This window comes from Cohnella faecalis (genome assembly GCF_003570905.1).
Classification (GTDB): domain Bacteria; phylum Bacillota; class Bacilli; order Paenibacillales; family Paenibacillaceae; genus Cohnella; species Cohnella faecalis.
Map to the genome: position 1 here is coordinate 1 of NZ_QXJM01000063.1, position 57,671 is coordinate 57,671.

54 protein-coding genes, 1 other RNA gene and 2 pseudogenes (1 of these 57 running past the window's edge) are annotated in these 57,671 nt (G+C 49.3%); 35 read left to right on the forward strand and 22 right to left on the reverse strand.

Annotated elements, in window-relative coordinates; all coding sequences use genetic code 11:
• Positions 1-207: hypothetical protein (locus D3H35_RS33285; RefSeq protein WP_233568242.1), on the reverse strand; the 207-nt coding region annotated here is incomplete at its 3' end.
• 185 nt (positions 208-392) lie between these two features.
• Here D3H35_RS33285 and D3H35_RS29515 point away from each other — a divergent pair.
• The 6 genes from D3H35_RS29515 to D3H35_RS29535 all read left to right on the forward strand — a co-directional run bounded on the left by D3H35_RS29515 (position 393) and on the right by D3H35_RS29535 (position 3,212).
• Positions 393-596, forward strand: coding sequence for a TetR/AcrR family transcriptional regulator (locus D3H35_RS29515; protein WP_158594217.1), 204 nt, complete (start codon positions 393-395; stop codon positions 594-596).
• 148 nt (positions 597-744) lie between these two features.
• Positions 745-990, forward strand: coding sequence for a hypothetical protein (locus tag D3H35_RS29520; RefSeq protein ID WP_119152630.1), 246 nt, complete (start codon positions 745-747; stop codon positions 988-990).
• A gap of 124 nt (positions 991-1,114) precedes the next feature.
• Positions 1,115-1,261, forward strand: a complete 147-nt coding sequence (locus D3H35_RS33290; RefSeq protein ID WP_233568243.1) for a hypothetical protein — start codon at positions 1,115-1,117, stop codon at positions 1,259-1,261.
• Positions 1,258-1,884, forward strand: coding sequence for a sugar phosphate isomerase/epimerase family protein (locus D3H35_RS29525; protein WP_233568244.1), 627 nt, complete (start codon positions 1,258-1,260; stop codon positions 1,882-1,884). Before D3H35_RS33290 ends, D3H35_RS29525 begins: the two co-directional genes overlap by 4 nt.
• Positions 1,885-2,031: 147 nt before the next feature.
• Complete coding sequence (locus D3H35_RS29530) at positions 2,032-2,943, forward strand: GNAT family N-acetyltransferase (protein ID WP_119152631.1); 912 nt, start codon at positions 2,032-2,034, stop codon at positions 2,941-2,943.
• Entirely contained in the window at positions 2,928-3,212 is a 285-nt protein-coding gene (locus D3H35_RS29535; RefSeq protein WP_119151266.1) for a sterol carrier protein domain-containing protein, read from the forward strand. Before D3H35_RS29530 ends, D3H35_RS29535 begins: the two co-directional genes overlap by 16 nt.
• On the opposite strand, the gene D3H35_RS29540 is transcribed toward D3H35_RS29535, so the two are convergent.
• Positions 3,213-4,694, reverse strand: a complete 1,482-nt coding sequence (locus D3H35_RS29540) for a methyl-accepting chemotaxis protein (RefSeq protein ID WP_158594362.1) — start codon at positions 4,692-4,694, stop codon at positions 3,213-3,215.
• Positions 4,695-4,936: 242 nt separating this feature from the next.
• On the opposite strand from D3H35_RS29540, the gene secG reads away from it, so the two are divergent.
• From secG to ssrA, 5 genes are all read left to right on the forward strand, one after another.
• The gene (gene secG / locus D3H35_RS29545; protein ID WP_119147331.1) at positions 4,937-5,176 is read left to right on the forward strand and encodes a preprotein translocase subunit SecG; all 240 of its coding nucleotides are present in this window, start codon (positions 4,937-4,939) and stop codon (positions 5,174-5,176) included.
• A 202-nt stretch (positions 5,177-5,378) separates the two neighbouring features.
• Positions 5,379-8,456 (forward strand): ribonuclease R, encoded by a 3,078-nt coding sequence (gene rnr / locus D3H35_RS29550; protein ID WP_199728650.1) that lies wholly within the window; start codon positions 5,379-5,381, stop codon positions 8,454-8,456.
• 140 nt (positions 8,457-8,596) lie between these two features.
• Positions 8,597-9,523 (forward strand): aspartate carbamoyltransferase, encoded by a 927-nt coding sequence (gene pyrB, locus D3H35_RS29555; protein ID WP_119152635.1) that lies wholly within the window; start codon positions 8,597-8,599, stop codon positions 9,521-9,523.
• 92 nt (positions 9,524-9,615) lie between these two features.
• Positions 9,616-10,104: an SsrA-binding protein SmpB gene (smpB, locus tag D3H35_RS29560; RefSeq protein ID WP_119152636.1), complete on the forward strand. Its 489-nt coding sequence runs from the start codon at positions 9,616-9,618 to the stop codon at positions 10,102-10,104.
• Positions 10,105-10,308: 204 nt separating this feature from the next.
• Positions 10,309-10,672, forward strand: a transfer-messenger RNA (tmRNA) gene (ssrA, locus tag D3H35_RS29565).
• Between the two features lie 330 nt (positions 10,673-11,002).
• Here ssrA and D3H35_RS29570 read toward each other — a convergent pair.
• On the reverse strand, positions 11,003-11,191 hold the full coding sequence (locus tag D3H35_RS29570; protein WP_119152637.1) for a pepsin/retropepsin-like aspartic protease family protein: 189 nt from the start codon (positions 11,189-11,191) through the stop codon (positions 11,003-11,005).
• Between the two features lie 122 nt (positions 11,192-11,313).
• Positions 11,314-11,454: a hypothetical protein gene (locus D3H35_RS33295; RefSeq protein WP_233568245.1), complete on the reverse strand. Its 141-nt coding sequence runs from the start codon at positions 11,452-11,454 to the stop codon at positions 11,314-11,316.
• A gap of 581 nt (positions 11,455-12,035) precedes the next feature.
• Here D3H35_RS33295 and D3H35_RS29580 point away from each other — a divergent pair.
• Positions 12,036-14,981: an Ig-like domain repeat protein gene (locus D3H35_RS29580; RefSeq protein WP_158594363.1), complete on the forward strand. Its 2,946-nt coding sequence runs from the start codon at positions 12,036-12,038 to the stop codon at positions 14,979-14,981.
• A 69-nt stretch (positions 14,982-15,050) separates the two neighbouring features.
• Complete coding sequence (locus D3H35_RS29585) at positions 15,051-15,431, forward strand: S-layer homology domain-containing protein (protein WP_119152639.1); 381 nt, start codon at positions 15,051-15,053, stop codon at positions 15,429-15,431.
• Between the two features lie 223 nt (positions 15,432-15,654).
• Here D3H35_RS29585 and D3H35_RS29590 read toward each other — a convergent pair.
• Positions 15,655-16,048 (reverse strand): annotated as a pseudogene (locus D3H35_RS29590) (VOC family protein).
• Between the two features lie 338 nt (positions 16,049-16,386).
• Between D3H35_RS29590 and D3H35_RS29595 the strand changes: the two are divergent.
• The 9 genes from D3H35_RS29595 (at position 16,387) to D3H35_RS29635 (ending at position 26,746) form a co-directional block, all read left to right on the forward strand.
• Entirely contained in the window at positions 16,387-17,421 is a 1,035-nt protein-coding gene (locus tag D3H35_RS29595) for a LacI family DNA-binding transcriptional regulator (RefSeq protein WP_119152640.1), read from the forward strand.
• 273 nt (positions 17,422-17,694) lie between these two features.
• A complete protein-coding gene (locus tag D3H35_RS29600; protein WP_158594364.1) occupies positions 17,695-19,011 on the forward strand; it encodes an ABC transporter substrate-binding protein in 1,317 nt (438 codons plus the stop codon).
• A gap of 121 nt (positions 19,012-19,132) precedes the next feature.
• Positions 19,133-20,029, forward strand: a complete 897-nt coding sequence (locus tag D3H35_RS29605; RefSeq protein ID WP_158594365.1) for a carbohydrate ABC transporter permease — start codon at positions 19,133-19,135, stop codon at positions 20,027-20,029.
• Between the two features lie 31 nt (positions 20,030-20,060).
• Positions 20,061-20,903 (forward strand): carbohydrate ABC transporter permease, encoded by an 843-nt coding sequence (locus tag D3H35_RS29610; protein WP_119152643.1) that lies wholly within the window; start codon positions 20,061-20,063, stop codon positions 20,901-20,903.
• 63 nt (positions 20,904-20,966) lie between these two features.
• The gene (locus tag D3H35_RS29615; protein WP_119152644.1) at positions 20,967-22,271 is read left to right on the forward strand and encodes an FAD-dependent oxidoreductase; all 1,305 of its coding nucleotides are present in this window, start codon (positions 20,967-20,969) and stop codon (positions 22,269-22,271) included.
• A gap of 16 nt (positions 22,272-22,287) precedes the next feature.
• Positions 22,288-23,688, forward strand: a complete 1,401-nt coding sequence (locus D3H35_RS29620; protein ID WP_199728649.1) for an FAD-dependent oxidoreductase — start codon at positions 22,288-22,290, stop codon at positions 23,686-23,688.
• 38 nt (positions 23,689-23,726) lie between these two features.
• Entirely contained in the window at positions 23,727-24,800 is a 1,074-nt protein-coding gene (locus D3H35_RS29625) for an NAD(P)-dependent alcohol dehydrogenase (protein WP_119152645.1), read from the forward strand.
• Positions 24,801-24,840: 40 nt separating this feature from the next.
• Positions 24,841-25,878 carry a zinc-dependent alcohol dehydrogenase family protein gene (locus D3H35_RS29630; RefSeq protein ID WP_119152646.1) on the forward strand — a complete coding sequence of 346 codons (1,038 nt, stop codon included), beginning with the start codon at positions 24,841-24,843 and terminating at the stop codon, positions 25,876-25,878.
• On the forward strand, positions 25,859-26,746 hold the full coding sequence (locus D3H35_RS29635) for an ROK family protein (RefSeq protein ID WP_119152647.1): 888 nt from the start codon (positions 25,859-25,861) through the stop codon (positions 26,744-26,746). Before D3H35_RS29630 ends, D3H35_RS29635 begins: the two co-directional genes overlap by 20 nt.
• A gap of 129 nt (positions 26,747-26,875) precedes the next feature.
• Here the strand turns inward: D3H35_RS29635 and D3H35_RS29640 are convergent, their stop codons facing one another.
• Complete coding sequence (locus D3H35_RS29640; protein WP_119152648.1) at positions 26,876-28,018, reverse strand: Fic family protein; 1,143 nt, start codon at positions 28,016-28,018, stop codon at positions 26,876-26,878.
• Positions 28,019-28,217: 199 nt separating this feature from the next.
• On the opposite strand from D3H35_RS29640, the gene D3H35_RS29645 reads away from it, so the two are divergent.
• A complete protein-coding gene (locus tag D3H35_RS29645) occupies positions 28,218-29,093 on the forward strand; it encodes a phosphorothioated DNA-binding restriction endonuclease (protein WP_119152649.1) in 876 nt (291 codons plus the stop codon).
• A 73-nt stretch (positions 29,094-29,166) separates the two neighbouring features.
• Here D3H35_RS29645 and D3H35_RS29650 read toward each other — a convergent pair whose 3' ends face one another.
• The gene (locus tag D3H35_RS29650; RefSeq protein ID WP_119152650.1) at positions 29,167-29,712 is read right to left on the reverse strand and encodes a hypothetical protein; all 546 of its coding nucleotides are present in this window, start codon (positions 29,710-29,712) and stop codon (positions 29,167-29,169) included.
• Between the two features lie 143 nt (positions 29,713-29,855).
• Positions 29,856-30,371 (reverse strand): hypothetical protein, encoded by a 516-nt coding sequence (locus D3H35_RS29655; protein WP_119152651.1) that lies wholly within the window; start codon positions 30,369-30,371, stop codon positions 29,856-29,858.
• Between the two features lie 303 nt (positions 30,372-30,674).
• Between D3H35_RS29655 and D3H35_RS29660 the strand changes: the two genes are divergently transcribed.
• The gene (locus D3H35_RS29660) at positions 30,675-31,652 is read left to right on the forward strand and encodes a YecA/YgfB family protein (RefSeq protein ID WP_158594367.1); all 978 of its coding nucleotides are present in this window, start codon (positions 30,675-30,677) and stop codon (positions 31,650-31,652) included.
• A gap of 28 nt (positions 31,653-31,680) precedes the next feature.
• Positions 31,681-32,361 (forward strand): uracil-DNA glycosylase, encoded by a 681-nt coding sequence (locus tag D3H35_RS29665; RefSeq protein WP_119152653.1) that lies wholly within the window; start codon positions 31,681-31,683, stop codon positions 32,359-32,361.
• Positions 32,362-32,452: 91 nt separating this feature from the next.
• Here D3H35_RS29665 and D3H35_RS29670 read toward each other — a convergent pair whose 3' ends face one another.
• Positions 32,453-32,839: a VOC family protein gene (locus D3H35_RS29670; protein ID WP_119152654.1), complete on the reverse strand. Its 387-nt coding sequence runs from the start codon at positions 32,837-32,839 to the stop codon at positions 32,453-32,455.
• Between the two features lie 673 nt (positions 32,840-33,512).
• Here D3H35_RS29670 and D3H35_RS29675 point away from each other — a divergent pair.
• The gene (locus D3H35_RS29675) at positions 33,513-36,665 is read left to right on the forward strand and encodes a DUF3427 domain-containing protein (protein ID WP_119152655.1); all 3,153 of its coding nucleotides are present in this window, start codon (positions 33,513-33,515) and stop codon (positions 36,663-36,665) included.
• Between the two features lie 12 nt (positions 36,666-36,677).
• A complete protein-coding gene (mutT, locus tag D3H35_RS29680) occupies positions 36,678-37,091 on the forward strand; it encodes an 8-oxo-dGTP diphosphatase MutT (protein WP_119152656.1) in 414 nt (137 codons plus the stop codon).
• A gap of 121 nt (positions 37,092-37,212) precedes the next feature.
• Here mutT and D3H35_RS29685 read toward each other — a convergent pair whose 3' ends face one another.
• Complete coding sequence (locus tag D3H35_RS29685) at positions 37,213-37,875, reverse strand: stalk domain-containing protein (RefSeq protein ID WP_119152657.1); 663 nt, start codon at positions 37,873-37,875, stop codon at positions 37,213-37,215.
• A gap of 210 nt (positions 37,876-38,085) precedes the next feature.
• Between D3H35_RS29685 and D3H35_RS29690 the strand changes: the two genes are divergently transcribed.
• From D3H35_RS29690 to D3H35_RS29705, 3 genes are all read left to right on the forward strand, one after another.
• Complete coding sequence (locus D3H35_RS29690) at positions 38,086-38,559, forward strand: hypothetical protein (protein WP_147355990.1); 474 nt, start codon at positions 38,086-38,088, stop codon at positions 38,557-38,559.
• 162 nt (positions 38,560-38,721) lie between these two features.
• Positions 38,722-40,206 (forward strand): glutathionylspermidine synthase family protein, encoded by a 1,485-nt coding sequence (locus tag D3H35_RS29700; protein WP_233568246.1) that lies wholly within the window; start codon positions 38,722-38,724, stop codon positions 40,204-40,206.
• A gap of 58 nt (positions 40,207-40,264) precedes the next feature.
• The gene (locus D3H35_RS29705) at positions 40,265-40,645 is read left to right on the forward strand and encodes a DUF350 domain-containing protein (protein ID WP_119152659.1); all 381 of its coding nucleotides are present in this window, start codon (positions 40,265-40,267) and stop codon (positions 40,643-40,645) included.
• A gap of 5 nt (positions 40,646-40,650) precedes the next feature.
• Here the strand turns inward: D3H35_RS29705 and D3H35_RS29710 are convergent, their stop codons facing one another.
• The 4 genes from D3H35_RS29710 to D3H35_RS29725 all read right to left on the reverse strand — a co-directional run bounded on the left by D3H35_RS29710 (position 40,651) and on the right by D3H35_RS29725 (position 43,295).
• The gene (locus tag D3H35_RS29710; RefSeq protein ID WP_119152660.1) at positions 40,651-41,052 is read right to left on the reverse strand and encodes a type II toxin-antitoxin system death-on-curing family toxin; all 402 of its coding nucleotides are present in this window, start codon (positions 41,050-41,052) and stop codon (positions 40,651-40,653) included.
• A 1-nt stretch (position 41,053) separates the two neighbouring features.
• Positions 41,054-41,317, reverse strand: coding sequence for an AbrB/MazE/SpoVT family DNA-binding domain-containing protein (locus D3H35_RS29715; RefSeq protein ID WP_119152661.1), 264 nt, complete (start codon positions 41,315-41,317; stop codon positions 41,054-41,056).
• 91 nt (positions 41,318-41,408) lie between these two features.
• Positions 41,409-42,419: a bifunctional glycosyltransferase family 2/GtrA family protein gene (locus D3H35_RS29720; RefSeq protein ID WP_119152662.1), complete on the reverse strand. Its 1,011-nt coding sequence runs from the start codon at positions 42,417-42,419 to the stop codon at positions 41,409-41,411.
• A 39-nt stretch (positions 42,420-42,458) separates the two neighbouring features.
• Positions 42,459-43,295, reverse strand: a complete 837-nt coding sequence (locus tag D3H35_RS29725) for a phosphodiester glycosidase family protein (RefSeq protein WP_233568247.1) — start codon at positions 43,293-43,295, stop codon at positions 42,459-42,461.
• Positions 43,296-43,639: 344 nt separating this feature from the next.
• Here D3H35_RS29725 and D3H35_RS29730 point away from each other — a divergent pair, with 344 nt between their 5' ends.
• Positions 43,640-44,635 (forward strand): hypothetical protein, encoded by a 996-nt coding sequence (locus D3H35_RS29730; protein WP_119152663.1) that lies wholly within the window; start codon positions 43,640-43,642, stop codon positions 44,633-44,635.
• Between the two features lie 4 nt (positions 44,636-44,639).
• Positions 44,640-45,557 carry a 2-hydroxyacid dehydrogenase gene (locus tag D3H35_RS29735; RefSeq protein ID WP_119152664.1) on the forward strand — a complete coding sequence of 306 codons (918 nt, stop codon included), beginning with the start codon at positions 44,640-44,642 and terminating at the stop codon, positions 45,555-45,557.
• A 196-nt stretch (positions 45,558-45,753) separates the two neighbouring features.
• Here the strand turns inward: D3H35_RS29735 and D3H35_RS29740 are convergent, their stop codons facing one another.
• The 8 genes and pseudogenes from D3H35_RS29740 to D3H35_RS29775 form a co-directional block, all read right to left on the reverse strand.
• Positions 45,754-46,719: a LacI family DNA-binding transcriptional regulator gene (locus D3H35_RS29740; RefSeq protein ID WP_158594368.1), complete on the reverse strand. Its 966-nt coding sequence runs from the start codon at positions 46,717-46,719 to the stop codon at positions 45,754-45,756.
• A gap of 32 nt (positions 46,720-46,751) precedes the next feature.
• The gene (locus D3H35_RS29745) at positions 46,752-47,600 is read right to left on the reverse strand and encodes a sugar ABC transporter permease (protein WP_119152666.1); all 849 of its coding nucleotides are present in this window, start codon (positions 47,598-47,600) and stop codon (positions 46,752-46,754) included.
• Positions 47,597-48,909, reverse strand: a pseudogene (locus tag D3H35_RS29750) (carbohydrate ABC transporter permease). Before D3H35_RS29750 ends, D3H35_RS29745 begins: the two are co-directional and overlap by 4 nt.
• A gap of 95 nt (positions 48,910-49,004) precedes the next feature.
• Positions 49,005-50,312: a sugar ABC transporter substrate-binding protein gene (locus D3H35_RS29755; protein WP_119152667.1), complete on the reverse strand. Its 1,308-nt coding sequence runs from the start codon at positions 50,310-50,312 to the stop codon at positions 49,005-49,007.
• A 30-nt stretch (positions 50,313-50,342) separates the two neighbouring features.
• On the reverse strand, positions 50,343-50,942 hold the full coding sequence (locus tag D3H35_RS29760) for an MFS transporter (RefSeq protein ID WP_119152668.1): 600 nt from the start codon (positions 50,940-50,942) through the stop codon (positions 50,343-50,345).
• A 675-nt stretch (positions 50,943-51,617) separates the two neighbouring features.
• Positions 51,618-52,142: a hypothetical protein gene (locus tag D3H35_RS29765; protein ID WP_147355991.1), complete on the reverse strand. Its 525-nt coding sequence runs from the start codon at positions 52,140-52,142 to the stop codon at positions 51,618-51,620.
• Positions 52,058-52,909 (reverse strand): alpha/beta hydrolase, encoded by an 852-nt coding sequence (locus D3H35_RS29770; protein ID WP_158594370.1) that lies wholly within the window; start codon positions 52,907-52,909, stop codon positions 52,058-52,060. Before D3H35_RS29770 ends, D3H35_RS29765 begins: the two co-directional genes overlap by 85 nt.
• Positions 52,896-54,239, reverse strand: coding sequence for an alpha/beta hydrolase (locus tag D3H35_RS29775; RefSeq protein ID WP_158594371.1), 1,344 nt, complete (start codon positions 54,237-54,239; stop codon positions 52,896-52,898). The genes D3H35_RS29770 and D3H35_RS29775 overlap by 14 nt, the downstream gene beginning before the upstream one ends.
• A 300-nt stretch (positions 54,240-54,539) precedes the next feature.
• On the opposite strand from D3H35_RS29775, the gene D3H35_RS29780 reads away from it, so the two are divergent.
• The 3 genes from D3H35_RS29780 to D3H35_RS29790 form a co-directional block, all read left to right on the forward strand.
• Positions 54,540-56,351, forward strand: coding sequence for a sensor histidine kinase (locus D3H35_RS29780; protein ID WP_147355992.1), 1,812 nt, complete (start codon positions 54,540-54,542; stop codon positions 56,349-56,351).
• Positions 56,348-57,496 (forward strand): response regulator, encoded by a 1,149-nt coding sequence (locus D3H35_RS29785; protein ID WP_119152673.1) that lies wholly within the window; start codon positions 56,348-56,350, stop codon positions 57,494-57,496. Before D3H35_RS29780 ends, D3H35_RS29785 begins: the two co-directional genes overlap by 4 nt.
• A gap of 116 nt (positions 57,497-57,612) precedes the next feature.
• Positions 57,613-57,671 carry the start of a DUF6338 family protein gene (locus D3H35_RS29790; RefSeq protein WP_119152674.1) on the forward strand. It continues 715 nt past the right edge of the window, so 59 of the gene's 774 nt are visible here — the first part of the coding sequence; the start codon lies at positions 57,613-57,615; the stop codon falls past the right edge of the window.

Here is a 57,671-nt window from a genome sequence, read left to right on the forward strand (position 1 = left end):
GTACATCAATTGGTTGAAGTCCAATTCGTCGTCATCCAGCTTTGAGTCAAAAGCGGCCGCAATCCTTTCATCCTCTCGAAATGGATAGGGTAGCGCCTCTGGACGTATTCCCTCTGGAACCGGTTGCGCAACGTCTCGGAAGGTTGGGCGGGGGCTCCACATGGTGGCGCGATCGCGCCAACGACGCCAGATGGCTGCCGATTTCATAGGATGTCCCTTTCAAGGTGAGGTGCCGGACGGTCATGAAGCCGCTCGTGTCCAAAGGGAGCTGGGTTTCGCTTTTGAATAGTGACATGTGATTGCCTCCTTCTGCTTTTCAATTATAATATAACTGACTGATCAGTTAATGTAAATATTCAGCTTAGATGATATAATTGGGCGGGGTGATGCGAATGTCAAGAACGGTCAATGTAGCATTGCGGGAAAAGAAGCGACAACAAATTATAGATGCAGCCTCTTCGTTGTTTTCCACGAGGGGGTTTTTCGCGACGACCGTGTCCGAGATCGCCAAGGAAGCGGGTATGAGCCATGCGGCGGTGTTTACGTATTTTTCAAGCAAGGAGGAGCTGCTGGACGCGATTATACAAGGTCCTTGAAGGAGGAGTCTTCGCGGCTGCGAAAGCTTCTTAGCCAAGAAGGAGCGCCCGGGCGCATTCTGGAGCTTATCGTCAAGGAACAGGTCGAATCTCATATTCGGAAGGGTCGTATTTAAGAATCGTTCAAATCGTTCTAAGCCAGCCAGCCGTGTTCGACAAGCAGTCGAAGGCCGTCTTCGCCTATTCGAGCGAAATCGTCACCGCACTGACTCGTCTCATCGAGCAAGGGCAGGCGGCGGGCGAGCTGTTGCCGGGAGATCCCGAGGCTACCGGTTGGTCGTACTTCTCATACGTCAGCGGACTGGGAATGATCAATCACGATGCCGACGACAATCTGGTGCGGGAGTTCGTCGATAGAGGCTGCAGAATTATCGGCCTCCTGCGGCGCGGCTAGCTCGGATAAAGTGGAAACCCCAAATGCCATAAAAAGTGGGCAAAAACCTTCCTCGTGGGGAGTGACTTTTTTGCCTATAATGAAGGGGGGATGACACTCTAACGATAGATTGGTGGATGAACAGATGAGTAAACCGCAGTTGGGCATTCAATTGTATTCCGTACGCGACCTCGCGGAAAAAGACTTCCTTGGCACCATTAGACAGATTGCTGAAATCGGATACAAGAACGTAGAGCTGGCCGGTATTACGGAGTTTCCGCCAAAGATTTGAAGCAGGCTCTCGCCGACAACGGTCTCCATGCATCGTCCGCGCACGTCGGATTGACCGTGAACGAGCCGGAGAAGCTGGAAGAGAACTTGAAGCAACAGATCGAATACGCGATCGAGCTCGGACTTCCGAAATTCGTCGTGCCGGGGTATCCGTTGCCGGAAAACCCGACAGCGGGCGATGTGGCTAAGTTCATCGATACGCTCGGGCGCGCCGCCGATGTCGTGACGGCAGCGGGGCTTGCGTTCGGCTACCACAATCACGCGTTCGAATTCAAGCCGGCTCCAAGCGGCAAGCTGATTATCGACGAATTGTTGGAAAGCATCCCGGCAAACAAGCTGTTCGCCGAATTCGATCTTGGTTGGATAAAAGTCGCAGGGCAAGACCCGGCTGCTTACGTCGCTAAATATGCGGGTCGCCTGCCGCTCGTTCACGCAAAGGATTTCAAACCCGACGGCGTCGATACGGAAATCGGCCGCGGCACGGTCGACTGGGACACCGCTCTTGCCGCAAGCGAGCAAGCGGGCGTCGAGTACGTCATTATCGAGCAGGAGCGGTACGACATCTCGTCTCTGGAGAGTGCGCAGCTCAATTTTGCGTGGTTCAAGGAACGCGGCTGGAATTAAGTCCCCGCCATACATCTTGGATTGGTAAATATGACACGAATTGAGGGTCCGGCAGCGATGCCGGGTTCTTTTTTTGGCCTTGCTCGCACGGTTCGGTTAAGATGAAAGCATAGGTATGAAATCAACGGAAAAGAGGATAAGCATCCAATGATGACGTTAAGGAATGTTCGAGAGAACGAATTCGATGATCTGATGGCGCTGTGGCAGTTCGCCTTTCAAATTCAAATGCCGCCGGAGCGAGTGGAAAAGGAGCGCGAATCGTTCCGTGCAGACAATCATTGGGGGCTGTTCGACGAGAATGGCAGGCTGCTGACGAATTTGTCTATTTTGCCGCTTGAGGTGTGGATCCACGGTGTTCGGATGAAAATGGGCGGAGTCGCGAGCGTATCCAGTTGGCCGGACGCGCGCAGGCAAGGGGGAGTGACCAAGCTGCTTCACCATGCGCTCCGAAAAATGCGCGAAGCGGGACAGACGATCAGCATGCTGCATCCGTTCTCGGTTCCCTTTTACCGCAAATACGGGTATGAGCTGACGGTGACGAGAAAGCAGTACACGATCGAGACGAAGCATTTTCCTCCTCGGGCAGATGTGCCGGGGACGGTTGCCATTGTGCCGAAACGTTCGGAACTGCTGAACGACGTGTACGAACAATACGCTGCAAAATATAGCTGTACGCTGGCGAGAACGGACGACTGGTGGGAGAGAAAGGTGCTGTCCAAGCCGGGGGTGGCCGCTCTATACCGAAATCCGGACGGAATCGCGGAAGGTTATTTGCTGTATGAGGCGGCGGACCGCAAGATGCGGATACATGAGTGGGTGCATACGACCGAAACGGCTCGGGCGGCGTTGTGGAGCTTCATTGGCAATCACGATTCGATGATCGATCAGCTCGTCATGATGGCCCGGAGGACGATGACCTGCCTTTCTTGCTGCCGGAGCCGCGGTTCAAGCAAGAGCTGTTGCCTTATTTCATGTCGCGTATCGTGGATGTGGAGCGGTTCATCGAGCCGTATTCCTTTGCGGCTTCCGAGCGGGAGGATGTATTGGCGATCCGGGTAGAGGATGAACGGGCGGATTGGAACGACGGCTGGTTCCGGTTGACGATTCCCGCGAACGGACGATCGGCCTTGGTCGAGCGGACAGAGATGGCGGCTCCGGGAATTCCCTCGGCTGCGTGCGACATTCAGACATGGACTGCAATGCTCGCCGGAGGACGACGTCCGGCAGCGTTCGCCTCTGTAGGGAGATTGAAGGCCGAAGAGGAGGCGCTGGCGATTATGGAGCGCCGGATTCCCCGCGGCCCGACTTATTTGGCGGATTTCTTCTGATCAGACGGCGATAGGCTCGTCTTCCATCCATTGAATGGCATGATCCAGCGCCGCCTTGAACAATTGCCGTCCTTGTTGGGTCAGACCTTGGCGCGCTTTTTCGTATTCGCCGTTCAGCATGTAGCCCGCATTGCGATCTTTGGTCCGATGGAAGCTTTCCCAAGCTTCGCGAAGCTCGGCGAGACAGCGGCTATCTCGCGAATCCGCACAATGAACGGCAAGCTCTTCGAACCGTTGCTCCAGCTGCTGCTCCATCGCGAGCTTGCGCTCGTTCCAAGCCCGGATGTCTTCGGGAGCGCGGCACTCAATCATGGACAGCATAATGGCTCGTACCCCGAGTGCTCCTTCCATCCAGCTCTCGATTGCGGAGGAAAGAGGGGTCATTCCGTTCTCTGCCGGAAGCTTGAACTGGGAAACGGCTGAACGGAGCGACATGCCGGTGCTGACAGCTTGCCGAACCGATTCGTTCATGGAGAGGATGTTGTGCTGCTGGACGTCGACGGAGGCGAGCGCTTCCTCGGTTCCGGCCGCCATCTGCTCGACCATCGCGGACGTACTCATGACCGCCTCGGAGAGGGAGGAGGTCGAGTCGGTCACGGCGCGGAGGTTGCCGTTCATTCGCTGCAGTTGGCCGTCGGTATCGGCGATGAATTTGGCGAATCCTTTGAAGCGTTCGGTCGTTTCTTCCATGGCGGAAGAGCTTTCGAGAACGGATGCCTTCATCCGTTCGACGGCTTCCTCAAGACGGCCGCTTCGCCGCGTCGCTGCTGTCATCTGTTCGGTGATGCGGACGGCGGATTCCCGGGTTTGCAGCGCGAGCTTGGATACCTCTTGGGCGACGACCGCAAAGCCTGTGCCATGATCTCCAGCGCGTGCCGCCTCAATGTTGGCGTTCAGGGCTAGCAGCTGGGTCTGGCTCGCTATGTCGTCGATCAGCTTTGACATGTTGGCGATCATGACGAAAGCTTCTCGAAATTCCCGCATTTCGGCCGTCATTTCCTCGGAATCGCCGACCATCGTCTCCAGCGTTCCCGTCAGACGCCCCATCGCTTCAAGTCCTTGCTCGACGGTGCTTCTATAAGTCGAGGAGGAGGCGGAAATGTCGTCGGAATGGAGCTGAAGCTCCTGCAGGTTGCCGTGGATGACGGCGATCTCTTCGGACATTCGTTGGACGTTCTCTGCGGCTTCTTGTACGCCGAGAGTTACTTCCTGGATCGTATTCGTCACCGTCGCGGCCTGGCCCGAGATGATCTCGGATCGCTGCGTGACGGAGTCCAGGCGATCTCCAAGCTCGCGGGAAGAGCGGAAGACGAGGCGAAGCAACGTGCGTAAGCTGTTGGACGATCGGCGGAGCGTGAACAGGAGCGAATCGTTTTTCCTCTTGGCGGCAACGGGGGAGGCGACTGCCGTGAAATCTCCGTCGGCGAAACGCTGGAGCTGAGCGGCAATCTCGGTATGAGAGCGTGATGTTATTTTGAACATGTGCGTCACCTTCATGTGATGAAATTTAACATAAACCTACTGTACACCGATGTCTAATCATAGGCAATATGCTCCAGCGACAATTTGCAAATTTTGTCGAATATCTCTTTTCGGGACTTGCTTCGAACGAGCGGGATTAGGTTGTCAAGCCCTAAGGCGTGTGGTACAATGAAAATACTGTTTTTGTGTATATTCATTAATTATGCAAGTCTTCGTGTCTCGGCATTTGGGGGGTGTAAGCGGTGGTCGTTTTCTTAAAAGTGTTGCTTGTTATTTTCTCTTTGGGCATGATTACCGTCGTTCTGTTGCAGCGCGGGAAGAGCGCTGGCCTGTCCGGTGCGATTACCGGGGGCGCGGAGCACTTGTTCGGTAAGCAGAAAGCTCGCGGTCTGGATTTGTTCCTTCAACGTCTCACGATCGGATTGGCGGTTGGCTTCTTCGTCCTTTCCCTGGTCGTTGCGTACGTCGTAAAAACCAGCTAGCGGAACAATCGAGAACAAGCAGGAAGCGCGTGCTTCCTGCTTTTTTTGTTGCTATGGCGCGATGAAAACTTTTCCAATAGAGGAAAGGTGCCGATATAGAGGGTAATCCGTCCTCGCAGGAGGTCGGCGATGTCTTCCGATTTGGTTGCCGGAGCAGCAATGGGTATATACTATACATAGGACGAGGTGATAACGGATGCCATTGTGTACGGAGCAGGAGCTGCTCGACTTTATGCGCGAAACGGCGTATAAACCGATGACGTACCAGGAACTAGAGAAGCATTTTGGCATTGCGAACGCGGAGGAGTTCAAAGCTTTTTTGCGCATGCTGACCGAAATGGAGAACGAAGGAAAAATCTTATTGACGCGCACGGATCGTTACGGCGTGCCGGAGAGAATGAACTTGCTGCGGGGCAGGCTGCAGGCCCATCCGAAGGGCTTCGCTTTCCTGCTGCCGGAGGAGCCGGACCATCCGGACGTCTATATTCACGCGAACGATCTGCAAAGCGCAATGAACGGGGATACGGTTCTCGTTCGGGTAACGTCCAAGAGCGACAACGGCTCAAGGCTGGAAGGCGAGGTTGTCCGCGTAGTGAAGCGCGCGGTCACGCAGGTCGTCGGCTTGTTCACGAGCCACGATTCGTTCGGGTTCGTCGTGCCCGACGACAAGCGGATCAACAAGGACATCTTCATTCGGCAGGAGTCGTTCCTCGGAGCGGCTTCCGGACAGAAGGTCGTCGTTAAGATCGTTAAATACCCGGAAGGGCGCTCCGCCGCAGAAGGCGAAATCGTCGAAATTCTCGGAAACAAAGACGAGCCGGGCGTCGATATTCTTAGCATCATCCGTAAGCACGGGCTGCCGGAAGGGTTCCCCGAGGAGGTGCTCGCGGAAGCTGAAGCCGCTCCCGAGGTAATTACGGAGGACGAGATCGTCTCCCAAGGGCGCCGCGATTTGCGGAATAAGGTTATCGTTACGATAGATGGCGAGGACGCCAAGGATTTGGACGATGCCGTCAACGTCGAAGTGTTGGAAAACGGCAACTGGCTGCTGGGCGTCCATATCGCCGACGTCAGCTATTACGTTCGGGAGAAATCGAAGCTCGACGAGGAAGCGTACAATCGCGGGACGAGCGTCTACTTGGTCGATCGCGTCATTCCGATGCTTCCGCATCGGCTGTCCAACGGGATTTGCTCGCTTAACCCGAAGGTGGACAGGCTGACGATGTCTTGCGAGATGGAGTTCGACCCTCGGACGATGCGTCGGGTTCGGCACGACATTTTCACGAGCGTTATTCGAACGAAGGAACGGATGACCTACACAAACGTCCGCAAAATCGTGCAAGACGAGGATCCGGAAGTGTCCGAGCGTTACGCCGATCTGGTGGATACGTTCAAGCTGATGCGCGATTTGGCGATGGAGCTTCGCGGGCAGCGGATGAAGCGCGGCGCGATCGATTTCGATTTTCAGGAATCGAAGGTGCTGGTGGACGAGCAGGGCAAGCCGTACGAAATAATTAAAAGAGAACGGTCGATCGCCGAGCAGATTATCGAAGAGTTCATGCTGGCGGCTAACGAGACGGTTGCGGAGCATTTTCACTGGTTGAAGGTGCCGTTCCTGTACCGGATTCACGAGGAGCCGGAAGGCGACAAGCTCGTTCATTTCATGCAATTCGCGGGCAACTTCGGTTACGCGGTGCGCGGCAAGGGCAACTCGGTTCACCCGCGCGCTCTACAGACGCTGCTGGAGGAAATTCGCGGGAAGAAGGAAGAGACGGTCATCAGCACGATGATGCTTCGTTCGATGAAGCAGGCGAAGTACGACGCTCAGAGTCTCGGGCACTTCGGGCTTGCCGCCGAGTTCTATTCGCACTTCACGTCTCCGATTCGTCGTTATCCGGATTTGATGATCCACCGCGTCATGCGCGAGGTGATCGAGAACGGCGGGGCGCTGCCGGAAGGCCGATTCGACGTTCTGAACGCGAAAATGCCAGAAGTGGCGCAGCAGTCGTCGGAGCGCGAGCGGACGGCGGTCGATGCCGAGCGGGACACGGAGAAGCTGAAGAAGGCCGAGTTCATGCTGGACAAGATCGGCGAGGAATTCGAAGGCATGGTCAGCGGCGTGACAAGCTTCGGGATGTTCATCGAGCTGGAAAATACGGTCGAGGGCCTCATTCGTCTCAGCGATATGACGGACGATTACTATCACTTCCATGAGCTGCATATGGCGTTGATCGGCGAACGGACTTCGAAAATATACCGCATCGGCGACGAAGTGAAAATCCGTGTCGCGCGGGTGAGCATGGACGACCATACGATTGATTTCGAACTGGTCGATATGAAGCCGCGCAGCTATGGCGGCGGCCGAGTGAATTTCGTCGATTCGCGCGGAGGCGGGGCCGGATTCGGCGGCAAGCGCAAGAAGCGCGGCTCCGGCGGCTCGGGCGGCGGGTTCGGAGCGGTCGCCGGACGCGGAGGCGGTCAGGGCGATCGCAGAGGCAAAGGCAAGGCTCAGCCGGGCGGCGGCAAGGGCAAGAGTGAGCGCGGGAGCTTCGGCGGAGCCGGAAGCCCGGGTGCGAAAAAAGGCGGACGAGGCGCGCCGGGTGGAACCGGAGACTCGGGCGGCCATAATGGCGAACGGGAGAGCCTTGGTCGAGTTGGAGTCCAGGGCGACCAGGGAGGCCTTGGCGGGTTCAATGGCAATGAAGGCGGCAGCGGCGGTAAGAATGTCGCCCGTAAACGAGGCGGCGAAGCGGGTGACGGCGCTGTACGCGGCGATATTGCCCAGACGAGCAGCGCCAAGCGCGAAGGAGTCGTCGCCGTCGCCGAGACGGCGGTGGCCGGAGTCGCCTTGCAGAGCGGCGGCAAGAAGCGGAAGGGCGGCAGCGGCTCGGAGCCGGCTGCGTTCGATCCGAACGCGCCTCGCGGCGGACGCGGCGGCAAGAAAGGCCGCGATCAGCGCGGCGGCCGGCCTCCAATGGATCAGACCCCGGACGTGAACTCGGTCAGCGGTCCACGCGTCAAAAGGAAGAAGGGCACGGATATGTGGGGACTTCCAATATCCGGTACGCTTTCCCGTGCCACGGATGACGGAGAAGGCGGCATCATCGGCGAGCCGCGCAAGAAGAAGGGGCCGGGCGGCCGTCCCGAAGGCAAAGGAAATCGGGCAGGCGGAGGGCGCCGTTCCACCGACGCAGGAGCGGGAGCTACGGAATCCCCTGCTCCGGCTTCGCCTTCCGGCGAAACGGCTCCACCGAAACGCAAAAAGAAAAAGCAGCAGTAACGAGCTTGGGGCCCGCCGGCATTGCCGGCGGGCTCCTTTTTTGTCGAGGCGGCTCGAATTCCATTTTACAATCGTCCTCGTATCTTATAGGATAGAACATGGTGTGCGAAAACGGACAAGATCGGGGAGGCGGACTTCTCATGGAACGGAACTTGTATCATGTGCTCGGAGCGAAGCAGTTCGGACGGGAAGATTTGGATCGGCTGTTCGCGGAGGCGCGGGAGATGGAGAAGGTCGTGGCTGCGGGCGGCGATCGGAGATTTACGGGTAAAATCATGACAACGCTGTTCTTCGAGGCGAGCACGCGGACGAGACTGAGCTTCGAATCGGCGATGAACCGGCTCGGCGGCAGCGTCATCGGCACGGAAAATGCGGCGCAATTCTCGTCGGCGATCAAGGGCGAGACGCTTGAGGATACGATCAAAATCATTACCGGCTACAGCGATGTCATCGTTATGCGGCATACGGACATCGGCGCAGCCAAAAGAGCGGCCAAGGTATCGGGCGTACCGGTCATCAATGCAGGGGACGGCGCGGGAGAGCACCCGACGCAGGCTTTGCTGGACGCGTATACGATCGGCAAGGAGCTTGGCCAGATCGACGGCGTGAAAATCGCGATGGTCGGCGATCTCGCTTACGGACGGACGGTTCACTCGCTTAGCTACATTTTGGCGAATTACAAGGACGTTATGATTTATTACATTTCGCCGGAAAATGTGCAAATCCCGGCCAGCGTCAAACGGTATATGGACGAGAAAGGGATCCGTTTCGCGGAAACGACCGACCTCGATTCCGTTGCCGGAGATGTCGACGTGGTGTACCAGACGCGGATTCAGAAGGAGCGGTTCCCGTCGATTGAGGAATACGAGAAGGCTTCCGGCCAGTATATTGTGGACCGCGAGCTGCTGGATCGGATGCGCAAAAATTCCATCGTGCTGCATCCGCTGCCTCGTGCCGGAGAGATCGCCGAAGAGGTCGATGCCGATCCTCGGGCGGCTTACTTCCGCCAGGCTCAGAACGGGCTTTTTATCCGGATGGCTCTGATCGACAAGTGCTTGGGTAAATAAAGAGGCGGACGGTCGGGACAACGGATTGGCTCGCTTTGCTCGAACGTGGTATAATATATTTCCGGCTTATTATGGGAAGGAGATGAAGGAAAGTGGGCAAGAAGGATCAGTTCGACAAGCCTCTGGCGCAAAATAAGAAGGCGTCCCACGATTACTTCATCGAGGATACCTATGAGGCCGGCATGGTGCTGACAGGAACCGAAATCAAATCGTTGCGCAACGGCCGGGGCAACCTGAACGATACGTTCGCCACGATCCGCAACGGCGAGATGTTCCTTCACAACATGCACATTAGCCCGTTCGAGCAGGGCAATCGCCACAATCCGGACCCGACTCGCGCCCGCAAGCTGCTGCTTCACAAGGTGCAGATCCACAAGCTACTCGGCATTACGAAGCAAGAGGGCTACACGATCGTGCCTTTGAAGGTGTACATCAAGAACGGCTACGCGAAGCTGCTGATCGGCGTCGGCAAAGGGAAAAAGCAGTACGACAAGCGCCAGACCGAGGCGAAGCGGGATTCCCAGCGGGACATTCAGCGGATTCTTCGGGAGAAGCAGAAGGTTAGCATTCCGGGTAAGTGATTGACTGGCATGGCGCGTATGCAATGTGCCGGAATCGGTAATTAGGCGGCATGCGATTAGGAAATGTGCCGACAACAATTGTGCAGTTGGTAACGGCGGAATCGTTCGCCAGCGCTGGCAGCAATCAATTGAGGTAACCGCGCGGTCGACGTGGTATACTAATTGAGCAGGACGGTAAGACATGCTTTAGCTTTTTTACCTCTCGGGGGCGTTTATGGATTCGACGGGGACAGTTCGAGCATGGGTAGCGGGTAGTAGGGCTGCGACTGCTTCAACAACGCGGAAAGCCTATTAAACGGCAAACAACAACAACCTCTGGCTCTGGCCGCCTAATAACGGTCACCAGGCTTCTACTCTCCATCGCCCATGTGGCGGGATAGGGGCTCAACTTTAGTGGGATACGCTGTCTAGTCTCCGCCTGGGGCTAGCTGAAGAAGACAATCAGGCTGACCCAACGCGGAGCCGGTTCCGGGGCGCCGCTCGGGTGACATCAAAACTGGGACTACACCCGTAGAAGCACATGTGGCGTTGTCTTCGGACAGGGGTTCGACTCCCCTCGCCTCCACCATCATGAAAGCCAGCCGCAAGAGGCTGGCTTTTTTGCGTGGAGCGCGAGGGGCGAGAGTCGCCCCAGTCCGAAGGAGGACATTGGGGTTCGCCCGCGCGCAGGGAGCGAAGCGGACGAGCACGGCATCTCATTCTACCTCTAAGACCGTCATCCGCGAATTGGCTTCGTCAGCAAAGTTAATCAAGAATGGGATACCCCTGAGCCGAATAAAGAATCGCGAGACAAGAAACCGACACGAAGTAGTCGTGTTTCGTATGGGGAGCTGAGTGGCTCTTGCAACAAACTAAAACCCCGATAGCAAGAGATCGGGGTTAATTTTATACATACTATTTACTTTTTATGAATTTCTAGCATTTCAGTATCGATAATGATGCCCGCAATACGCATAAAATCAAAACCTAAGATGCCGTTGATTTCTAACCCATAATTCATTTCTCCAACTTCAATTTCAAAATGATCTAACTGAATATCTTCGATCTTCAAGGAATTTAATGTTTTGAAGCCCGTCAATAAGTTCAATGTTCATCCTCTACCTTTAATTCCAATCCATCTTCGTTCACGAATTTCTACCCTTGGTCTAGAAGTATGAAAGAAGTAAAACTCATTGGCTGGACGAGTTCTCTGCAATTCATTACATTGCTTCATTGCTTCAAAAGAGTCGTCAAACTTTTGTACAATTGCCATTCGTCTACGAGACGGAGCCCGTCATCTGAGTGTACTTGAATAGCTTCAATGACTACCCATTCGTTAGGGTAAAGATTTTGCACTTCGTTCCACTTCATGATGGTCCTCCGTTCGTTGCTTTTGATTTTAGTATATATCAGCTTAGTATCACCTTCAATGGTTCCGGGGCGCCGCTTGGGTGACATCAGAACTGGGACTACACTAGTAGAAGCGCATGTGGCGTTGTCTTCGGACGAGGTTGTGGATTTTTGCTTTTCCGGTACTTGTGGCTTTAGTTAATCGTTAATCTTGCAAATAAGGAAAATATCTGATGATCTCTTTACAAGTTTACTAGCCATACCTTGAACTGCACCCCAAATGTTAGACATAACTATGATCAAGTTCAGTACAGATTGATCCCTGCTTAGAATACACAACAGAGATATGACCTCTCTGTTTTTTTTAATTATATATTGGGCGATACATGGTAATTGTAAAATTATTTCAGTTTGTCACATGATAATATGGTGACAGGAGTAACTATTATTTAAGATGGATTATTTATATAATCATTTGATTATTCAAGATACAGATGAGAAAACAGATCTAACCCCATTAGTCGAAATTGACGGTGAACAGATTAGTCTGGACAAGCTAAAAATATCAGAGTTTGATTATGCGAAATTTGGAGGAATGGACAGTGAGGAAATCATCATTACTAACAAGAAAGGGACTATACACGAAGTGTTTCCTAATACTTGTTATTACGTATGGGTCGGTCTTTTTTTCGGGAGAGGCTTATGCTGCTAATCCTGTAAGCGTATCTCTAACAGGGAATGCGGTCACGATTGCTTATGGACAAAGCGTGACATTGAGTTCAACGGTCACAGATACTTTGGGTGGCAGCAATTCCCCTGTGGGTACGGTTACGTTTGTCGATAATGGCACAACGATTCAAACAGCTCAACCGTTAATAGAACAAACACCTGAGATTATTGTAGAAGCCTCGCCTCCAGGTATTATTCCAAGTGGATACAAACAAGCGTGCATGATTGATGGCAGAGATAATAATCCGGTTGGGTCTCCAACCTGTCCAGTTTTGAAATGGGGAGAGTATACGTTCTGGGGATACAGCGATACCAATAATATGGGGATTTTCAATATTGTGCAATACAATAAGGAAGGAGTTATCATCAATCAAGATATCTTCCAGTCAGAAACTAGATATTTGTATAAAATCGAGCTGGACAACACGAACCATACGGTTTCCTTTGTTGGGCAATCGGAAAAGAGGATAACAGTAAGCATAAACTCACTGAAAGCAGCCAACAGTATTGCTTCGATAACGACTCCTCCGCTATCGGTCGGCGTTCATGAGTTTAAGGCAGAATTTAATTCAAGCGACGGCAACCATGATAATGAGGTGTCATCAACCTTTAAGGTAAACGTTTCCCAAATCACACCTTCGGTCTCACTGACGAGCAGCGTTCCATCGTCGGCTTATGGGGAGAGGGTGTCATTTGAAGCAGAAGCTCCCTCTGTAAGCGGCCTTGTTCCTAGCGGGGATGTCATTTTTTACGATGGGAACGTAGAGTTGGGGGCCGTAACCTTAGGGAATAGCGGCGTAACCTCGGCTGTCTATGAGACGTCAAGTCTTACGCCAGGCGTTCATATGATTACTGTGAGATACTCCGGTGATAATAACTTCGAATCTCGCACATCCTTGCCTTTGACGTATACGGTTAATCGCATTGCGGCGAATCTGAGTCTGACCTCCAGTTCGAGCCAATTATCTTATGGCTCAGGTGTAATGTTCATGGTTCACGTACCTGCCATAAATTTGGTTCCTGTCACAGGTACCGTAACATTTAAAGATGGAGCCACCCTGTTATGTAACGTTCCCATAGGGACAGACGGTACCGCACAATGTTCTGCACCCCTGTTATTAGCAGGCAGCCACACCATTACTGCGAGCTACAGCGGTGATAGTCACTATACGGATTCAACGAAGAGTATGCTACAAACCGTGAATAAAATAGGGTCCCAAATTAATTTGAATGGCTTACCATCTACGGTAGCAGTGGGGGACTCAGTTTCGGTCGATGTACAAGTCGATACGCTCGGTAATGTCATGCCTTCAGGTACTGTTGATATTATCATAGATGATCAGACGGTCAGTTCGCCCGAGCTTGAGGCGAATGCCAGTATTCATTTGAATATACCGCAGCTTTCTGTTGGATCGCACAAGATTGAGGCGGCTTATCGAGGCACTGATAATATCGAGAGCAGCGTTTCGACGGCACAGGTAATAAACGTGCTGAATAATAATGCAGACTTGAGCGGAATTGCCCTGTCGAGCGGCAAACTATCTCCTGTATTTTCGACCAGTATAACCTCTTACAGTGCTAATGTTGCTAATCATGTATCTAGCATTGTCGTAACACCTAACGTCTATGACAGCAATGCCACGATGACAGTGAACGGAGCACAGGTTTCTAATGGTCAAGCAAATAAAACCATCAATTTAAGTGTAGGCAGCAACACCATCACCATCGTAGTGAAGGCACAGGACGGAACACTAAATACATATTCAATTCTAGTGACACGCGAACAGGAATCATCCAGTAGCGGCAGCGATTCATCGTCGACGGCATCAAACGATACAGTTATCTCAACAGACGGTACACTAAAGCTTCCCGTCAATAAAACTGGTTTAGTTAGCTTGGGCGATTCAGTCCAGATCTCTATTCCTGCTAATGCTACAGACAAAGAACTGATATTAACAATTGAGAAATTGACGGACTCATTAAAACTAATTACGAAAAACGACGTTCTGGCTAGCCCGATATTCGAAATTCTAAAGAACTTCTCGGAGAATTTCAGCAATGAGATTTCGATGACCTTTGCTTTCGATCCGAATAGCTTGACGGACGATCAAGAACCTTTCGTATTCTACTATGACGAATCAAAACAGGTCTGGGTGAAAGTCGGCGGAGAGGTAAACGGCAATACCATCACCGTAAGAGTTAATCACTTCACAAAGTTTGCGGTATTCGGTGTAGGACAAGCTTCAGATCCCACATCAAACACGAAGCAACCGACAAGCTTCAGTGATATCTCCGGGCACTGGGCGGAGGATAACATCAAGCAAGCGGTTAGCGCCGGTATTGTCAGCGGCTATCAGGACGGCACGTTCAAGCCAAATCGTGCTGTAACGCGAGCAGAATTTGCGGTCATGCTGATGAATGCCCTCAAACCGCAAGGGGATGAAGCGACGCTGACGTTCGCCGATAAGTCGAAGATCGGCACCTGGGCGCAGAAATCGGTTATGCAGGCGGTGTATGCAGGAATTATTACGGGCTATGAGGACAACATGTTCCGTCCGGATGCTGAAATTACTCGCCCGGAGATGGCAACGATAATTGCCAAAGCCATGGCTCAGACAGTCGAAGAGAAGATAGCAACGGGCTTCGTGGATGACAATTACATTCCAGACTGGGCGAAAGGCGCAGTGGCTTTTATGAAAAATTTGGGTATTATCCAAGGTAAAGGCACGAACCAATTTGCTCCGAACGATAAAACGACAAGAGCAGAAGCAGTGACGGTACTGCTGAGAATGGTGGAGCAAAGAGCAGCTCGTACTTAATGCTTTAATCTGGATTCCAATCGATTTTCTAGTCGTATTTGACGACAAGTGGATGAGGAATTGGCTGTCATGATTGCAAGAGCTATTGCTTACGCCAATCCTTCCTTGCAGGCATCTAGTGGAGAGTTAAGACCAACTGATTCTGATCATATCTCTTCATGGGCGGAGGATGCTGTTAATCAAGCACTTGAATTAGGTATCATCAAAGGCGATCAAACTGGAAATTTCAAGCCAAAAGCAGAAGCAACACGTGCAGAAATGGTTACATTACTTTCTTGTATGCTGCAAAATAACGCTTATATCGTACCTTCGGCGACTTCTCCGTTCTCAGAAGTCGGGTCCAACTGGTTAGCGAATGAAATCTGCGCATTTGCTGACGGGACGGTAAGACGGCAAGGGAATCATGAATACGTGAGGACAGATCATTGCAAGAACGAGCGACTCCGGTGAATTGTGGCTTTGCACAGTCGCGGTTCGCCTCCACCAACCTTATCAGAAGAGGCACCTCCCTCGTGAGGTGTCTTTTTTGTTTTTTTCTCTATTCGTGGCGGTTGCGGAAACCTTGATATGCTTGGGGTTTGGCACCATATGAGAGGGATCAGAAGTATTTTGGCCGCCCTTTAATTGGATACCTCCACTCAAAAGGTTATGGATGCAAGATGACATCATTAACTTAGCGGTCGAAACTCTTCTTATCCGGCTGATGAATACCGAAAATATTCCCTTCCGTGTCCGTGTAATACCCTTGCCAGGCCATTCCGGGCAACGCGTACTTGGGTAGGGCAAGCTTGCCTCCAAGCTCAAAGATTTTTGCTTCGGTGGAATCGTAGTCTCCTACTCCTATGGTGCATGCATAACCGTTCATTGCCTGCCCCGGTTCCGGGGAAGCGCCTTGACGCTGCATTAGAGCCCCCAAGCTCATTCGCATCACCCGTCACAGCTCCGAAATAGGACATTCCGGCATAATCGCTCCAATCTTCAAATGTCCATCCGAATACGTCTCCATAAAACTTTTTGGCGCGCTCAATGTCGTCTACATGAATCTCGAAATGAACTAATCTGCCCATACCTGCCTCCTATACTTTGACTTCCTTATACATTCTCTTAGTATTGTTTCAACTTGCTGCACAATGCGCTAAAATTTACGAATGAAGGCGAAGTGTCGATCCGGGTGCAGACGGTCGGCGAGAACGCCGGCTGCTGCCAGGAGAAAGTCCAGCCCAAAGGATCGCGGTGGAAGACTGACCGAGCACAAACCCACGAAGAATAAGATTGACAGCGCTAAAGTCGTATGATAATTTGTAATTAGAACGTTCCAATTAACGAAGAGTAAGACTCGTGTACAGTATTATTGTTATTGCTGAAAACGCATGCAATAAAAATACAATTCAGATTCGAGGATATTATGGCTGTTACAATTATTGATGTGGCGCGTAGAGCCAACGTATCGAAAAGCACGGTTTCACTCGTTATTAACAATAGTCCTGCTATTAAGCTAGAGACGAAATATAAGGTTCTTAGAGCTATTGAAGAGCTTGGGTACGTACCAAACATCAATGCTCGGGGCCTTACTTCGAGAAAAACCAATATTCTTGGCGTCTTAACCATGGTCGAAAACTTATCTCAGAAATCCTATAATTTCGATTCGGACACAGAGATATTCTCCTATGATGTAAGCATCGGCATACCCAAAGGATTGGTGAACACCGATTTCGGTTTGCTGAATGAGCGATTTTGTATTCCTGAGAATAGCAATGACTTGCCGTTGTTGATTAAAAACAATCGCATAGATGGACTTTTTATCATAGGCGGTCTATTCGGCGATGACTTTGCTAAAAAAATAAAGGATTGCGGGATACCAACGGTTGTTGTTGGGCGCAAAAATGAGTTTTTTGATTATATAACTGCAGATTTGGAGCAGGGCGTATTCTTGTCCACAACCCATCTGCTAGAAACGGGACATAAAAAGCTTTGCTACATCAATTGTCCGGTCACATTCAGTACAAGTGTTGATCGATATAACGGCTTTCAGAAAGCGATTGACAGCTCGGAGGTTAAGCCGGAGGAGAAGTGGTCGATAAATGCCGAACATAATAATGGTGCCGGAGGCTATCAGGCCATTAAAGACATTTGGGAAGCCGGAAAGCGGCCTGACGCGATTCTTGCGGCTAATGACAGCATCGCTCTAGGGATTATGCGTTACTTATATGAGCAAAAAGTAAGAATTCCTGAAGATATTTCTATGATCAGCTATGAGAACTCGATCCTTTCGGGTTATTCCGTGCCTGCTCTTTCCACGGTGGATATCAACAAGGAGCTTATTGGCGAGGAAGCTTGCAGGATCTTGTTAAATCGGATTGCCCGGCCGAAAAGCAAAAGAGTATCGATGGTCATTCCGACTACATTGGTCCACAGGGATTCGGTTATCGTTAGAAGCTAGGTCACTCTAGCTTCGATAATGTAAGCGCATTAATGTAAGCGCATTAATTCCATACCGTAGTGGAGTCAGGGTTCGGTAAGCTTCAATGGGCAACGCGTCCGCAAAAATTAGAACGTTCCAATAATAGAAGGAGGTGGCTCCAATGGGTAAAAAGGAAAATTCCACATAGTAAATAGGGCAAGTACTGCACAACCTAAAATACTTTGGCTTGTAGAGTGACTGCCGCTTTTAATGATTGCTGCAACCAATCTAATTAATAAGGGGATAACAAAATTGAAAAAAACAGGTTTGATTGCGTTCGCCTTGCTCATGGCATTTACTCTGGCGCTGACTGGTTGCGCAAGCTCGAACAACTCGTCGAAAGCTACTGATTCCGGGACTACAGCACCGTCAGGAGCAACCACGAAGCCGTCTGGCGAAACCGGGAAGAAAGAAAAGATCAAAGCCGTTTATTGGACATGGTTATCTGCACAACAGGCAGCGGTTGATAAATATAACTCGATGCAAGACGAAGTGGAAATTGAGCTTGTGCAGATGTCTCATACAGACATTCAACAAAAGCTGCTCATCGCATTGGCGTCCGGTACAGGCGCGCCTGACATGTTCCAACAACCGCAAAGAACGTTCTCGAACATTTCTAGAACCGGCAAGCTAATGGATGTTACCTCCTACTTGGAGGGTTCCCTCGATAAGTTCTCGCCAGCCGTTACAAGTCTCCTCTCTTATGATGGGAAATATTACGGTATGGCTCCGGATGTATCCCCAGGCGTTCTCTGGTACAGAAAAGATGTATTCGAAGAAAACGGCATCGGCGAAATTAAAACATGGAATGAATTCCTGGCCGCAGGTGAAAAACTAAAGAAAAAAGGCTTATACATTATGCCTATCTTTAATCCGGCGGGCACATGGGGCGCAAATGAAGTTGCTATGTTCTTGCAGTCGCGCGGAGGCAACTTCTTCACGGAAGACGGCAAAGTCATTAAAAATAATGCAGAGCTGGAATATGTCTTGAATTGGTTTAACGATGTTTATAAGAGCGGCATTAGCGAAGGCATTAAATTCTTTACTCCTGAATTCTGGGGCGAATTCAAGGCAGGAAAAATCGTGGCATGGCCAATGAATATCGCGGAAGGCAGCAACCTCAAGACCAATGCTCCTGAGCTTGCGGGCAAATGGGATGTCATGCCGTTCCCGAAATGGGATGATAAGGACGAGCAGTTGACCGGATACTGGGGCGGTACGGCAATCGGAATTCCTGACATGTCGCCTGCCAAGGAAGCGGTCGTAAAATATGCACAATGGTTAAGCACGACAACGGAAGGGCAGCAAGCGATGTATTCTTCATGGGGATCGGTTCCAAGCAATCTGGAAGCGATTAAAGATCCGGTCTTCACAAAAGGAGACGACTACTTCTCCGGATCGAGCCCTATTTCCAAAATCAACGATGTTAAGCCGTTCTACTACTTTGATTTCTCCAAGGTTGAGGCGATCGTTGGCGAGCAGATCGATCTTATGTTCACTGGGAAACAGGATGCTGCTGCCACAGCGCGAAACATTGAGAATTGGATAGCTAAAGACACAGGCAGGTAAATGAGGGGTTAAGCAGATGGGCTTGTGTTTTAGATTCTATAATTCACAAGCCTCTCGCTGCCGAAAGCCCAATGAAAAAGGGATTTAATCTGCAAGGTGGTGAACAAGGGATATGTTAATTATGCTCAAAAGATTTATGAACCATAAAAGTGTCGTGCCGTATGTGCTTCTGTTTCCGTTTATTTTCTTCTTTCTTGTATTCAGGCTCTGGCCAATTGTATGGTCGTTCTTCATTAGCTTTACGGAGTATTTCGGGAATGGCTACAAGTTTATTGGGCTGGATAATTATCGAGAGCTCATAAGTGACAGGGTTTTCTGGATTGCTACCAAGAACACGTTCTATTTTGTCGGTGTGTATAACGTGATCATGATTTCTTGTGCTTTGGTGCTTGCGGTTATTGTTAAGTCACCCAAAATCAGAGGGCGAAACATATATAGATCCGTTTATTTTATGCCAATGGCTATGATGCTTCCAGTTGTAGCTATCGTATTCGATATGATTTTCGCAAGGAACATTGGTTTCATCAGCGTCATCTATTCGATGTTCGGAGAAGAATTCACAGCGCGTTGGTTCAGTGATGTCGATCTGGCTATGTGGGGTATCATCATCATGCGTGTATGGCGGGGGATGGGATACTATTGCGCCTATTTCCTTGCAGGTCTTTCGGGGATCCCTAACGAGGTCTACGAAGCGGCTCAGATTGATGGGGCCGGGGTGGTCAGAACCTTCTTCAGAATTACTTTGCCGCTTTTGAAGCCTATGCTCATGTTTGTTATCATCATGTCGACCATTTTATCCTTCGAAATATTCGATGAGCCTTGGATATTGACTCAGGGTGGACCAGCGAACAGTACTCTTACGCTTCAAATTTACTTGTATCAAACCAGCTTCCTTGATGGGAACCTGAGCAAGGGTTCTGCGGTAGCGTATATTATGACACTCTTTATGATGGTCTTCTCCATTATATATGTAAGAGGTCTCAGCGAGAAAAATTCATCCAAGTCAAGCAAAGGTTAAACAACTGCAGACTCGTAAGGGGGTGTAACCCATGAAGGCGAAGAAAAGAAACGAATTAATTGTCAAAATAGGTATTCATGCGACATTAATATTGTTTGCCATTATCGTATTAATTCCTTTTTATTGGTTGATCGTGAACTCGTTGAAGAGTACGGGGGACTTCTACAGCCTGAGCAAATCGCTCTTTCCCACACGACCGACGTTGGATAGCTATCGGGAGCTTTTTAATGAAACGCTATACATGATGTGGTTCAAAAACAGCTTCATCGTAAGTGTTCTTGCAGTTGCGCTCGGTTTGTTAATCTGTACGGCATCTGGCTTTGCATTTGCTTCCTATAATTTCAAGTTCAAGAACATCATCTTCTGGACTGTTCTAGGGACCGTTGCCATTCCTGAGATCGTGACCATTATTCCGGTGTTCAATATCATGGTTAATGTCGGGCTTATCGACAAATATGCATCGCTAATCCTGCCGTATGCAGTGAGTATGTTTGGTATCTTCCTGATCAAACAGTTTATTGAAACCTCGTTGCCGAACGAGGTGCTGGAGTCTGCTCGTATTGACGGTCTGAATGAATACGGGATCTACTTCAGGATCGTTCTTCCGCTTATCAAACCGGGTATTGGCGTATTGGCTATCTTCCTCTGGCTGAACTCATGGAGCAGCTATTTCTGGCCGCTGATTATGATCAGGTCGACGGAAATGATGACCTTGCCTCTTGGGCTGGCGACTCTGTACGCCAATCCCTATGACTTAAAATACGGTGTGCTGATGGCAGGGAATTTGATTGCCACAGTACCGATCATCTTCATTTTCCTAGCTGCGCAGAAGCAATTTATCGAAGGTCTTACCGTAGGAGCCGTTAAGGGATAACTCAATATTAGAAAATATACAAAATCATACAATTGGATTGTTCATTAGAGAGGAATGTTTACTATGTCGGAAGTACAATATAAAAAAAGTTTAGCTGTCAAAAAACACTATGATGTCATTGTAGCAGGCAGCGGCCCGGCTGGAATATGCGCAGCTGTTGCAGCAGCACGGGAGGGTGCAACTGTTGCTTTGATTGAAAGATACGGAGTTTTGGGCGGGAATTTGACAATGGGTCACGTTGGGCCCGTTCTAGGTTCGGTTGCACCGGGCGGCCTGCGCGATGAACTTATGGGTCTCTTGGGTGTTCCGGACAATGACTATCTCGGCGTCATCGGAGTGGCGCACGATGGGGAAAAAGCAAAACGCGTGATCACAAACTTTGTAAGAAACGCAGGGGTTGATATCTATCTGCAATCTCCGATTTGCGACGTGATCATGGATGAGAATAAGCTGAGCGGCCTTGTCATATCCGGGAAGAAAGGGATGTATGCCCTTACCGCGGAAATTACGCTGGACGCGACTGGAGATGGCGATATCGCGTTTTTCTCCGGAGCCGGCTTTCAAGTGGGAAGAACTTCGGATGGACTTATGCAGCCTGTTACCTTGGAATTTACGATTAACGGTGTGGATGAAAGTCGTGCCATTGCCTGCATCGGCGAAGTCGACGATGTCATGCTAGGCGATGAGAGATTTAATGATTTTACGGCACGCTGCGTAAGAGAAGGCCTTCTGCCCGAAGTGATGACCTCGGTTCGTCTGCATCGTACGGTAGCGCCGGGAGAACGTCGAGTCAATACGACTCAATCCAATGGCATAGATGCTACGGATGTTAAAGACCTCATCAAGGCAGAGGTAGAACTAAGAAATCAAATGAACGAACTCATGATCTTCTTGAGGAAATACGTTCCAGGCTACGAGAATAGCCAAATCAGCTCCAGCGCCAATACCCTTGGCGTTCGTGAAACTCGCAGATTTATCGGTGAATATATTCTTACGGACGATGATCTGGCAGAGGGCAGAAAATTCGAGGATGCCATTGTTCATAATGCTAATTTCATTGTAGACATTCATAATCCGATCGGCGGAGGCCAGGCTGAGGGCATCCCTGAAGAAGTGCAGCCTTACGACATTCCTTATCGCTGCTTCATTCCGGTTGGAGTCGATAATCTGATATTGACGGGAAGATGCATTTCCGGGACGCATAGAGCTCACGCTTCCTATCGAGTCATGAGTATTTGCATGGCTATGGGACAGGGGACAGGAATTGCAGCTGCATTGTCGGTTAAAGACAAGACAACTCCAAGATTGCTAAACCCAAGCTTAGTTAGAAGCAGGCTTATGGATCTTGGCGTCCAGATGGAGGCTTGAGGAGACTATGAATACGATGAATAAGATGTCCGAACATATTGATTATAAGGTTAGTATTCCGGTTATCGCTCAAGTTGACGTGCTTGTCATCGGCGGCGGGCCTGCCGGTATTGGCGCTGCGATTGCAGCTGCCCGTGCCGGGGCGACCACGGCAATCGTGGAACGATACGGATTTTTGGGCGGCAACGCAACGGCAGGTTTAGTCGGCCCTTTCATGACGTCATATAGTGACGATGGGGAAACTCAGCTGGTTAAGGGAGTATTCGACGAGTTGGTCGTACGAATGGAGAAGATCGGGGGTGCGATGCATCCGGAGAATGTAGCTGCCGGCAGCTCCTTTTCAGGTTTCTTCATTAAAGGCCATGATCATGTGACTCCGTTCGACCCTGAAGCGGTTAAGCTGGTTGCGGCCGAGATGATGGTGGAGAGCGGCGTGCAGATGTTCCTGCACTCGTTCTTCATGGATACGATAGTTGAGGACGGGTGCGTCAAGGGCGGCATCATTCTGAATAAATCCGGTCCGCAGGCGATTCATGCCAAAGTGACCATAGATTGCAGCGCAGACGGAGATGTTGCGTATAAAGCAGGCAGCGCCATGGAAGTCGGGCGCAAATCCGATGGAATGACACAGCCGATGACGATGTTCTTCCGCGTGGCCGGCGTCGACGATGAGAAGATAGAACGCTATGTTGAGGAGCATCCGGAGGAGCAGCATATGCTGTTCCATACGCTGATCGAGGAGAAGCGCAAAACAGGCGAATGGCAAGTAAAGAAGAACCACCTCGGTGTATATCGGACGACGCAACCGGGGGTGTACCGCGTCAATACATCCCGAATACAGGGGCTCGACGGTACGAATGTCGCAGATTTGACCAACGCGGAGATTGAGGGACGCAAGCAGGTATTCGAGCTGATCGCGTTCTTCCGTAAGTACTTCCCGGGCTTTGAGAATGCTACGTTGATAGATACGGCGGCACAGATCGGGATCAGGGAGACGCGGCGCTTGGTCGGCGAATATGTGCTGACAGCCGATGATATCGTAACAGGACGAGATTTCGACGATGTCATCGCGCTATACGGTTATCCGATCGATATTCATAGTCCGAATGAAGTGACTACGGAGTTCGATGCAGCCTATCATACAGCGAATATTTATCAGCTGCCGTATCGTATTCTGGTGCCGGCCGAAACGGACGGCCTGCTCTTGGCAGGTCGTTGCGTATCGGCGACGCATGAAGCGCTCGGCGCAATTCGCGTGATGCCGTGTGCCTTCGCTCTCGGACAAGCGGCCGGTGCCGGCGCGGCTCTGGCTAGTCGTAACGGCGTGCAGCCGCGTCATGTCAACACGGCGCAGCTGCAGAAGCTGTTGCACGAGCAGGGTGTCGTATTGCCGCGCGATTTGAAGACTGCGAACTAGATGGAGCTTTTACGTGATTAGGAAAAGAGTGATAAATCATGAGTCAGACGATTAAGCTGCCCGAGACGATGAAAGCTGCAGTGATGACCGGAACTAGACAAATTCGCATGGAGGATCACCCGATACCGAAGCCTCGGGCGAACGAAGCGCTCATCAAGGTAATGGCTGTTGGGGTGTGCGGATCGGATATTCACTATTACGAGCATGGGCGAATCGGTCGGTATGTGGTGGAGGGCCCTTTCGTATTAGGGCACGAGTGTGCAGGAGAGGTTGTCGCGATTGGGGAGAATGTGACGAGGGTGGCAGTCGGCGATCGAGTTGCTGTTGAGCCGGGCGTGACCTGCGGCACATGCTCAGCCTGTAAAGCAGGCAGGTACAACCTGTGTCCGGACGTCCAATTTCTTGCGACGCCGCCAGTCGACGGGGCGTTCGTCCAATATATGACGCATCGTGAAGATTTCCTGTTTGAGATTCCGACAACGATGTCCTACGAAACGGCGGCTCTAGTAGAGCCGTTCTCGGTGGGCATTCATGCCGCGCGCAGAGCCGGCGTACAACCAGGCTCCGCGGTAGTCATTATGGGCATGGGCCCGGTAGGTTTAATGGCGGTAATAGCGGTCAAAGCTTTCGGAGCGGGGACGATTATCGTAGCCGATCTTGAGGAAAAGCGGTTGAATGCAGCTCGGCAGCTTGGCGCTACACACGCCATTCAGGTTAATCGAGACGATGCTGCAGCCATCATAGAAGAGCTGACAGGCGGAATCGGCGCTGACGCAGCATTCGAGACGGCCGGTAACGATCGGGCGCTGCTTTCGGCACTGAAGTCGTTGCGACGCGGAGGAGCGTTGGCGATTGTCGGTCTTCCGCCACAGGGCGATATTCCGCTTCCTATTCCATTTATCGTCGATAACGAGCTCGATATCTTCGGTGTTTTTCGTTATGCCAATACGTATCCGGACGGCATTCGCTTCTTGTCTTCGGGTATGACCGATCTAGATGCGATCATTACGGACCGCTTTCCGCTCGCAGAAACGTGGGCAGCCATGGAGCGAGCTTTGACCTCGAAGAGCGACACCTTGAAGGTAATCGTATATCCTAACGGAACGGATTAAGGATTCCGAGCGGCATTATGAAAGGAAGAAGGGGACAGCCATGAAGGCGGTAGTATTAAAGGGCGTTAAACAAATGGAAACTTTAGACGTGCCCGTTCATGAGCTGCAAGCCGACGAGGTCATGATAGAGGTGATATGCTGCGGCATATGCGGTACGGATCAGCATATCTATCACGGTAATCCTGGATCGGCGCAAGTCCAACCGCCTGTTATTCTTGGGCATGAGCTGGCCGGTGTAATTACGAAGATCGGTCAGGGTGTAGCCGGTTTTAATATAGGGGATCGCGTTTCGATAGACCCTAATCTTTACTGCAGACAGTGCAGCTATTGCCGGAGCGGACGCGAGCATCTGTGCGATCATCTGCAAGCTATCGGTGTTACGAGAGATGGAGGTATGGGGCAGTTTTGCGCCGTTCCAGCCAGAAACTGTTACCTAATCCCCGATAGCATGAGCTTCGAAGAAGCGGCGTTGGTTGAGCCGTTGGGATGCGTGCTGCATGGCTTCAGGAAGCTGCAATTTTCCCCTTTAAGCAAGGTTCTTATTATTGGCGGAGGCTTTATCGGTCAGCTATTCACCCAACTGGCCAAGCGTGAGCATGTATCGCGAATAGTGGTTAGCGAACCAGTCGAAAGCAAATATTCATTATTGTTTGGGCTCGGAGCAGATGAAGTGGTTCAACCGTTATCGGCCGGGACTGCAGACTCTATTGGGTCGGGCTATGATGTTGTAATTGAATGCGTCGGCAGGAAAGAAAGCATGGAGCTGGCCTGTGCGGCAGCTAGAAAAGGCGGACAGGTGCTGCTCTTTGGCGTTTCTTCTCCTAAGACGTCCATATCTATTAATCCTTTTGAGGTTTTTTCCAAGGAACTTGTCATTCGGGGCTCTTTTATTAATCCTTGTACACATGAGGAGGCCATCTCGCTTATTGATCAAGGGGTAGTTCAAGTCCAATCTCTTATTTCACACCGATTTGATCCAGATGAAGTGCCGGCAGCTATGGAATTGTATCCGACCCTTCAGGTTTCCAAAGGCGTTATTAAATATGGAGGTACAGAGCGTGCGGTTTGGAGCGATTGAGGCTGGGGGTACTAAAATTGTTTGCGGCATTGGGAATGCGGAAGGAAAAATAGAGGAACGTATTAGCATAGCGACTGAGGAGCCCAGACAGACGATCCAAAAGGTAGCGGAGTTTTTCAATAATAAAAACGTGGAAGCTATCGGTGTGGGATCGTTTGGTCCTATTAATCTGGATCGCGGCAGCCCTGCGTATGGATCTATTACGACAACTCCCAAGCCGGGTTGGTCGAATTACCCCATCTTAGCTGTACTTAAGCAGGAATTCAATGTTCCTTTTGGATGGGATACGGATGTTAATGCAGCCGCATATGGGGAGTCCATGTGGGGGGCTGCCAAAGGACTGGATAGCTGTATTTATATAACGATAGGTACCGGTATCGGTATGGGGATCTACATGGAAGGCAAATCGGTTCACGGCCTCGTTCACCCGGAAGGCGGCCACATCCTGATTAGACGACATTCAGAGGATGAGTTTGCTGGAGCTTGTCCCTACCACCAAGATTGTCTGGAGGGATTGGCCTCGGGTCCTGCTATTGAGAAGAGATGGGGCTTGAAAGGAATAGAACTCCCGAACTCACACCCGGCATGGGAAATGGAAGCCTACTATATAGGTCAGGCAGTCGCAAACGCAGTCCTCATGTTGTCGCCCAAAAAGGTTATTCTAGGCGGGGGAGTCATGCAGCAAAAGCACCTGTTTCCAATGATTCAGCGCGAGGTACAGAGCAATCTTAAAGGGTATGTGCATAGCGAGCATCTTCTGGAAAAGATTGATCAATATATTGTTAAACCGGGTCTGGGAGATAATGCGGGATTATGCGGTGCGCTGGCGTTGGGCATTCAAGCGTATGAAAGCAGGCAAGACCAATAAGGATTGCTAAAAGCATTAAGCGACGGCGGATTGTGGATTCGCTAAGTCACGGCCGCCTTCGCGCAAAGGAACCAGCCGCATTAGGCTGGCTTCTTTGCGTGGAGCGCGAGGTCAATTTATCGTATGGGTCTAATCTGCAATGCAAACGATATATTCTCCTCGGCTAGGACCTGATTTTATAACTCCCAACTCTTTAAGTTTTGAAATGTTTTTGGCAATACTTGAAGGGGAGGCTGCCAAGATATCATCAAACAGTTGCCTATGAAATATCTCTCCGTCTTCCATCCTGCTAATTAACTCGAACATTGTTTTAGCATGCCCTCTTCCCAATAGTTCACGGATATGTTTTATCTTATCGTAACGTTGGAGTTCTTTGAGAACTTTGGTAAGAGATGCATTAACGCATTCCAGATAAAATACAATAAAAGGCTTTAGGTTTCCTTGAGTTGCAGTCATAAGCGTGTCGTAATAATCCTCGATTCTTTTATCGAAGAATTCTTCAACACTAAATGCATCCTTGATTGTAGCGAGGTCGGGATGAATTAAGCCAACCAAAGTTGAGAATGCTCGAGCTGCTCTCCCATTACCGTCAGGAAATGGGTGGATATAGCCTATTAAATGGTGGGTTACCCCAGAAATAATCAGAGGATGCACTTTCTTTTCGAGATTTACTTTTTCCGTTTCATAGGGGTTCAAAAATCCAGTAACACTAGTGTATAGCCAGGAAAAGTAGGCCTGCATGAGTCGTGGCACTTCATTGAAGGCAGGGGGTTGATAACTAATGTGCCCATCACCGTCTTGAAGTGCTACCGGTATATTTCTATAACCCTCTGGATAGCCGGTTAAGTCGTTCATTAAAGTGTGTTGGATTTTTTTTAATACAGGTTCATCCATGTCTGTGAAATCTTTATTTGGCTCTAAACTGTAAATATATTCATAGGTCTCAAAGACGTTCTTAACTTCCAATTGAGCCTTTTGTTTTATAGTAAGTGGGTTTCTCTTGTAATTTTGATAAAGTTGCTCTACTTCTTTGTACTCCAGTTTATTCTGTTCAATTTTAGTTGTGAAATGAGCTGTTCTAACTAGTGAGTTACGCAGGATTGTGGGTTTTAATGGATGGTTTTTTAATCCAAGTCTAGCTAAAGCCCCTATATTTCGCTCTGCCTCAAGGATAAGTTGTTGTATTTCATAGTCGTAGGGATTGAGATTGGGTTTATAGATTAAACGTCCTTCTGTAGTATCAAAGTGTTCGTAAGCAAAAAAGTAAGTCATTTTTTTACACCACCTTTTTACACTTAAAAATACTGGTATATCAATGCTTTTCGCTAATTTAAATTATATTGAAGTACACTTATTATGTACATCTTTTTTTACTACTAAACTAGTTGTATGGAGGTTATTTCCTGCTGATTGTCGAATAAGAGTCTATCGGCGTTAATTACGTCGGCAGACTATTCCAGGGGCAGATCATATGAATGACGAAGAACTGCGGAAAAGGATTGCCAATCTCTCGATATGGAAAAAGAACGGTCAAAGAGCTCCGCACAAGCCGTTGCTTCTGCTCTTCGCATTAGCTCAGCTTCAGCAAAACCAAACCATTTTGTCTTATGCAGATACTAGAGCGAAGCTAAGGAAGCTTCTATTCGAATTTGGCCCGCCAAGAAAGTCCTATCACCCGGAAGAACCATTCGTGAGACTAACGACTGATGGTATATGGAAACTCAATATTCCTGTAAATAAACATAAATTTTCCGATAAGCAGCTCATAACAGATCACGCGGCAGGTGGATTCGATCCGGCAGTATTAGCTCTGCTGCAAGGCAGCAGCAGGCTGATTCAAGAAATCGCCGAGCAACTGCTTCACGATCATTTTCCACAGTCGGTTCACCAGGATCTCGTGGATGAAGTAGGGTTGCAGCTGTCTTTGGCGACAAAACGAAGACGCGACCCTGATTTCCGCAATAAGATCTTGAAGGCTTACGAGTTTAGCTGTGCTATATGCGGGTTTAATGTTCGATTAGGTCATAATCTGGTTGCTGTTGATGCGGCACATATTCAATGGCATCAAGCCGGTGGACCGGACAGTGAAGAGAATGGAATTGCTTTATGTACGTTGCACCACAAGTTGTTCGACCGTGGGGTATTTACGATAACCGGAGAACGGGAAATGCTCGTCGCCGAGGAAGCGCATGGAACGCAGGGGTTTGAGGAATGGCTGATGAGATTCCATGGCAAACGCATTCGAGCGCCAATTCATCCGGTGTATCAGCCGAAGGAGACTTTTATTGAGTGGCATGTCCGGGAAGTTTTTAGAGGACCGGCACGTTATAACGCAACATACCAATAAAATGATTTATGAGCAAAGTTCATCGATACTTCATTACTCAACAATGAAAAAGCCTGCGCCCAAATTTCCGGCGTCAGGCTTTTTCATTGTTTCCGGCAATGACCGATCTCCGCAGACGGCTGCAATAGGCTTCCAGTTCGTGGAGCGGCACCGTGAAGAGCGCCAAGCCGTTCACGGTGGATCTGGTGGAGCCGGGCAGGGCAAGAAATTTGGCAAAGAGCCGATTCAGCCTCTCCTCCGTCGCGGAAGCCCAGAACTGAACTTGCCGAACGTCGGGGTTGTCCGATTGGATGGCGTCGACCAGTGCGCGCAGCCCCTGTGCGAACAAGGAGGTACAGCGCAAATGTTCTTCAATAAAAGCTACCTCAACTTGGCAAATATGCCGATCCTCGTAATCGCCCGGCCCGGTGCCGTAACCGAAGCCGGCAGCGCCGACCATGCGGTAGGATACCTCGTCGATGACGAGCATCGCCTTGCCTAGAAAGAGGGGACTGCTAATGAAGCTGAGCTTCATGGCAAAAGGGTAAGGCAAGTTCAATTCGTCGTGATGGCGAATCAAAAAGTCCATGTAGGCTTCATGATCCATCTCGAAGTTGCTTATTCGGAATTCGAAAGGCATTATTTTGCTTGCAATTGCGCCCGCAGATTGTCGTTAACTTGGACGATTTTACCGAATCCGCTTCCTTTAACAATCTCTTTGGTATTAGGTTTTGCTGGATACATGTCGATTCGCCTCCTATTTAGGATTTTATTCCTAATCCATTATAACCTTGAATATTTTTTTAGGGTACCTCTAAGAGTATTCATTTCCTCGCAAAAAACGACTTCTTTGCCATGTGTGCCTTCGCGGTCGAAGCGGGAGCTTGTAAACTTGGCATACAGTCGGCATAAGTAGTCGTTCCCGGCCAAGGCGGCAAGCCTGAGCTCCCGAACCTCCGGATGTTCTTCGCCGATCGCGTTCACCATATATTGCAGCCCCTGAATAAATAGCCGCGATCCGCGAAAGCCTTTATCAATAATGGCTATGTCCAACAAGGCGACATCTTTATCCTGAAATTCCTGATCGGGCGTTCCGTAGTAATAGGCGCCAACTGCTACGACACGATGATCGGCATCGATGGTGCATATCAGATGGCCTTGAGTTATGTAAGAATAGATGAGAGTTACCATTTCCAAGGTCGTATAAGACAGATGCAGGTCGCGCTTGTGGGCCAGCATGAACAAGCTTGCTTTGGCGAAGTCATCTTCACTTACACACCTTTGGCAGTGCGTCGTCATCGTGGAGCTCCTTTCCTTTGAGCGCTGTCTTACGATAGTATAAGATTACAGCACTTCCTGACGACTGTAAACGACAAGACCTATTGGGCTTGAAATCATGATTTAATGCGATACAGTAGTATTATCTATACGAATTCAAGAGGGTGGATAACAATGGAATTTGAAAAATACATCATACAAAAAAATATAGAGCATGCGATTAAAAGCGAAGCAGTAACAAAGTTGAGCGACATCCTTCGGCTTCTGCCCAAGACTCGCTTGTATGAGATAGCAACGAATCGCGATCTTTTGGGGCGCTCCAAGATGAGCAAGCAGGAGCTTGCGGATGCGCTGTTCGAGCTTATTCCGGATGTTTACGAACTGGAAACGACATTGATCATTTCGGATGCCGAAGAGTGGAATTTGTTTAATAAGCTTTTGAAAGCCCCGTATGTCCAAGAGGAAACGCTCACTCCGAGGATGTATTTGTTTTTGATGAATCGGGGCTTGCTGTTTTCTTTTTATTATGAGGACAAGCTAATCTACTCCATCCCGGAGGAAATCAAGGACTCGTATCGGCAGTTGTCGCAGCAATCGTTTCATGAAGCTCGTGACCGCTGCCAATTGATCAATCAGTATATAAGCGCATCGGCGAATTTGTACGGGATCTGTACGCTGGACAAAACCATCGAAATTTTTAACGCTCAGAATGAAAAACAAGTAGACGAGAACGAGCTCATTTCTTTTCTCAATTTAGCTTCCGGCAGAGGTCAAGAATGGTACTTGAATCAAGGGTACATCATTAGCAACTATTTTGACTCGGAGGATCAAGACGAAGAGTTGAAAGCGCTGCTGGAGAGGGCCAAGCACAAGCCGTACTACATTCCGCCCCAACCGGAGTTTTTGAAATACGCGGATTCCGGCTATTTCGAAGAAACTCCGCAGTTGGTCAGCTTGCGGGCTTTTATTTTGAAGCACTTATGCAAGGATAAAGAATTTGTAGAAAACCTTGTGGATGATATTCAGGTAGCTTGCTCAATGGAAGAGCCGCTGAGTGTGATAATGGGGGAGTTTGAGAGAAGAGACATTATTTTTGATAATAATGCGCAAGTGCAGGCGATCATGCCGTTGATCATAGACGTCTATAATCATACGAGAATTTGGTCTAATCGCGGCCATACACCGGCTGAGTTAGGGGGAGGCGCCGGTCAGACAGCCAGACCGATATCGAATAAAGTCGGGAGAAACGATCCTTGTCCGTGCGGAAGCGGGAAAAAGTACAAAAAGTGTTGCGGAAAATGAGATTCGGTAGGGGAGGACGGAGCCTGGAATGGCGATCTTAAAAAACGACTGGGCGCCCTATTTGGAACAAGAGTTTGAAAAAGCGTACTATTTGAAATTGCGCCAGTTCCTAATCGAAGAATATCGAACGAAGACCGTCTATCCGGACAAATACGATATTTTTAACGCTTTGCATTATACGTCGCTTGCGGACACCAAAGTCGTTATTTTGGGGCAGGACCCTTATCATGGCCCGGGACAAGCCCATGGCTTGAGCTTTTCCGTCAAAGCCGGTATTAGTACGCCCCCATCCTTGCAAAATATGTTTAAGGAATTGCGCGATGACTTGGGATGCTATATTCCGAATAACGGACACTTGCTTAACTGGGCGCAGCAAGGGGTGTTGTTGCTGAATACGGCGCTCACTGTAAGGGCAAACGAAGCGAATTCCCATAAAGACAGAGGATGGGAGAGTTTCACCGATAGAGTCATCGAGGTAATCAACGGAAAGAATGAGCCTGTGGTGTTCCTGTTATGGGGAAGCCACGCCCAGAAGAAAGCGGAGCTTATTACTAATAGAAAGCATTTGTTAATTCGATCGCCGCATCCGAGTCCGTTGTCGGCTCATAGAGGCTTTTTTGGCAGCCGGCCGTTTTCCCGGGCCAATCAATTTTTGCGGACGGTGGGGAGCCGAGAAATCGATTGGCAGATTCTTTCTCAAATGGGGTAGTAGCTTATACGGCACCATGTATTATGCAAAAAGCATCGTTACAAAACGCATTTTTTTGCGCTTGGTAACGATGCTTTCGCTTCAAATTGGCCTAAGAAGCGGTAATCATCCAGGGCACACCAAACTTGTCCACGAGCTGTCCGAAAAAGCCGCCCCAAGGTGCCGGTCCGAAAGGGAATTGCACATTACCGCCATCCGAAAGCTTGGTATAGGCATCGAGGCCTTCGCCTTCCGAAGAGAATTCAAGATTCAAGCTAATGCCATTCCCATGAGTATGGTCAGCGAAATCGCTCATAAACAGGTTAATTCCCGCGACAGCAACACACAGGTGCATGACCTTGTCCTTGTTTGCTTCCGAGGCATCCCCCATTTGGCCATGCGTCATAACGGACACAACTTCCCCGCCGAGCGAGCTTATGTAGAACGCAGCTTGGGCTCTTGAGTCCTCAGAGATAATATACGGTGTAAGTTTTGCCATGAACAAACATCCTCTCATTGTTTGGTTTTAATTTTACACTCATAATATACCTTATCAGGAATATTCCTGTAAAGGTATATTTAGAATGCACAAAGAAGCCAGTCAGTGATGAATGGTTGTATGGCTTTATGGCGATTTATCCGTTACCTTTTTGCTTAATCTCGCATCCCCTATATTGACTTATAGGAAAGCGAGGTGATTGATATGACTCGCATACGAACCGATGTGGTAACAATTAGGTTTAGACGCAGTATTGTAACTGGCCGCAGATTAATCATAGCCGTCCGGATAGTCGGTAGTGCTAGACCTTGTACCCGATTCTTGGTAATCGGAAGACGTGTGATTTTTGCTGAGAGTTGTCTTCTGACACACGGATTCCGTCTTGTATCATCCAGACGAAATGTTTTGGTTTTTGAACGCAGGATCTAATTTAACAAAATGAAGCGGTAACCCCAGAGTGGGGTTGCCGCTTCATTTTGTTGTGATTCGGCAAGATAGTCTTTAGGTAAATTACAACTCGTCTCCACGGTTATGCAAATTGCGGAAGCGGATATATGCGGAAACAAAACGATTCTTTTGTCCTATCAAGAAGGGGATCTATGCATGAAAATTGAAATTGTTATATATAATTTGTGACTACTTTGAACTGAGAACAACAGGAGGCTTTAGCAATATGAAACAAGGCCTTTATGAGCAAGTTATCAACCAAATTACCGCGCAGCGGCTATCCGGCTTGGATGCGGCAGTCTTTAACGTGGGCAAAGAAAAGCTGGATGTCGAAGAGGCGCGAAAGCTGCTTTCCAACTACATAGGTCTTGTCACCCGGAGAGCCTTGAAGATGGTGCGCGAACAAACAAGCAATGACGAGGAGCTTATACTCGCCCAAGTCCAAACCTGCAATGAAATGATCGCGACGCTTAAGAGCAGCCTTGGGCCGGAGGAATGCGAGCAGCTTAAGCTCGACGAGCAGGGCGAAATCCTTACTTACATCTATTCGAAGATCAATCATATCCGCTCCTTCAAGGATGAGAAAATAGTCCGCCCGGCGACACCGTTATCGCAAAGCTCGCTATTCACAGGCTCGCACTCGGAACCGAATATGCTGTATGAGCTAAAGCATGAGATTGTGACGGCGGATCGGATCGATTTTCTCGTTTCGTTCATTAAATGGAGCGGGCTTCGTTGCTTAATGGAGCAGCTTGAACAATTCACTTCGAACGGCGGACAGCTGCGAGTCATCACGACAACTTATATGGAAGCGACAGACTACAAAGCAGTCATGGAGCTTAGCAAGCTCACCAACACGGAAATTAAAATTTCCTACGACACCGACCGGACCCGACTGCATGCAAAAGCTTATGTTTTCAAACGGGACACCGGCTTTACGACTGCTTACGTCGGTTCATCCAATCTTTCCAATCCTGCGCTGACCAGCGGCCTGGAATGGAACCTAAAGGTCACCGAGAAGGACTCTTACGATGTCCTCAAGAAAATCGAAGCGACCTTCGAAAGCTACTGGAACGACAGGGAGTTCAAGAGCTTTATTTCATCTGATGTGGAGCACGGACACCAATTGCAGCAGGCTCTTCGAAAAAACAAACCACCTGGGCAAGCTTCGCTTTATTTTCCGTTCGAAATCACTCCTTACGACTTCCAAAAAGAAATTCTTGAAAAGCTCGAAGCCCAAAGAACGCTTTACGGACGCACGAACAATCTGGTTGTTGCCGCCACGGGAGTCGGGAAGACGGTCGTATCCGCTTTTGATTACAAACGATTTGCCAAACAGCGCTCGCATGCGCGGCTGCTGTTCGTTGCTCACCGGGAAGAAATTTTGAAGCAAAGCCGAGATACATTCCGGTACATTCTGAAGGATCTGAACTTCGGCGAGCTGCATGTAGGCAGCAACCAAGCTCAGTCGCTAGACCATCTTTTCATTAGCATTCAGAGCTTCAATTCCATGCGACTCGCGGAAAATACGACGCCGGAGTTCTACGATTATATTATTGTGGATGAGTTCCATCATGCAGCGGCGCCATCGTACCAGAAGCTGCTCGCTTATTATAGGCCTCGGATTTTACTCGGTCTCACCGCTACGCCGGAGCGTATGGATGGAAAAGACGTTCTGGGTTACTTCGACGATACGATCGCTGCTGAAATTCGATTAACGGATGCTATTGATCGGAAGCTGTTGAGTCCTTTTCAGTACTTCGGCGTCACCGATCAAGTCGACCTGTCGCAGGTGAAGTGGTCCAGGCGTGGTTACGACCTCGCGGAGCTGGAAAACTTGTATACGAACAATAAGATTCGGGCCATGCAAATTTTTAACAGTATGAAGAAGTATGTTACAGAGCTGGAGCAGGTGAAAGGGCTCGGTTTTTGCGTCGGGGTCGATCATGCTTTATATATGGCCAAAATTTTCGAGGAAGCTGGAATGCCCGCAATTGCGCTGCACGGAAAATCGAGCGATGAAGACCGGAATCAAGCGAAAAGCCGACTCGTAAGCGGCGACATCAGGATGATCTTCGTCGTGGATCTGTACAACGAAGGGATTGACATTCCGGAGGTTAACACGATCCTGTTCCTTCGTCCAACCGAGAGCTTGACCGTGTTCCTGCAGCAATTAGGACGCGGCCTGCGTCTAGCCGAAGGGAAAGAGTGCCTTACTGTACTCGATTTTATCGGACAGGCCCACCAAGACTACAATTTTCAAGATAAGTTCCGAGCTCTAATCGGGAAAACGAAGCATTCGGTGCAGCATTACGTGGAGCACGGCTTTTCGAATCTCCCTCGCGGGAGCTTTATTCAGCTTGAAAAGCAAGCGAAGGTATATATTCTTCGCAACCTTAAGCAATCGACGACGACTCGGAGAAGCTTGATTAACAAAATAAAATATTTTGAAGGGGATAGCGGCTTAAAGCTAACTCTGGAAAGCTTTTTACATTATCACGGGCTTAGCTTGTATGATCTTTATGGAGGAAGAACCGGCAATCGTACGTTTAATGGCCTTAAGGTAGAGGCAGGGCTAATGGATGCTTATGAGTGGGAAAACGGCGAGTATTTAACGAAGCGAATCCCGGCATTGCTTAGTCTTAACTCGCGGCGATTATTGCGGTTTGTTCTTGCCTATTTGCAGGAAGGTGCGCAGCCGCAGACGGAAGAAGAGCGGCTGATGCTGAATCTGTTCTACTTTACGTTCTACCGATCAGAGCCGAGGAAGCAAGGGTTTGAAAACGTCGAGCAAGCGATTGAAGCGATTATGTCCTGCTCCGTCTTCCGTGAGGAAATCGTCGACATTCTGAAGATCAACTTGTCGCACATTGGTTTCGTGGACAAGAGGAACGAATTTACGTACGCATGCCCCTTGGATATTCATTGCAGCTACTCGATGGATCAAGTGTTGGCCGCTTTCGGCTACTGGAACGAGGAGAAAGCGCCGAGCTTCCGTGAAGGCGTGAAGTATTTCGAGGACAAGCAAACCGACATTTTCTTTATTACGCTTAATAAATCGGACAAGGACTTCTCGCCTTCCACGCTATACGAAGATTATGCAATCAATGAGCGGTTATTTCATTGGCAAACTCAAAGCCGGACTTCCGAGGAATCTAAAACAGCACAGCGATACATTCACCACAAGCAGCAAGGAACGCGAATCGCTTTGTTCGTCCGGGAATACAAAGAGGAGCATAACTACACATCCCCGTTCGTCTTCCTGGGTGAGGCGGAATATGTCAGGCACGAAGGCAGCAAGCCGATGAGTATGATCTGGCGGCTGAAGGAAGAAATGCCACCGGCCCTAATACCGGCTGCGAACAAAGTCATCGTATAGGATGTGAACGATATGATAGAGGTGGCCGCGGCCATTATTGAGAACAGGCAAGGCTATATACTGATAGCCAGGCGAAAGAAAGGCAAATCACAGGAGGGCCTTTGGGAATTCCCCGGGGGAAAACTTGAGCCTGGCGAATCTCCGGAAGCTTGCTTAAAGCGGGAGCTGATGGAGGAAATGAATATTGAGATTGCCGCCTATGAGCTGTTCGGGGTTAACGAGCATGACTACGGTGCCGTTCAGATTAAATTGATCGCCTATAGAGCGAAGTACTTGGGCGGGGAGATCCGGCTTGCGGATCATGACGAATATCGGTGGGCAAGTCATGCGGAGCTGGGGGAATACCTCTGGGCTCCGGCGGATGTCCCGTTTGTAGAGTTGTTGGGGAATCTGTCCGCAGAAGGTTCGGGCCAGGAGTCTAACTAACAACAATGACATTCGGACAAGATGGCAACCAGGGCATCCAACTGCTAAGCCCAATCGCAAAAGGCACCCGCTCGGGTGCCTTTTACTTATACCAAATATCCCATTAACCTCGCTTGGACGATTACTTATAATAGGAGGTCGTAAGAGGGATGAAGAACGTACCGCCTTCCTTCGCGGTAACGCCTGCCCAAATCGTGTCGATGCCGCCGATGTCCACTTCAATCGTATTCAAGCCGCTGTTTGCCTTGATGGTGGTCGTTTCTTTCAATGTTCGGAATGTGTCGCTGTCCTTGAATTCAATATCCACATCCTTGTCGATCGCGGCGATTTGCAAATAGAGCTTTTGATATTTCTTTTTGGGATAAAGCACGATACTATCGTTGCCTTGATAGGTAATAGCGGCTTTATAGTTTTTTCCGTTGTAGGTCGTAAATGTGGGGTCAAGAGTAGTGTGAATGCTCAATTGTTCTCCTGTGTCGATGGAGACGCCGTCGACTTTTTCTCCTAGCAAGACGGTCGATGTACTGCCATCCCAATCTACCGCAATTTTTAATGCATCGGAAACAGCGCGAACGGGCAAATAAGTCGTATTGTTGTAAGTAATCGGAATGACGGGATTTCCCTGCGCGTCTTGAAGCTTAACCGGCTTCCCGTCGACTTTAATCTTTATCCCGCTATTCAGGTACGCTTTGATTTCCTGCAAATTTGCGCCCGCATATGCGCCCGCGCCCGTACATAAAAATAAAGCTGCGCTAATGGCGGCTGCCGCCCATTTTTTCTTCATTTTCTTTTTCGCTCCTTCAATAAAACAGCTAACTTTTATTAGCAATATATCTCTTTTTAGTAATTTTTGAAATAGATCTTAGGACCTTGTAGTTGAACCAAAAAGATAGCTTTCGTTCATTTACTAAAGCTATAATGAATGGGGTTAATTGTTAATGCCAGAACGATATTTGGAATAGTTGAAAGGGCGAAATGGATGCAGATAGTACGTATGTTCAGCTACCGGGAATGGTCTGACTCGGAAGACCGAGTACTCCGCAGCATTCAGGAGGAAGCCGTTCCAAACGAAGAGATTTTCTTAAGAAAACTCGTTAATGCTACAGTCATTCGCAACCAGCTCTACGAGCATACTTCCAATGAGTCCGAGGAAGGCGCGCGTCATATCGTGTACGCAAAACCATTTAATGAAAACGATTTGGAATTGTATGGCGCGCATATTAAAGCGCCGTTGTTCGAGCAGTGTGTCCGCTCCGCTTGTATAGAAGCCGAGTTTTTATATTGGACGGAAACGACGATGTTCCAACGCAGGGACGCTCTAGCTCCTGAACGGGAATTAATTGAGATAAGTCAGTTGCTTTTGGACCATTATTTAATACTCGGCGGCCGCACTTGCGAGACAGTATATTCCGTTTTTGATACGGATATGAACAAAGTTATTTTGTACTTGAGAGAGGTGGAGGATTAGTGGACAAGAATGCGGCGGAAATTAGCAGCGGAGCGTTAACAAGCGATAGCGTGAAGCGAATATCAGGTTCTAAAATGGTCGCTTTTGCCCTTCTGTTGACGGTGCCGGCCGTTATGACGGGGTGCAGTACGGCAACTTCCAGATCGAATTGTAACCCAAACTATGAAAATTGCGATGATAATGGTTACTCCGGTGGCGGAGGAGGCTACGTTTATTCCGGCGGTTCCGCCTCAAAAAAAAATTCTTCAAGCTCCGATTCGGGCATCTACAAAGGATTCGGGAGCGGCGGGAAAAGCAGTGTCGGGGGTTGAAGCCATGGATCGGATTCTGAGTATCGGCAAGCGCCACGACGAAGTATTCCAAGGGGAAATTGCCGATCGTATTCCATACCATCGGATGAACGGAAAGGAATACTGCGTTCCCGCTTTTACTATGTATAAGAGCAGCGAAGTGCTGGAGCTTCAGAACGCTTCTGAGAGAGTGGACAAGGTTTATTGGAAGGTTTTGCGATTTGCGCAAAAATATTTGCCTGATTCTTTTTTGGTTAATCAGCTCGGCATTCTCCCTGCGCTCATACCTGCGGCAAGAATGGAAATCCCGTATCACGGTGTTTCCCGGCAAGATTGGATTATTAACGACAGCGGCATGAAGTGTATCGAAAATAACACGGATACTCCGACGGGAATCCCTGAAACCTCATACCTTGCCAATGAATTAACTAGCCGGTATTCTTCTCTGCCCTCTACCTCTCCCAACATGAAGTCTTCGATTCAGGAATCATTCGCCAAATTAATCGAATTCTATCTATTGAAAGGGATTAAGGGTACGATCGCCTTTTCGAGTTATGAATGGCATCTGGAGGATCGGATAAATACGGAATATGTAAGAGAGTGCATCGATGATTTGGGATATGACAGCATCTACGTGCCATTGAGCGAGCTGGAAATCGTTCCGAATGACGGTTTGTATGCCAATGGGGAGCGTATTGCTATTTTATACAGACTCTATCCGTTGGAATATCTCGTGCATGACACGGATCGAGACGGCTGTGAAAAAATCGGTATAGCTCTTTTGAACCTGGTCGTTCAGGGGAAACTCGCTCTGATTAATCCTGTACAAAGCGTCATTACACAAAGCAAGGGGTTCATGGCCTTAATCTGGTCCCTCTTTGAACGCAGAGATGAAACAGAGGAATTTTGCGGGTTTTCCCTGTTTAACGATGAAGATATCCAAACAATCGAAACTTACCTTCTTCCTTCTTATTATGAGGCTACGGTGTTTATTCAAAATGAAACGCCTTATGTGGCAAAAAGCTTTTGGGGCCGCGAAGGGAAAGGAACTTCATTGTTTGACGGCAATGGAGCTCTATTGCATGCAGAAAGCGTTAACGATATCGATGACGAGGAATCAGAAATTCGCCATTACTATAATAACCAGCCGAAAATTTATCAAAAACGATTTCCTCTCCAGGAAGTTACGATAATGACCGAGGATGGACCGTATTCCGGCTATTTGTTAACGGGTACTTATGTCATCGGAGGCCATTGCTCGGGAATTCTTCCGCGTATCGGCGATGAGATTACAGGCGATATGGCTTTTTACAGTCCGGCAGTCATTATTGCAGAAGAAGAGGATTATAGAGACTAAAGCATATCGAAATGACTAAAATGGGGGAAGTACAGTGAAGGATTTTTCAATTGACTTGATGAATGTCGGCATCGGATTAGCTATTCTTTTAGTTGTGCTGTTAGTGGGAGCATTTGTGTTTAGCAAACTGACAAAGTTTAATGACGGAGAAGAAATATCGAAAGGGAACGAAGCCGCCGGTATTTACATGGGAAGCAAGCTGCTGGGGCTGTGCATTATTGTTGCAATGGTTTCATTCAGTTCACACGATTGGACTTCGATGCTTATATGGTCAGGGGTCGGAATCGTCATTCAATGCCTCGTTTACGTTTTATTTGATTTTTTCACTCCCAAATTCAAGGTGTGCGAAGAGATCGCCAAAGGAAACATGGCTGTAGCCCAATTGCTTCGGTCAATCATTATTGGAACTTCTATTGTGATCGGGACCTTTCTTCTGTAGATAGATTAATAGATCCGTCTGCACTGTTTTTCAATCATTTCCGCTAACTGCCGAAAAGTATACGTATGATTCACCATATCTACAGTGAAATCCTCAGCGGCTTTTTGCTCCATATCAAAAGAATAGCTGTTATATTTGAGAAAAATAACGAGCGCAACAAAAGCCGTTCTTTTGTTGGCATTGTGAAAAGGGTGATTTTGGCCAATTGATTCAAAAAGAGCGGCGGCCTTCTCAAATAGAGTAGGATAAGCATCTTCGCCGAAGGCTGATGATTGGGGACGGAGAATAGCGGAATCCAGCAGCCCTCCATCCTTGACTCCGATCAGCTCGCCGGGACTGTATTTCTTGATAAGCGCGATATGGATAGCTATGACTTCCTGAACGGTGAGATATCGGAGAGCAGACATATTATCGATCCTTCAAGCCTTTTATCGTTTCATCGTACTGTTCCATTACTTGAGACAGAGTATCCATAAAGTCGGTGCCGATCCCTGCGGGCAAAGTCACTTTGTTTGCTTTTTTGATAATGATTTCACTGTTGTCATCTCGTACATCCACGATTACGGTGTCGCCCAATTCAAGGCCGATTTTTTTTAGCGCTTCGGTCATAGTGATCCCTAGACTGTTGCCGAATTTGGTAACTTTGCGTTCCATTTCGATCATCCTACTCATTTAGTCAACCTCCTCATTATACTATTCAATCGTTACAACAATTATACATCAAGCTTTAACGAAGATGAAGCCGAGGCCCGGCAACTATGCATCAATATACAAATTTTCGCTGCGACCAGTAACTAAATAAGAACAAGGAGGCTTCCGTTAACAGCTTTGAACCGATTAACGGAATGCCGAGTCGCTCATGCAATAAGTGCATGAGTCCGTAATTCAGCAAAGCGATAACGATAACGAGAGCAAAATACCGGGGCAGGGATTTTCCGATCGCTACTTCTTTCCCCTTGGCAAAAACGAAGCTCCGATTCATGGTGTAGTTAAAGATAGAGCTGCATAATCTCGCGCCTGCTACGGAAATAAATAAATTCGCGCTTACCCACTGAATAAGCAGCAGCAGGACGAAATCAAGTATGGCCGAAAACCCGGAGGATGCGCAGAACTTAATGAAGGGAAAATAGACTCTGGCGGAATCGGCAAGCGGACGAAAATGAGACGATTTATTCTCATCCAGATAAACGGTATCGATAGGCACCTCGATTAAGGAATAACCTGCGGCTTTGGCTTCCAGCAGCATGTTCATCTCGTACTCAAAGCGCTCTCCCGGAATACGGCATAACCAGTCCAGCATATCGACCGAATAGCCTCGGAGTCCGGTTTGGGTATCTTGAATGGGGGTGCCCGTCGCATAGGAATACACCATTCGGGTGGCGGAATTGCCGAAACGACTGCGCATGGGAACCTTCCCCGTAAAGTGCCTGCTGCCGAGAACGACATGGTCATGATGCTCGTTAACGGCATGGGCGATCCTCATAATATCCTTCGGAAGATGCTGTCCATCGCTGTCGGCGCACACGACTCCTTCTGTTGCCCCTTTTTGCTGCAGGTAGGCGAATCCTGTCTTCAGGGCACGGCCCTTGCCTAGATTATGACGATGCGTTAAGACCGTACACCCGGCTTCTCTCGCCGAATCGAAAATTTCGCTGTATGCATCTCCGCTGCCGTCATCTACGACAAGGATCGTGGAATCGCTAACGGCTTTTAGTTGATGAATAAGTCCTAATAACCTTTCATCAGGTTCATAGGAGGGGATTAGAATGGTCATGTTGGCCTGCCTCCTTGGAGTTCGCGATTTGTTTCGTTACTATTCCGGAATATAGATGATATCGCTGACTCCCCGTTCCTTCTGCTTGCCGAGAGGGTTGTTCACGACTCTGCCCATGAAATACATCGTGGACGAACCGCCTCCATCCAGGTTATAGGCTTCGGTGGCGCCGAGCTCGGCGAATAGATTCGCGAATTCGGTTAAGGTCATCCCTTTGCTGTAATTTTCCTTGCGTCCGTCAACAACGATAAAAAGAAAGTGATTCGGGGAAATCATTCCGATACCGGTTCTGGGGTTCGAGCTTTGGATCGATCGGTTGCCGAAATTCGTATCGATTTTCACGCTGTCAAAATCGCCCGCCACCTCGGCGTCTTTCACGAGAACGGGGCCGAAGGAGAAGGTGTTCGTCACCCCTTGCGCAAGCAAGGAGGAAGAGGAAGTCTGTTCTTCGTCGTACGACTTTAGCGTGCCGTCATTGAACAGGGCTAAAGCCTCGCGAGCCGGATCGTCTCTGTAAAGCTCCCCATTGCGGATGATTACGCCATTATTGCGGAATCCGTAGTAATCTCCGTTAATAGCGAAAACAGCGTTGTGGTCGGATGCGATAGTCGACGTATTTTCAATAATGTTGGTGCCGAAGGAGTTTTTTGCGAATGCGGTAAGCAGGTTTGTGGAATTCGTGAACGTAACGTCCGCTACAAAATAGGTGATCGTTTCTTCTCCAGAGCCCGTTTGCACCTTTTTGACGCTGATCGTCTCGTTGTCGCTTTTGTAATTCCAATCATCCGACTGCACTTGTCCCGAGGATTGTGTCACGGCGGCGGTGTTCGCGACGGTGCGGTTATCCGTTACAACGACTTCGACATGCTCGATCAAATAACGGTCGGCGAGCCGGTATAGAATCGTGCCAATGACGGCGAAAAATAGAACGATGATAAGAGTTATTTTTGTTTTTTTTCTTCGGCGGAAAATAGCGATCCACTCCTTTTTGAGCCTTGATGGAGAAAAGCTGATACGGTTATTGTCGCACCGGGAACTGAAACGAGCATGAAGAGGGGCTGAGCGTGCGCTGAAAGGTTGAGCGGGGCAACGAAAAAACACTGGCCTCGGGAGGACAGTGCTCTTTGGGGATTGAATGGAATATATTGACGGGCTGAATAGGACTAATATACTATACTGAACATACACAAGCGCTGCACGATACGGAAGGGGTATTCGGCATGAGTAAAATAGAAACGGAAATAAAATCACAGTTTAATGAGTTATTCAAACAAAGCAATATGCAGAGGTATGTCAACGTAGTTAAGACCCTGCCGGATGTTAACGCGGCTATCAGAGATTGCGAACGTCTTTTTTCGTGCGGATTTCTTGTTGGCTATAACAGAGCAAAAGAAGGAATTATCTACGATCCGGCCGACGTGTCCCGAGAAAAAGAGACGGTGCGCGCTCAAGGTGTGACTTATCAAACGGGACAAGCTATAAAAGTTTTTTTCAGCAGCGGAATATCAGCCGGGGCCAATAGTGCGTTAACCTTAAAAGTCGCTCCGGAAGAGATCCATCAATATTCGGTAAAGCCCATGCGGTTTGTTGTAGATAAAAGCCTCACTGCCGCCAGCCAGACGGCAGCGAAATCGGCTGAGGCCGCTCGACGAATTGCACCGCCGTATTACCGCTTTGAGTACAGGAGCAAGGTTCATTATGATTTAACCGATATTTCCTCCAAGCCTCGTGAAGTTCTGAACGATTCCTTGTTGAGCTATTTCTCGCGAGCTTACAAAAAAGCGGAAGAAAAAATACAGGAAGCGACAGGGAAAATAACGGATCGGAACCGCTTCAGCAGTCTTCTAGCCGATCAAAGCTGGAATAAGAAGTTTGTTAACGCGTACCTCTACAAAGCTTTTGTAAATTCGCTGATAATAAACATCTTGCAGTATCCATACAATGATCGAAATCGAATGAAGCTGGAAAAACAAGCCGAGCAATTAAGATTGGTCTATTCCGAACTGGAAAAGGACCTTCGGTCCAGAGGGTGCGGGAGCGATATCATCGAGTTTCATAAGAGCTTGGCTGGAGCGTGCGACGGCAGGGACTTCCTTGCAAGTCATGAAAGCGAAATTTTAAGACAGCATGTAGAACAGCAGTCCGAGCGCTCCTATGAGTCCGGAATCAGTCGTTTTGAAATGTTTGTAGACAGTAATATGTTTGGGTCTATGTGACGGTATGGGAAGCTCAAAACCACTCTGTTTAATTGACAAGAGTATTGTATTATCCATAGTCGAGGAAGAGCAGCTTGAACAGTGCTTTACGGTCAAGTATGTCGATCAGGCTGCGTCGGATGCAGCCTTGTTCGAGCGGTGCGATGCGTTCCTGATTCATAGTTATTTTCCGCATTCTATCCTATCGACTTTATATCAATGCAAATACATCGGGATTAGAGCTCACAATTTAGATTATGTGCCGACCGATGTTTTGCCCGACCCGTCTATTGTCATTGAGAACATACCGCCTGTCGCACAAAACTCGGTAGCGGAGCATGTATTTGCTATGGTGTTTTTTCTAGCCAAACAGCTGGGAAAAGCGCAACACAACGTGGCGTCAGGCCGCTGGAGAAAAGACCTTCAACCAAGTATGGAGCTGTACGGAAGGAATCTCGGTATTATCGGATACGGCGAAATCGGGCAAGCGGTTGCTAATATGGGCAGAATGCTGGGCATGAATATTCTTATTGCTAACAAGCCGGGACGAGAATTAACGGAAGGGTATCCCCTTGAACAAGTGTTAAGTCAAGCGGATGTTATTTCTTTGCATTTGCCGGCAAGACAGGAGAATAACGCCTTCATCAATAGGGAACGAATTCAAGGGATGAAAAGAGGAACCATTCTAATCAACACGGCTCGCGGCTCCATCCTTGATTACGACGCTTTGGAGGATGCATTGAAATCGGGGCAACTGGGAGGGCTTGGTCTGGATGTGTTTCCAACGGAGCCCGTTCGGCATCCTGTCGATCATTTCATGACCTTGTCTAATGTGATTTGCACGCCGCATACAGCTTACTATACGGATCGGACAATGACCCAGATGAATCGACATCTCATAGGTAAAGCTATTCGATTTTTCAGTGAGACTTTGAAGCTGTAAACGCAGAGCAGGGAATCGAAGACGCTTTCCCTCAGCGGAAGCGGGGGTGAAGACGGACCACGTCCGAATCAGTGACGGGAGTTCGAAAGCGTCTAGTATGGAGTATATTTGTATGCAAAGGAAATCGGTGCATGGCTGCACCGATTTACGACTATTCAGGAAGGAATGTGGCTGAGTCGGGGATAAAAATCAAATTTCAATGAAAGGGTATATACACATACGGGCTGTAAGCTGTTTGCGGGTAAGCGCCATCCTTCGTGACGGTTTGTGACTGAATATAGAAGTGTAAAATCTGGAAGGATATATCGATCGGGCACCGATCGGCGTCCATCAGGAAGGTATGAACGTGCGGCGGCAAGATTTCAGGGCAATTGCTTGTGCAAATAACAGATATTTCGAGATCAAGCCCGTATGACGCATTCATGACCAGCGCCCCGATAAACTCGTTAATGACGATTCCCTTTTTGCCGCGTTGCAGCTCCAGAAACGGTTTGAGCCCGTCCGCATTGTCAGAGGTTAACACATAGATCGAATCCGACTCCATCTGCGAAGCCTTAATAATCTCTTCAACCATTCGGGCGTTATTAAAGGACTCCATCACCAGAAAAGAACCGTTGTCGGTATCCCCCGTACGTTCCTTCCATTTCGTGAATGCGGTGCGATAATCGAAAACCACCTTGTGAAAAAGCGAATCCTCAATGAAAGAGTCCAGCAGCACGATAGGAGTCCCGATACTGAAATGAACGGAAATATTTCGGAAGACGCCTTCCTTCACATCGACCAGCAGTACGCCGTCCATCTTTCGCTGCTGGACGATGTCCAAATTCGGTTGATCCGCTTCCATCCCCGACACCAGGAGATGGTAGCCTTCCTTTTTGCAGTTTTTTTCCATCCGTTCTATAAGCGTACCGTAATAAAGCTGCTTCCAAAAACCTTCCTGGGCGTTGCGGTTAAGCAATAACCCGAGCATGCCGGATTTCCCTTTCGCCAACGATCTTGCTGTTAAGCTTGGGATATAATTAAGCTTTTTTGCAGTGTCCAGCACTCTGCAACGCGTCTCGTCCGTTATCGTCTGATTCTCTACATTATTAAGAATATAACTGACCGTTGCCGGAGAAACCTTCGCCTCGCGAGCGATATCTTTCATTGTCACCTTATTCACGATTGGCACCTCATCGATTTTGCGGCCGCCTTTCAACCTTTGGAGGCTCCGGAAGTCAAACCTTCGACTAGAAATCTTTGCAGGAACAGGAACATACATGTGATGGGGATAGCGACTAGGACTGCGCCGGCCGAAAAAAGAGTAAAATTACTGTTCTGGTAGGATGATACCATATCCCATAAGCCAACCGCTACCGTCCATTGCTCCTTGGAACGCAAGATCAGTCTGGCGAAGATGAAATCCACCCATGCTCCAACGAAATTGGTTAAGGCCAAATAAGTCAGCATCGGTCTGGCGAGAGGCAAAATAATGGAGAAGAATACTCGAAAATGGCTGGCTCCGTCGATGCGTGCGGATTCATCCAGACTTTTCGGTATAGAGTCCAGAAAGCCTTTGGCTACAAATGTGCCGAATATGGGCGCTCCGACTGCATATACGAGAATGATGGCAGCGTGAGTGTCCAGTAACCGCAGCTGCATCAATAGAATATAAATGGCAATCATGCTCATAAAGCCCGGAAACATTCCTAACGAAAGAAGAATGGACATGGATAGCTTTCGTCCCGCAAACCGATAACGCGACATCGCATAGGCGACCAATGTCGTTAGCGCGGTTCCGAGCAGCATGCTGATAACCGAAATTTTTAACGTATTCCAGTACCATCGTTTGAACATGAGCGTCGGGGAATTGAATAATTCACGGTAGTGCTCCAACGTACCGGTGGAAGGAAAGAGGCTTTTGCTATAGAGCGAGCTTCCTTCCCTGAAGGAGGAGAGAAGCACCCAGAGCGCCGGGTACAGGCAGCAAACGGAGATAATACCTAACAGAACGTAGCAAACAAAAAGGGTGAATCGACCTTTACGTGCGGAGCTGCTTTTCATTGAACCATATCCTCCTCTTTGTAGGAACTCGACCTGCGATAGCTCCATATGGACAACGATGCGATAATGAGGAAAATGATGATGCCAATCGCCGAAGCCGTATTGAATTTACTGCTTTCCAGCGTTAGCTTATACAGCCAGGTTACGAGCAAATCCGTGCTCCCCGCATATTGATAATCGCTTTGAACCGGATTTCCGTTCGTCATCAAATAAATGACATTGAAGTTATTGAAATTGCCGGCGAACTGGATAATCAGGATGGGCGCGGTAGAGAAGAGGATCATGGGCAGCGTAATGAAACGAAACTGCTGCAGAGGGGATGCGCCGTCTACATTGGCCGCTTCGTAAACCTCCCTCGGCAACGAGGATAATACTCCTATCATGAGCACCATCGTAAGCGGCGTGCCGATCCACATGTTCACTAGGATGACCGTTATTTTCGCCCAGACCGGGTCTGTTAACCAAGGCAGCTTGTCCAATCCGAAATAGGACAAATATTGGTTGATCGGGCCAAACTGTCCATTAAACAAATTCCGCATCACCAGCAGCGAAATGATTTGGGGAATGGCGTAAGGCAATATAAAAAGGGTTCTCCATACGGTTTTGAATCGAATTCCCTTTTTATGGACAAGCAGCGCAACGAACAATCCCCGAAATAGGTAGTAAACGTCGAAGTGATCGCCCAGATTACCGTCCAAAGCAATACACCGTAAAAGGTGTGACTCCAGGTTTTGATCTGAACGAGGTCGATGAACGATTGAAAGCCCGTCCAATCGACCAGCTTGGCCGGCGGAATATGATTGGGCGCCGAATAATTCGTGAAGGCCAGAAGGATCATGAAGAAAATCGGTATAATGGTAAACAATAAAATACCCAGAGCGGGAATGGCTAACAATAGGTAGGGGAACCTTCGATCACGCGCAGCTTTAAGATCAAGGCGGAAGGTGTTCGGTTTTTTGCCGGCTTCCCGGAGTCGTCCTACTTGGCTGGCATCCCTTATGCTCCATACGTAAATGAGGGGATAGAACAGCGCTGAAACTAGCGAAATAAGCCCTTTAATCATGAGGAAGATGGAATGATCGCCCGGAATGTGACGATACACTTCATTCACAAGCTCCATTCGTGCCGGATATTCGCCCAACGTAACAAGTCCCTTTATCGCATCGGGAAAGAACAATGTTAAATAGAAGAGTCCGGCGGCATTGACAATCAGAAGCATGATTCCCTTGATTGCCTGACGGTTGTACAATTGACCGCATCCCATGCAAAGAATAGATAGCAGCATGGGAAGGTACCTGTAACGGCTCATTGTTAGTTCTCCTTTCATCGCGAGTGTGAGGCCCGTCTGCCGCGGGAATACGGCGACAGGCGGGCCCTTGCTCTGTTTTTCTTATAAGGAACCGCTTACAGAGAACCGCCGCCGGAGGAACCGACAGCAATGGAATCCTTGATCTGGCCCGCTGCCTTGTCCAAAGCCTGCTTGGCATCGACACCCTTGTTCCAAATATCCGACATCGCGGAATTCACCGGGATCCATACGCTCCCCATCTCCGGAATGGAAGGCATAGGTTGGGAGAATTCAATCTGTTTGATAATAGCGGAGACAAACTCGTCTTGTTGTACGGCAGGATCTTTCATGGCATCCAGATTGGACGGAACGGCGCCGGTCAGTTGGAAGTTCTTCAGCTGCGATTCTTTGCTGGACGCGAAATTCGCGAATAGCTTGGCTGCGTTTGGATATTTTGAGTAGGAATTGACATACCATGCCTTTACGCTCGAAAGCGATACGGAGGGCTTGCCGTTGATAGAAGGAATCGGAGCGGCTCCGAATGTGTTCCCTTGAGCCCGCAGCTCCCTGATCAGCCAAGGACCGTCAATATTCATGGCCAGACTGCCGTCGAGGAATTGTCCTTTTTTGATGTCATAGGTTACATCCCCCGATTTAAGAGGCAATAGCTTGTCCCTTAATGAGCCGTAGTAGGCGGCCCCTTCAATCGCGCCTTCGGAATTAATGCCGATATCGTTGTAGTTGACGCCTTTGTTGCCGAAAATATAGCCGCCGGTCGTCGCCAGGAAGAAATAATTGAAATACAAATTTTCCATCTCCCACATCAAAGAAAATTTTCCTTTGCCGGGATCGTTATACGTTTTGGCGAAATCGATCACCTCGTCGAACGTGGACGGAGGCGTGGATACCAGCTTTTTGTTGTAGAACATGACATAGGTTTCTAACGATAAGGGGTAACCGTAGAGGATATTTCCGTAGCTGGCCGCCTGAAGAACGTTCTCTTGATTATTCCGCTTCGTTTCATCCTGCCAAATATCGTTGGGCAGCAACAAGCCTGCCGCTACCGCTTCACCCAGATGATCGTGTGTAAGCGTGACCAAATCAGCGCCGATTTGGGCAGGCCCGTCCGTTGTCAATTTATTCAAGACATCGCCTGCTCCTACCTCTTGAACGACAACCGGAATATCGTGCAGCTGCGTGAATTGCACGGACATCGCGTTCACGTAGGTTAGTTCTTCTTTGCTTGCCCAAACGGTGAGGTGCGCATTCGGCTCCGGTGAGTGCGAATCGGGCTGTTCATTGGAAGGAGAATTAGTCGATGAAGGCTCTTTATCAGGGTCAGGCTTATTCTCCGTTCCTTCGCCGCAAGCTGTAAGAGTAATAATTACGGATAAAACGACGACAAGACTTAGAATTTTTTTCATGGTACTTACCCCTCTCGTTTGGTTTGGAGCTTATTTCTTCAGAGACGAACGTAACGCCAAGGCCTTGGCATCACCTCCTTTCGTTCGGGATAGCCGCACCCAGCCGGCCAGAAATCCAATAACTAACGAGCTGATCCAATAGAAGCTGGCGGCAATGCCGAACACATGCAGGGAGATTCCGGAAATCAGGTTTCCGAGCGGAGCGAAGCCGTTCAACATCATATTGTAAGTGCTGGCAATTCTCGCTCTTGCTTTCGGTTCTCCGATTTGAAGCACCAGAGTATTGGATGCGGTAATGAATCCGGTTGTACAGAAGCCATAAATGACGAATATGGGCAGCAATAAGCGGTATTGCGATATGATAGGCAACACGGCATAGAGGACCGCAATGATTCCCGGAAACAGCGGGATAAGATAGACGCGTTGAAACCATTGATTTTTTAGCGCTATCAGAACGGCGGCAGCCAAGGATCCGGCTCCCATGGACGCGAGCAACATGCCGTAGCCGGCTTCGCCAAGGTTTAATTGAGATCGGGTATATACGGGAAGAAGCGTATTGTAATTCATCAATAGCAGCCCGAATACCAGTACAATAAGCAGGATGCGCAAGATTTCCGGGTGAGAGCGGATGAAGGCTAACCTTGTGCATTCTTATCCCCTGACAAAGGCTCGTTATTGCCTGCCGTCTTACCGATTGGAGCACGAATCATACAGCACAAGCCTGCTCCATAGAAGCACGCGTTGATGATAAAGCCCTGCTCCATCCCCAATGAATGAGAATTGCGCTAGAGAGCAACGGTCCCGCGATTCTTGCGCTATTGAACAGGACGGAATTGAACGCGCGATCGCCTGCATCATGCGATCGTCCCCAAACAATCGCGTCAGGAGCAGCTGTTTTGCACGGCAAGTCGATGGCATACACCGTTCCGGCAAAAACGACAATACCAGAATGTGACTTGAGTCCAATCGATCATGCGAGCAAGGCCGGCGTATGACAACGAGATAAATATGTTCAGACTTTGCGTCACATTAGAATGGTTCTTGAAAAGAGACTCGTTCAATCAGAATGCCGATGCCCCAGGAGAATAGTAATGTCGGCAGGCTGTATACGCGTAACGTCACGCCTAGCCATAAGGACGAATCCAATAGACGGAGCGTTAGCCAGGAAAGCATGGTCAAGTGCATCCACACACCGATTAAAGCAAAGCTCTGTCCTGCCATAAAAAGGCAATCGATCTGCGCTTCATGGGAAGCTGCTTCGACTCTCCCACGCTTCGACGGCGAGTTCTACCTCCATATCCTCATTCAACCGCAGAATCCGATACGGAATGGCCCCTCCATCTTTTTTCGTTCCCGCAAGCCGTTGTCCGTCGCTATTTTGAACCGTATGGCCGTATCCCTGGGCAGTTGAAAGGCTCCGCCGAACAGCCTCTCCGACAGCCGGGGTATAGCCAATCTTCCGACGTAGAGCGCATCCTTTGCGGGCGTATCGGTCGGCACCTGAATCCGGAAGGTTACCCGAACGAGATCGGAAAGGGAGGGGATCACAGCTATATCTTTTCCCGCGCTCGTCTCAAAACCGCGATAGGTGACGTGCGTTCGTCCTGTTTGGCCAGGCACAACGAGTCCATTGCTTTGCACTTGCAGCACCTCCGGGTCGGAGACGTCGAACCTTCCGTTCCAATCGGTAAACGTCAATCCGTTGTCGAGAGTGACGACGGGATTCAGCCGAACCTTCATCCCCGTTAATCCGACTTCTTCTCGGCCGTGCAGCTCGGCTTTAACTGCTTGGCCCGGCTTCCCGAAGAAAAACAGCAGCGGCGATCGCACTCGGGCTGCCCAATCCTCCTCGGTATGCGCAGCGCCGGCACCTCGTAGTACATGAGATTCTGACCGAAAACAAACCCTTGCTCGATTAACTCTTCGACAACGCCTCTGACGTGTTCGACCAATATATTCGCTTCGATTTCACCGATGTCGAGCCAGAGCGCGAGATTGTTAACTCCGGGATATCTCTTATAGAAGGGAATCTCCCGCAGCGTGTTTAAATCCAATCGGACGAAATAGGGCGACATGACGGCTAATTTAGAGAAAATATGAGGATTGCGAAAACCAATATTGTAGGTGACCAGTCCTCCCATCGAAGAGCCCATTAACGCCGTATGCTCCCGATCGGGAAGGGTGCGAAACAGGCCGTCGATAGTCGGCTTTAATTCCTCGATCAAAAACCGCTCATAGCTCTCGCCTTTGCAAATAATATCCGGCGCTCCGGGAATCCCGGACGATTGTAGAGGATGCGCAAATTCATTCAGCCGCTCTTGACCATAGTTATCGATGCCGACAATGATGATTTCTTCCATAAGACCTTCGGAGATTAACTCCTCCGCTGTTCGGTGTACATTCCATGAGCTGTTCGAGAACGGATTAGGACCGAAGACGCCCTGCCCATCATGCATGTACAGCACCGGATAACGTTTGTTCTCATCCCGATAGTAACTAGGCGGAACATAGATGCCGATTCCCCGTTCATTGAGCAACGACTCGGAAGCAAAGGGATAGTGCCGTATTAGGCGATGCCCAAGCTCAGTCGAGTTCATCCGGCTCCCACTCCTCGACGACAAAATGCAAGCTTTGGGACTCAGAGGTGGAAAATCTTCTGCTGCTTCCCCTCTTTTCATGAAAGCCGAATCCTCGCGATACCTTCACATCGAAGATAAGGTCCCTTGGCAGTTGAAAACGTCCTTGATATAAACCGTCCTTCTTCTTCGGAATTTCTAGACCGGCATGTATCGGAGCATTCACTGGCGTAGACGGAGGAACCTCTACGGAAAATTCAATTTCTACTCGATCGGAGAGTTCCTGAACCACTTCGATCCCGACCGAATGCTCCAGCCCTCCGAACCGGACTGTAATCTTGGCTTCGCCAATCGAGAGGGGAGTAACTCGACCATCTGAAGCAATGGACAGAATCTCCGGCCGATCTACGGAATACTCCGCTTCAAGCAAGCTTGTACGGAATCCAGAATCATAAGTCACGTTCGGATATAGGCAAGCGCTTCTGCCGTTTAATCCGATCTTGCGCCTGCCCAGCATTTCCAACGACGCGGGCTTGCCGATGCGGCCGAAGAAATAGAGTAGCGGGGATGCCATTCGATTAGCCCAATCCTGTTGGGTATGTCCCGCCTCCGGATCCAACAGAAACATCAAGTCGTTGCCCGGCTTGAAGCCTTGATCAACGAGACGATCGGCCGCTTCGCGTACGTCCTCCACCATAAGAAGCCCTTCCGCTCCTCCGATATCAAGCCATATGCGGATAGGGGGCTTGGTCGAAAACTTTTCGTAGATAGGAAGCTTGCTTATCGGGTCCTCGTTCTGCTCCAATGCGCTCTCTGCTTCCTTCACGACCGTATGGACGAAGAAAGGCGACAGAATGCCGACATGGCCGAATACATCCGGTCTCCGGAACCCGATATGGTAGGAAACGAGTCCTCCTGCGGACGATCCGATGATGGCCGTATTGTCCCGATCAGGCAATGTCCGGAACGTATTGTCGATCAGCGGCTTTACCTCTTCGACGAGAAACCTCTCGTACACCTCGCCGGAGCATTTCGCGTGAAACGTCTCCGAGACTCCCGGATTGTCGTGGAAATATTCGGACACTCGCTGGTCCGATATAGAGGAGACCGCAACGACAATGATCTCTCTCATAAGGCTTTCGCGGCTCAACCTATCAACGGTTGCATGCACATTCCATGATCCGCCCTTGTGATCGGCTGCAAAAATATGCTGCCCATCATGCGCATAGAGAACGGGATAGCGATCGGTTATGGAAATATCGTACGAAGGGGGCAAGTACACAAAGATGTCGCGAACGTTGTTCAAGTTTTTGGAGTACACATTGGACAATGTAATGATTTTCGATTCCATATCAACCCGCCTTTTCATGTTTGGAAAAATCACTTAAGCGCTTAATGTATTCAACTTACGCGCTTAAGTGATTCATTGAATCGGATTCTACTCCACTCGTTTTTATTTGTCAATAGCTCATGGCAATGCGTCGGAAGAGCAAAAGGAATATGCAATTCAAAAGAAGAGAAGAAATAGGGGAAGGATTTTCGCATTTTTTTGCAGGAGTTGCGGGACTTGCGATAAGATAAAAGGGAATTTGACTTTATTTGTCGAAAAATAAACAGAACACAAAGAGACGAACAGGGGGGGGGCGCGGTCGTGGATACAAAACTATGGATGTCGATACTGCTCATTTTCGCGACGGCGCTCATGCTGTTCATTTCCTATCTGTCCTACCAGAAACGCCACTTGCCTGTGGCGAGAACGGTGATTTTCATTATGCTGGCGGCGGCGTTTTATTCGCTTGGCTACGCGATCGAGATTTTGAGCGTAAGCTTGCGCGGTGTAAAGCTTGCTCTTCATATCGAATATTTGGGCATACCTTTCGTGACGGTGCTGTGGCTTGTACTCGTCCTTCAATTTACCAACATTGCGGCCAAATACCGAAGACGTCTTATGCTGCTCCTGTTCGCCATTCCTGTCGCTACCTTTTTTCTCCATCTAACTAATGACTGGCACCATTTCGTGTACAAAGAATACGTATTGAACCCGGATGGCGTTTTGCCCCGGTATAACACGGTCAAAGGGTTCTGGTATCATGTGAATGGCTATTACAATTACTTCGTTATCGCGGCAGGAATGGTTCTGTTCATTCCGATGTACTCGCGAGCCTTGCCCATCGTAAGAAAGCAGATTCTTATCATTGCCTTGGGCGCGGTCGCCCCCTTCGCATTCAATTTGATCTATCAATTTGCCAGGACGTCGATCGATTTGACGCCGTTCGGCTTCGCCGTCTCGGGGTTCGCCTGTGTGTGGGGAATTCTCCGCATCAATCTGCTGAGGTTGACGCCGCTCGCGCTGGCCAAAGTGTTCGATACGATTCGTGACGGCGTCGTGCTGCTTGATTACGAGGATCAGATCGTAAGCTTCAACCGCGCCGCCGAAGAAGTATTTCCGGAGCTCGCCGCGACCAAGCGCTACCCTGCGCCGGGCAAAAGGGTGTTGTCCAATTGTCCGGAGCTGCTGGAGAGGATCGCTGCGGCGAACGGCCTTGATGAACGGTTTCCGTTCCAACGTTCCGGGATGAACCGGCATCGGCACTACATATGCAGCTTGTCTTTCATTTACGATATTGGCATGGATCCGATCGGCAAAATTGTCATGTTCAACGAAATTACGGAGCTGATGGAGAATGAAGCTCGGCTGCGCGAGAACGCCCGACAGCTATCCCGGTTGAATGCGTTCAAGGACAAGCTGTTTACCGTTATGGCCCATGATATTCGCGATCCGATTGCGCTGTTGGTCAGCCTGACCGAGCTGCTTGGCGAGGAACCGTCGGAAACCGATATTGAGCATGCCGAAGTGTTTCAGGAAATTAGGAGGCAAGTGCGCAACACTTACCATCTTGTCGATAATCTTCTGGATTGGTATCGCAGCCAGAACGGAAAGGTCGCTTTTCGTCCGTTGGAATGGAACCTGCAGCAGGTCGTTCGACAAGCTCTGTCGCTTGCCGGGGCTAGAGCAGGCATGAAGCAAATTCTTATGACGGAAAATATCGACGACGCATTGACGGTAAGCGCGGATAAGGAAATGCTCGATCTTATTCTTCGTAATTTACTGTCGAATGCGATCAAGTTCACCGGAGTAGGCGGTCGGATCGAGTTCGGAGCTGTCGTGGAAGGCGATCTGGTGAAAGTGTCCGTTAGCGATAACGGGATGGGGATCGACGAGGAGACGTCCGAGCTGCTGCGGCAAGAGGAGCTGTTCTTCAAGGAGCCGGGCTCTGCGAACGAGAGAGGCGAGATGAGGTTCGGGCTGCTTCTGACTCGCGAATTTCTCCGCATTCACGGCGGGAGTCTCCGGTTCGACAGCGTTCCGGGAGAAGGAACGACGTTCCTGTTCACGCTGCCGGGTTCCGCTAACCGAGGGGAGACGGCAGAAAGCTATCAAACGGCGGTGAGAAAATTATGAAAGTCATATTGGTTGACGACGAGCCGGTCATGCATCTGATTATGCGTAAAATGCTGGTGAAGCATCCCGAGCTGCAGGTGACGGGCGAATTCTCGGACACTCGCTCCGCTGCCGCTTTTCTGAGCGAGCACGCCGATATCGATCTGGCTTTCGTCGATATTTCCATGCCGGGCGATAACGGGCTTTCGTTCGCCGCCAAGCTGGAAGAAACGGGTTGCCTGACGCAGATTGTGTTCGTAACCTCCCACAAGGACTACGCTTTGAAGGCGTTCGAATTGTCCGTTCTTGATTACCTGGTGAAGCCGGTAACGCAAGAAAGGCTGGAAAGAACGGTCCATCGCGCGCTGGCGAGCAAGAAATCCGTCCGTGCTCCGTCGGCTTATTCGGCTGCAAAGGGGACAAGTCAAATCAGCATTGCGACGCTGGGCGACTTCTCCGTACGGAACGAGATCGGCCGGGTGAAATGGATATCCAGCAAGAGCGCCGAGCTGTTCGCTTACTTGTTGCTGAATCGGGGGCGACGGATTTCCCGCGCCCGTCTTGTTGCGGATATTTTTGCCGGAATGACTCAAGTGAACGCCGAGAAATACTTGAATACGACTGTCTATCAGCTGCGTAAGTCTCTGGAGCCGATTGGACTGCGGGAGGCGGTTCGTTCGGAGAACGACGGTTATGCCTTGGAATTGAAGGATGCCGTCATCGACTGCGAAGAGTTCGAGCGGCAGGCAGGGAAGCTGGGAAACATCGAAGCCGATAACGTAGACATGGCGCTGAGCGTTGAAAGACTGTATACAGGCGACTTATTCGGGAGCAAAGCGTATGTATGGGCGATTTATGAGACGGAACGTCTTGCCGAGCGGTATTCGTCCTTCGTCAAACGACTGTCCGAGGCGCTCATCTCCCAACAGGATTTGGCGGCTGCATCGAAGCTGCTGTTAAAGCTGTATGCTCGCAATCCGTTGGATGAATCTGTCGTCCGTCTGCTGATGAAGAAGCACGAGCAAGACGGGGACAAAAAAGGGCTGACCGCTATATATACCGACTACGTGAAGCTTCTCAACAGAGAGCTCGGCATTCGTCCGTCCCAGGAGCTGCTGCTGCTCTACGACTCTCTTGTGAGCCGTCTGCCTGACAGCAAGAAATAAATAGTTTCGACAAAAGCCAAAAATCGCGAGGTTTGGATGCCGCGCGGTTTTTGGTTTTTTTTGCAAGTGAAGGAACTGGAAGCCGAATGAAGAACTCATAAGAGGAGGTGGATTCCATGGACAGCTTAATCGGAACGATAATCTTTCTCTTGCCCGGCTTGCTGCTCTACTTCTG

What these genes read in the sequence shown, in the direction of transcription:
- D3H35_RS29515 (WP_158594217.1), top strand. Translation starts at nt 393, where the DNA reads ATGTCAAGAACGGTCAATGTAGCATTGCGGGAAAAGAAGCGACAACAA.
- D3H35_RS33290 (WP_233568243.1), top strand. Translation starts at nt 1,115, where the DNA reads ATGAGTAAACCGCAGTTGGGCATTCAATTGTATTCCGTACGCGACCTC.
- D3H35_RS29530 (WP_119152631.1), top strand. Translation starts at nt 2,032, where the DNA reads ATGATGACGTTAAGGAATGTTCGAGAGAACGAATTCGATGATCTGATG.
- D3H35_RS29540 (WP_158594362.1), bottom strand. Translation starts at nt 4,694, where the DNA reads ATGTTCAAAATAACATCACGCTCTCATACCGAGATTGCCGCTCAGCTC.
- pyrB (WP_119152635.1), top strand. Translation starts at nt 8,597, where the DNA reads ATGGAACGGAACTTGTATCATGTGCTCGGAGCGAAGCAGTTCGGACGG.
- D3H35_RS33295 (WP_233568245.1), bottom strand. Translation starts at nt 11,454, where the DNA reads ATGAAGTGGAACGAAGTGCAAAATCTTTACCCTAACGAATGGGTAGTC.
- D3H35_RS29585 (WP_119152639.1), top strand. Translation starts at nt 15,051, where the DNA reads ATGATTGCAAGAGCTATTGCTTACGCCAATCCTTCCTTGCAGGCATCT.
- D3H35_RS29595 (WP_119152640.1), top strand. Translation starts at nt 16,387, where the DNA reads ATGGCTGTTACAATTATTGATGTGGCGCGTAGAGCCAACGTATCGAAA.
- D3H35_RS29605 (WP_158594365.1), top strand. Translation starts at nt 19,133, where the DNA reads ATGCTCAAAAGATTTATGAACCATAAAAGTGTCGTGCCGTATGTGCTT.
- D3H35_RS29610 (WP_119152643.1), top strand. Translation starts at nt 20,061, where the DNA reads ATGAAGGCGAAGAAAAGAAACGAATTAATTGTCAAAATAGGTATTCAT.
- D3H35_RS29615 (WP_119152644.1), top strand. Translation starts at nt 20,967, where the DNA reads ATGTCGGAAGTACAATATAAAAAAAGTTTAGCTGTCAAAAAACACTAT.
- D3H35_RS29620 (WP_199728649.1), top strand. Translation starts at nt 22,288, where the DNA reads ATGAATAAGATGTCCGAACATATTGATTATAAGGTTAGTATTCCGGTT.
- D3H35_RS29625 (WP_119152645.1), top strand. Translation starts at nt 23,727, where the DNA reads ATGAGTCAGACGATTAAGCTGCCCGAGACGATGAAAGCTGCAGTGATG.
- D3H35_RS29630 (WP_119152646.1), top strand. Translation starts at nt 24,841, where the DNA reads ATGAAGGCGGTAGTATTAAAGGGCGTTAAACAAATGGAAACTTTAGAC.
- D3H35_RS29640 (WP_119152648.1), bottom strand. Translation starts at nt 28,018, where the DNA reads ATGACTTACTTTTTTGCTTACGAACACTTTGATACTACAGAAGGACGT.
- D3H35_RS29645 (WP_119152649.1), top strand. Translation starts at nt 28,218, where the DNA reads ATGAATGACGAAGAACTGCGGAAAAGGATTGCCAATCTCTCGATATGG.
- D3H35_RS29650 (WP_119152650.1), bottom strand. Translation starts at nt 29,712, where the DNA reads ATGCCTTTCGAATTCCGAATAAGCAACTTCGAGATGGATCATGAAGCC.
- D3H35_RS29655 (WP_119152651.1), bottom strand. Translation starts at nt 30,371, where the DNA reads ATGACGACGCACTGCCAAAGGTGTGTAAGTGAAGATGACTTCGCCAAA.
- D3H35_RS29660 (WP_158594367.1), top strand. Translation starts at nt 30,675, where the DNA reads ATGAGCAAGCAGGAGCTTGCGGATGCGCTGTTCGAGCTTATTCCGGAT.
- D3H35_RS29665 (WP_119152653.1), top strand. Translation starts at nt 31,681, where the DNA reads ATGGCGATCTTAAAAAACGACTGGGCGCCCTATTTGGAACAAGAGTTT.
- D3H35_RS29670 (WP_119152654.1), bottom strand. Translation starts at nt 32,839, where the DNA reads ATGGCAAAACTTACACCGTATATTATCTCTGAGGACTCAAGAGCCCAA.
- D3H35_RS29675 (WP_119152655.1), top strand. Translation starts at nt 33,513, where the DNA reads ATGAAACAAGGCCTTTATGAGCAAGTTATCAACCAAATTACCGCGCAG.
- mutT (WP_119152656.1), top strand. Translation starts at nt 36,678, where the DNA reads ATGATAGAGGTGGCCGCGGCCATTATTGAGAACAGGCAAGGCTATATA.
- D3H35_RS29685 (WP_119152657.1), bottom strand. Translation starts at nt 37,875, where the DNA reads ATGAAGAAAAAATGGGCGGCAGCCGCCATTAGCGCAGCTTTATTTTTA.
- D3H35_RS29690 (WP_147355990.1), top strand. Translation starts at nt 38,086, where the DNA reads ATGTTCAGCTACCGGGAATGGTCTGACTCGGAAGACCGAGTACTCCGC.
- D3H35_RS29700 (WP_233568246.1), top strand. Translation starts at nt 38,722, where the DNA reads ATGAAAATTGCGATGATAATGGTTACTCCGGTGGCGGAGGAGGCTACG.
- D3H35_RS29705 (WP_119152659.1), top strand. Translation starts at nt 40,265, where the DNA reads ATGAATGTCGGCATCGGATTAGCTATTCTTTTAGTTGTGCTGTTAGTG.
- D3H35_RS29710 (WP_119152660.1), bottom strand. Translation starts at nt 41,052, where the DNA reads ATGTCTGCTCTCCGATATCTCACCGTTCAGGAAGTCATAGCTATCCAT.
- D3H35_RS29715 (WP_119152661.1), bottom strand. Translation starts at nt 41,317, where the DNA reads ATGAGTAGGATGATCGAAATGGAACGCAAAGTTACCAAATTCGGCAAC.
- D3H35_RS29720 (WP_119152662.1), bottom strand. Translation starts at nt 42,419, where the DNA reads ATGACCATTCTAATCCCCTCCTATGAACCTGATGAAAGGTTATTAGGA.
- D3H35_RS29730 (WP_119152663.1), top strand. Translation starts at nt 43,640, where the DNA reads ATGAGTAAAATAGAAACGGAAATAAAATCACAGTTTAATGAGTTATTC.
- D3H35_RS29735 (WP_119152664.1), top strand. Translation starts at nt 44,640, where the DNA reads ATGGGAAGCTCAAAACCACTCTGTTTAATTGACAAGAGTATTGTATTA.
- D3H35_RS29745 (WP_119152666.1), bottom strand. Translation starts at nt 47,600, where the DNA reads ATGAAAAGCAGCTCCGCACGTAAAGGTCGATTCACCCTTTTTGTTTGC.
- D3H35_RS29755 (WP_119152667.1), bottom strand. Translation starts at nt 50,312, where the DNA reads ATGAAAAAAATTCTAAGTCTTGTCGTCGTTTTATCCGTAATTATTACT.
- D3H35_RS29770 (WP_158594370.1), bottom strand. Translation starts at nt 52,909, where the DNA reads ATGAACTCGACTGAGCTTGGGCATCGCCTAATACGGCACTATCCCTTT.
- D3H35_RS29775 (WP_158594371.1), bottom strand. Translation starts at nt 54,239, where the DNA reads ATGGAATCGAAAATCATTACATTGTCCAATGTGTACTCCAAAAACTTG.
- D3H35_RS29785 (WP_119152673.1), top strand. Translation starts at nt 56,348, where the DNA reads ATGAAAGTCATATTGGTTGACGACGAGCCGGTCATGCATCTGATTATG.